Raw genomic sequence first — 56,673 nt, 5'->3', positions numbered from 1 at the left:
CGGCCGATCAGCGAGCCGCCCCCGGCGATCAGCAACTGCCAACTGGCCGAGGCCAGGAACACCCCGGCCGTGAAGACGGCCGCGCCCGCCGGACCGGGGCCGAGCACGTCGCCCCGGCCGAGGACGAGCGCCACGAAGTAGACCACTGTCGCCGGATTGAGCAGGGTCAACGCGAGCACCGCGCCGAACGCCCGCAGCGGCGTGTCCAGGCCACCCCGCGCGCTCGGCTGGCGCGTCGTGACCGGCGGGCGCAGGGCGCGCCAGGCGGTGAGGCCGGCGAGGACCAGCAGCACGCCCGCGGCGAGCAACCGCAGCGGACCCGCGACCGGCGCGAGGCCGCTCGCCACCGCGGCGCCGCCGAGCGCCGCGACCGCCGCGTAGAGACCGTCGGCGGCGGCCACGCCGAGCGCCGCCGCCGCACCGACGCGGAACGAGGTACGGGCGCTGAGCCCGAGGATGAGGATCGCGATCGCGCCGACCGGGATGGCGACGCCGTAACCGGCGACCAGGCCGGCGAGGAACGCCCCGGTCACGACGACGGGAGGTGGGGCGAGGCGGCCGGCGGCAGGCCGCGCTGTCGGCGTGCGGCAGTGGCCGCACGGACAGGAGCCTGCTTCGGATACGCCTCGGTCACCGGCTCATCCTGCGCCCCGCTCCCCCACCCCGCCACCTGTTTCCCGGCTGGGTCGGGCAGGGGTGCCGCGCCCGTGGTGGTGACCGGGGAACGGTCAGACGTTGAAGCCGAGCGAGCGGAGCTGGTCGCGTCCCTCGTCGGTGATCTTGTCGGGGCCCCACGGCGGCAGCCACACCCAGTTGATCCGCATGTCGTTCACCAGGCCGCCACCGGGACCGGTGGTCAGCGCCTGCCGGGCCTGGTCCTCGATCACGTCGGTCAGCGGGCAGGCCGCCGAGGTCAGCGTCATGTCCAGGGTGGCGACGTTGTCGTCGTCGACGTGGACGCCGTACACCAGGCCGAGGTCGACCACGTTGATGCCCAGCTCGGGGTCGACGACGTCCTTCATCGCCTCCTCGATGTCGCCGATCGCGGCCTTGCCGCCGGCCGGCGCCGCTCCACCGACCGGCGTCGCGCCGTCGGCGGCAGCCATCCCGTTGACGGTCGCGCCGTCGGTGGCCACCGCGCCGGCCTCGGGGGTCGTGTTCTCGTCGCTCATGCCTTCACCTCCGGGCTCACGCCCACCCCGGCGCGTGCCGCGGCGTCCTTGAACGCCATCCACGACAACAGCGCGCACTTGACCCGGGCCGGAAAGCGCGCGACACCCGCGAACGCCACCCCGTCACCGAGCACGTCCTCGTCCGGCGTGACCTGGCCCCGTCCGGACATCAACTCCACGAACGCCCCGTGCACCACAGCGGCGTCGCCCGCCGCCCTGCCGCGCAGCAACTCGTGCAGGATGCTCGCCGACGCCTGGCTGATCGAGCAGCCCATCCCGTCGTACGAGATGTCGGTGAACACGCTGCCGTCGGTCGCCACCCGTACGGTGATCTCGTCGCCGCAGGTCGGGTTGACGTGGTGCGCCTCGCCGACCCGGGCGGTCGGGTCCGCCGCGTCCCGCAGGCCGCGGCCGTGCGGGTGCTTGTAGTGGTCCAGGATGATCTCCTGATAAAGAGAATCAAGTTGCATCAGGCTGCGCTCCTGTCGACTCGCGGACTCCTGCGTCGCCGCTCACGCGAACACCTTCCGCACCTGCCCCAGACCCGCCACCAGGGCGTCGATCTCCGCGGTGGTGGTGTAGAGGTAGAACGACGCCCGCGTCATGGCCGGCACCCCGAAGCGGGTGCACACCGGCTTGGCGCAGTGGTGTCCCACCCGCACCTGCACGCCGAGCGAGTCGAGCACCTGCCCGACGTCGTGCGGGTGCACGTCACCGAGCGCGAACGAGATCGTCCCGCCCCGGCCGACCGGCACCGTCGGACCGAAGATCCGCAGGCCGGGCACCGTGGCGAGGGCGTCGAGCGCGTACGCCGTCAGCTCCTTCTCGTGCCACTGGATGGCCGGCATGCCGATCGCGGTGAGGTAGTCCACCGCCGCGCCGAGCGCCACCGCCTCGGCGATCGGCGGCGTGCCCGCCTCGAACCGCGCCGGTGGCGCGGCGAACGTCGAGCGCGCCATCGTCACCGTCTCGATCATCGAGCCGCCGCCCATCACCGGGGGCATCGCGGCAAGCAGCTCGCCCCGGCCCCAGAGCACGCCGATGCCGGTCGGACCGCACATCTTGTGCCCGGTGAAGACGATGAAGTCGGCGTCGTAGGCGACCACGTCCATCGGCAGGTGCGGCACCGACTGCGAGCAGTCGAGCAGCAGCAGCGCGCCGACCTCGCGGACCCGCGCGGTGATCCGCGCGGTGGCGTTGACGGTGCCGAGGATGTTCGACATGTGCACCAGCGAGACGATCTTCGTCCGCTCGGTGACGAGGTCGTCCAGGCCGGACTCGTCGAGCCGGCCCTGGTCGGTGACCGGGAACCAGCGCAGCGTCGCGCCGGTGCGCTCGGCCAGCAACTGCCACGGGACGATGTTCGAGTGGTGCTCCATCTCGGAGATCACGATCTCGTCGCCGGGGCCCAGCCGGAACCTCGGGTCACCGTCGGCGCGCAGCGAGGCGTTCGAGAACGCGTACGCCACGATGTTGATCGCCTCGGTGGAGTTCTTGGTGAACACCACCTCGTCCACGCTCGGCGCGTTGACGAACGCGGCGATCTTCGCCCGCGCGCCCTCGTACGCCTCGGTCGCCTCGGCGCCCAGCGTGTGCACCGAGCGCGACACGTTGGCGTTGTGCAGCGAGTAGTGCTGGGCGAGCACGTCGAGCACCTGCCGCGGCTTGTGCGAGGTGTTGGCGCTGTCCAGGTAGACCAGCGGGTGGCCGTTTACCTCCCGGTCGAGGATCGGGAAGTCGGCCCGCACCTGCGCCACGTCGAAGCGCGGCACGTCGTCGTACTGCGGCATGCCCGCCGGGATGGCCATCGAGGTCATGTCGGTGTCTCAGGCCCGCGCCGCGCCGGCCCCGGCGACGTACCGCTCGTAGCCCTCTTCCTCGAGCTTGTCGGCCAGCTCCCGGCCGCCCTGCTCGACGATCCGGCCGGCCACGAAGACGTGCACGAAGTCCGGCTTGATGTAGCGCAGGATCCGCGTGTAGTGGGTGATCAGCAGCAGGCCGGTGTCACCGGTGTCGCGCACCCGGTTCACGCCCTCGCTGACCACGCGAAGCGCGTCCACGTCCAGGCCGGAGTCGGTCTCGTCGAGGATGGCGATCTTCGGCTTCAGCAGTTCGAGCTGCACGATCTCGTGCCGCTTCTTCTCACCGCCGGAGAAGCCCTCGTTGACGTTGCGCTGGGCGAACGCCGGGTCCATCTGGAGGCGCTCCATGGCGCCGCGCAGCTCGCCGCCCCAGGTGCGCAGCTTCGGCGCCTCGCCGTCGATGGCGGTCTTGGCGGTACGCAGGAAGTTGGCCACCGAGACGCCGGGGACCTCGACCGGGTACTGCATGGCCAGGAAGAGGCCGGCGCGGGCCCGCTCGTCGACGGACATGGACAGCACGTCCTCGCCGTCGAGGGTCACCTCGCCGCCGGTGATCTCGTACTTCGGGTGACCGGCGACCGAGTACGCCAGCGTGGACTTGCCGGAGCCGTTCGGGCCCATGATGGCGTGCGTCTCGCCGGACCGCACGGTCAGGTCGACCCCGTGCAGGATCGGCTTGAGCTCACCCTCGGGCAGCTTGACCGACACCTTCAGGTCGCGGATCTCCAGGGTGCTCATCAGCGGGTCACTCCATTGCTCGGCAGCGGACGGCCGTCGCCGTCCACGGAAAGGTAGATGTCGCCGTCGCGGACTTCGACGGAATAGACGGGTACGGGTTCGGTCGCGGGCAGCCCGGTGGGCTCACCGGTACGCAGGTCGAAACGGGATCCGTGCAGCCAGCATTCCAGCGTGCAGCCCTCGACCTCGCCCTCGGACAGCGCCACCGCGGCGTGCGAGCACTCGTCGTGCACCGCGTAGAACACGTCGTCCTCGCCGTGCACGATCGCGACCTGCACGCCGTCCACGTCGGCGCTGATCGCGGTGCCCTTGGGCACGTCCTCGGTGGAGCAGATCCTGAGCATCAGGCGCCCGCCTTGGCCAGCCGCGCCTCGATGGCGTCGCCCAGGCGCTCGCGCAGGTCCTCGACCGGGATCTTGTTGATCAGCTCGGCGAAGAAGCCGCGCACCACCAGGCGCCGCGCCTCGGACTCCGGGATGCCCCGGGCCATCAGGTAGAACAGCTGCTCGTCGTCGAACCGGCCGGTCGCGCTGGCGTGCCCGGCGCCGGCGATCTCGCCGGTCTCGATCTCCAGATTGGGTACGGAGTCGGCCCGCGCGCCGTCGGTGAGCAACAGGTTCCGGTTGATCTCGTACGTGTCGGTGCCGGTCGCCTCGGCCCGGATCAGCACGTCGCCGACCCAGACGGTGTGCGCGTCGGCGCCCTGCAGGGCGCCCCGGTAGCCGACGTTGCTGCGGCAGTCCGGCACGGTGTGGTCGACCAGCTGCCGGTGCTCCAGGTGCTGGCCGGAGTCGGCGAAGTAGACGCCGTACAGCTCGGCCTCCCCACCTCGACCGGTGTATTCCACGCTTGTGAACTGCCGGACCAGGTCGCCACCCAGGGACACCTGGATGTGGATGACCTTGGCGTCCCGGCCCAGCTTGATCTTCAGGTGCTGGGCCTGGACCGCGTCGTCGGCCCAGTCGGCGACCGTGACCAGTGTCAGCTTCGCGCCGTCGCCCACCGACACCTCGACGTTGTCGGCCAGCGTGCCAGAGCCGACGTGCCGCAGAACCAGGACCGACTCGGAGAGCGCGCCGATCTCGACGAAGGTGTGCGCGAAGGCCACCACGTCGGAGGGCCCGCCGTGCACGGTGACGACGACCGGCTCGGCGACCACCGCTTCCCGGGCCACCCGCACCAGCTGGCCGAGGTCCGACTCACCGTAGGCGCGGGCGCTGATCCGGTCGAGTGGAACCAGCACGCTGCCCCTGAGCGGGTCGTCCTTGGCCAGCGTGCCGACAGTGACTCCCTCGGGGAGCTGCCCGTACTCGTAGGCCGGCCAGTGCGCCGACTCGTCCGTCACGGCGCCGTCGAGCAGGCCGCGCAGGCGCTTGAGCGGGGTGAAGCGCCACTCCTCCTCCAGGCCGGTGAGGGCCGGGAAGTCGGCGACGTCGTACGAGCGGAGCGCCTGCGACTTGGTAGTGGGCGGCGCGGAAGCCTGGATAGTCATCTCTTCCTTGGTCTGTTCTGCGACGAGGTGTCGGTGAGGCGGATGGCGGCGGCGGCGTCAGCCGACCGCGCCCTCCATCTGGAGCTCGATCAGGCGGTTGAGCTCCAGCGCGTACTCCATCGGGAGCTCCTTGGCGATCGGCTCGATGAAGCCGCGCACGATCATCGCCATCGCCTCGTCCTCGCTCAGGCCCCGGCTCATCAGGTAGAAGAGCTGGTCCTCGCTGACCTTGGAGACGGTCGCCTCGTGCCCCATCGACACGTCGTCCTCGCGGATGTCGACGTACGGGTAGGTGTCGGACCGGGAGATCGTGTCGACCAGGAGCGCGTCGCACTTGACCGTGCTCCTGCTGCCGGTCGAGCCCTCCAGCACCTGCACCAGGCCGCGGTAGGACGTGCGGCCGCCGCCCCGGGCGATCGACTTCGACACGATGGTCGAGGAGGTGTGCGGCGCGGCGTGCACCATCTTGGCGCCGGCGTCCTGGTGCTGGCCCTCGCCGGCCATCGCCACCGAGAGCACCTCGCCCTTGGCGTGCTCGCCGGTCATGTAGACCGCCGGGTACTTCATGGTGACCTTGGAGCCGATGTTGCCGTCGACCCACTCCATGGTCGCGCCCTCGTGGCACACGGCGCGCTTGGTGACCAGGTTGTACACGTTGTTCGACCAGTTCTGGATGGTCGTGTACCGGCACCGGGCGTTCTTCTTCACGATGATCTCCACGACCGCGCTGTGCAGCGAGTCGGAGGAGTAGATGGGCGCGGTGCAGCCCTCGACGTAGTGCACGTACGCGCCCTCGTCGACGATGATCAGCGTCCGCTCGAACTGGCCCATGTTCTCCGTGTTGATCCGGAAGTAGGCCTGCAGCGGGATGTCCACGTGCACGCCCTTCGGCACGTAGATGAACGAGCCGCCGGACCAGACGGAGGTGTTCAGCGCGGCGAACTTGTTGTCGCCGACCGGGATCACCGTGCCGAAGTACTCCTTGAACAGGTCCTCGTGCTCCTTGAGCGCGGTGTCGGTGTCCAGGAACAGGACGCCCTGCTCCTCCAGGTCCTCGCGGATCTGGTGGTAGACCACCTCGGACTCGTACTGCGCCGCGACACCCGCGACCAGGCGCTGCTTCTCCGCCTCCGGGATGCCGAGCCTGTCGTAGGTGTTCTTGATGTCCTCGGGCAGGTCCTCCCAGGAGGTGGCCTGCTTCTCGGTGGACCGGACGAAGTACTTGATGTTGTCGAAGTCGATCCCGGTGAGGTCGGCGCCCCAGTTCGGCATCGGCTTACGGCCGAACAGCCGCAGGCCCTTGAGCCGCAGGTCGAGCATCCAGGCCGGCTCGTTCTTCTTGGCCGAGATGTCCCGCACCACCGCCTCGCTGAGGCCGCGCTGGGCGGCCGCCCCGGCGACGTCGGGGTCGGCCCAGCCGTACTCGTAACGACCGAGGGCGGCGAGCTGCTCCTCCTGGGTCAGGGGCTGAACGATCTGCTCGGTCATTTATCTGTCCTCACAGTGGTGACGGTGGAACCGGACTGGGCGGGAATGTGCGTGGTGCACACGCCGTCGCCGTGCGCGATGGTGGCCAGGCGCTGCACGTGGGTGCCGACCAGACGGGAGATGACCTCGGTCTCAGCCTCGCACAGCTGAGGGAACTCGGCGGCCACGTGCGCCACCGGGCAGTGGTGCTGGCAGAGCTGGCCGCCCGAGGCGATCGTGGACGCGTTGGCAGCGTAACCCTCGGCGGTGAGCGCCCCGGCGAGCGCCTCGGCCCGCGCGAGCGGCGCGTCTCCCGCGTCCTCCATGGCCGCCCGGCAGCGGGTCTCCAGCGCGGAGACCTGCTCGGCCGCGAACGCCGCGACCGCCTCGGCGCCGCCGGTGTGGGCGATCCACCGCAGTGCGGCGGTGGCCATGTTGTCGTAGTGGTGGGTGCCGCAGCGGCCCCGGCCCGCCTCGGTGAGCGCGAAGACCTTGGCCGGCCGGCCGCGCCCGCGGCTGCCGCGCACGGCCTGGTCGCGGGCGACCACGTCACCGTCGGCGAGCATCGCGTCGAGGTGCCGGCGGATCGCGGCCGGGCTCAGACCGAGCGCCGAACCGAGCTGCGCGGCGGTGGTGGGACCACGCTCCAGCAGCAGTTGGGTGACCCGGTCGCGGGTCGACAGGTCGGCCGGAGCGGCCTCCCGCTCGCCGACGCGCGTGCCACGACGTGCGCGCGAACCCCCGGCGACCGGACCGGTCACCGGCGTTCGAGAGAGCGCCGCCGCGTTTTTCACAACAGCAACGTTACGTAATTCGCCGAGGGCCCGCAAACCCGGGGCCGGTGATTCCGACCACCGGGCTACCGGAGTCACCCGATCGGGATCAACTACGGTGCGTAGGATTCGCTTCGTGAAGCGTTCCGTCCGGTTCCCGGTCTCGTCCACGCTGCTGCGCCGCCTCGCGCTCGCCTCGATCATCGCGAACGTCGGGATCGTGGTCACCGGCGGGGCCGTCCGGCTCACCGCCTCCGGCCTCGGCTGCCCCACCTGGCCCCGGTGCACCGAGGACTCCTACACCACGACGCCCGAGATGGGCGTGTACGGGGTGATCGAGTTCGGCAACCGGCTGCTCACGTTCGCGGTGGGCATCATCGCGCTCGCCGTGGTGCTGGCCGTGCTGGCGCACCGCCCCCGCCGCCGCGGGACGCTGCCGCTGGCCGTGGGCGTGCTGTTCGGCATCCCGGCCCAGGCGGTCATCGGTGGCATCACGGTGCTCACCAACCTCAACCCGTGGGTGGTCGGGCTGCACTTCCTCGCCTCGATGGCGGTGATCGCCGCCGCGTACGCGCTCTGGCGGCGCATCAAGGAACCGGACGGGCCGGTGGCGCCGACGGTGCCGGGCCCGCTGCGTACCCTCGCCCGGATCACCACCGCGGTCAGCGCCTCCGTGCTGGTGGTCGGCACGTGGGTCACCGGCAGCGGACCGCACGCCGGCGACCACGGCGCGGCCCGAAACGGCCTGGACCCGACGGCGATCTCCCAGGTGCACGCCGACGGTGTCTTCCTGCTGATCGGCCTGTCGGTGGCCCTGTACTTCGCGTTCCGTGCGGTCGGCGCGGCACGGGCGGCGCGGGCCGCCGCGGTGCTGATCGCGGTCGAGCTGGGCCAGGGCGTGATCGGCTTCGTCCAGTACTTCACCCACCTGCCCGCCGTGCTGGTCGGCGCGCACATGCTCGGCTCCTGCCTGGTGCTGCTGGCCACGCTGGGCGTGCTCTGGTCGACCCGCGAGCGGCTGCCGGCCGCCCCGGAGGCCCCGGCCCAGCCGGTCGCCGAACGGGTGGGCGCCGCCGCCTGAGCCGGGCGTTACCACGCGACGGGAGCGGGAAAGCGGTCCGGGCCACCGACCGTCCGCCCGAGGGGAGCTCCCCGTGTCGCCAAAGAGCCTCGCCACCACCACCCCGCAGCGGCTGACCCCGGTCGCCGGGGCGCCGCTGTGGTGCGACGCCCGCGAGTACGGCCTCACCGGCGACGGGGTCACCAACGACCAGCCCGCCCTGGCGGCGCTGGTGGACCGCCTCGGCGCCGGGTACGACGCCGACGGCCGCGCCCGGGTGATCTACTGCCCGCCCGGCCTGTACTCGATCCGTGACGCCGGCACCGTCTGGCGCAGCGGCGTCTCGCTGCTCGGCGCCGGGCCGGCGGCGACCCGCTTCCTGCTCAGCAACGAGGGCAACCGCAGCGAGCCGGTCCCGCTCGCCTTCTGGACCACGGTGCAGCACGGCGCGGCCCGGGACCGGCACATCACCGACTGCACGTTCGCCGACTTCGAGATCGACGGCTCCGGCGTCGCCCAGACCGCGTACGACTACCTGGCCAAAGGGCTGGGCCTGCAGTACGTGGTGCGCGGCGTGTTCCGCAACCTCTACATCCACCACACCGGGGCGACCGGGCTGGGCTGCGACTTCCTCCAGGACAGCCTGATCGACGGGGTGGTCGCGGTGGGCTGCGGCCGGCTGGACAACGAGGACCAGATGGGTGGCGCCGGGATCGGCGTCGGCATCGGCGGCTGGGGCGACGTGGAGCGCCTCACCATCGCCAACTGCACCACCATCGGCAACGGCACCAACGGCATCTTCCTGGAGCTGCAGAAGGACTACTGGACCCCGCCGCGCGGCATCCGGATCATCGGCTGCCACAGCCAGGCCAACCGGTTCGGCATCTCCGACTGGGGCGCGGACGGGCTGATCGTCTCCGGCTGCACCATGACCAACAACCTGGAGGCCGGCTTCGACGTGTCCGGCAACGGCACCGCCGGGGTGGCCGGGCGCGGCGGCCTGCTCACCGGATGCGTGATCGACTCGAACGTCGGCGACGGCATCAGCATGGGCAACACCCCCGGCCCGTACGCGGTCCAGGGCAACCGGATCAGCCGCAACGGCGGTTTCGGCTACCACGAGCACGACCTGGGCCACGGCTACCGGGGCGCGGCGGCCGACGTGGTGATCCAGGACAACGACATCCGGGAGAACGCGCTGGACGGCATCCGGATCGACCGGCCGATGCTCGACACGTCGATCATCGGGAACCGGATCCGGGACAACGGCCGCCGGTCCGCCCCGGCCTGCTCCGGCTCGGGCGAGACGGTGCGCTACGGCCCGCGCGAGGTCACCGACGGCACCGCGGACTGGCCGGCCGGGGGGCACCGGGGCAAGGTGGTCCGGGTCGGCTCCGTCGACGCGGTGGTGTCCGACAACAGCGCCGGCCGGCTCTCCCTGGCCGAGGTGCGCCCCGACGGCACCACCGGCTGGAGCGCGGCCACGCCGATGCCGGGCACGGCGTACGAGCTGCCCGACTCGCCACCGGCCTGCGGCGGCATCACGATCGCCGCGCCGTTCGACTCGGCCACCGTGCGCGGCAACCGGATCTGGCACCGGGAAACCGACACCCAGGCGTACGGCATCTGGGTCACCGAGGCGGGCAGTTGCGTCTCCTGCGCGTTCGAGGACAACGACCTGGCCGGCACCGAGGCCGCGCTGCGACTGGACACGCCGCCGATCGGCGGCCGATGGGCGCGTAACCACAGCGACCGCGACTGAGCGTCGCGCCGCTGCCGGGGCGGTCACCCCCGGCCGACGGCCTCAGCGGCGGGCCAGGTGGGCGAGCACCGCGTCGGCGAGGCGGTCCGGGGCGCCGTCGGCGTACCCGACGAACAGGCTCGGCTCGGTCAGCTCCAGCTCGACGAGCACGGGCTCGCCGCCGGGGCCGGGGATCAGGTCGACCCGGGCGTAGAGCAGCCGCTCCGGGCCGCCGGGCACCACCGCGAGCACGTTCTCGGCCACGGCGCGCTGCGCGGTGGTGGCGACCCGGGCGTCGATCCGCTCCTCCTTGTAGAGCGCGGCCTCGCCGAGGTCCGGCCCGGTCAGCATCGGGCCCTTGCGGATCGCATGGCTGAACACCAGGCCGCCGGGGCCGGCCAGGAACAGCAGCGCGGTCTCCCCGGCGGTGTCCACCGCGTCCAGGTACGGCTGGACCATTGTGACCCGCCCGGCGCCGGAGAGCCGCCGCACGTGGGCCACCGCGAGCTCGCGGTGCTGCGGGTCGGTCAGGTCGTAGCGGCCGGTGTCCTGGCTACCGGCGCTGACCGCCGGCTTGATCACGTACTCGCCCGCGGCCGGCGGCTCCCACGCGTGGCCCGGCTCGACCCATTCCGTGTCGACCGTGGGCGCCCCGGCGGCGGACAGCTCGGACAGGTAGCGCTTGTCGGTGTTCCAGGCGACCACGTCGGCCGGGTTGGCCAGGGCCGGCACGGTACGCGCCCAGGCCACGAACTCGTCCCGGCGCCGCGCGTAGTCCCACGGGGAGCGGAGCACGACCAGGTCGTACCGGGACCAGTCCACCGAGGGGTCGTCCCAGACGGCGATCTCGGCGGTGACGCCGCGGGCGGCGAGCGGGCCGAGCGCGAGCCGGTCGTCCGGGTCGAGGTCGGGCAGTTCGGCGCAGGTGACGAGAGCGACCCGGGGTCTCCCCCGGGTCGACTGGTGGTGGTCGGTCATTCGGTTATGTCAACGGGCCATGGTGCGCCGGGCCATCGACCGCCACAGGTCGTTGCTCGGACGCATCTGGTCCATCAGTTCACGCTCCCAGGCGTTCTCGACGTCGACCCCGGCCTTCGCGCACGCCTGCCGCGCGATGTCGGTGCCGTCGGCGAACTGGTCTGCCCATACCCCGTCGGAACCCACGAGGACGATCCGTGCGCCGCGCTTGCCGACGTACTCGATGACCGCCTTCGCGCCGCCGTGCCCGGCGGCGAACGACTTGATCCCCGCGACCAGGCCGTTGGGGGCCTGCTCGGCGGTCTTGTCAGCCGTCAGCGTCGTATCGGAACCATCTGCCATGCGCGAAGCCTAAGCAGAGTTCCACCCGGATGTGCGAGAACCATGAACTGAATGTGATGCCAATTACCCATCGGTTTAAGAAGAACCACAGGCATTTTGCCGCTATATGTCCCTTATAACCGGGCGAAACGGGCAGGCAAGATCGTCACAATCTGTCCAGGTTGGCACCGCTCCGAGGATGCCCGAAAAAAATTTCTGATGAACCGCCGGACGGGCGGGTCAGAGGAGCGCGTCGAGCGCGACGGCCGCGAACAGGATCGTCAGGTACGTGGTCGACCAGTGGAACAGGCGCATCGGCTTGACCGCCTCGCCGCGCGTCGCGCGCCGGCACAGCTTGTGCGCCTCGACGAGGAAGATCCCGCCCACCACCAGCGCGGTGACGCCGTAGATCGGGCTCATCCCGAGCGGCCACACCGCCAGCGAGGAGAGCACCGTGAGCCAGGAGAAGCCGATGATCTCGGCGTTGACCCGCCGGACCGAGGCCACCACCGGCAGCATCGGCACCCCGGCCCGGGCGTAGTCGGCCTTGTACTTGATGGCCAGCGCGTAGAAGTGCGGCATCTGCCAGAAGAAGACCACGGCGAACAGGCCCCACGCGGCCGGCGCCAGCGTGCCGGTGACAGCGGCCCAGCCGATCAGCACCGGCGCGGCGCCGCAGATGCCGCCCCAGAACGTGTTCGCCGCGGTCGTCCGCTTCAGCCACAGCGTGTAGACCAGGTCGTAGTAGGCGATCGCGGCCAGCGTCAGCACCGTCGCCAGCCAGTTCGTCGCCGCCGCCATCAGCGCCACCGACACCGCCGCCAGCACCAGGCCGAAGATCAGCGCGCTGCGCGGCGACACGGTGTGCGCGGGCAGCGGACGGCGCTTGGTGCGCCGCATGAGCTGGTCGATGTCGCGGTCGATGTAGCAGTTGATGACGCTCGCCGCGCCGGCCGCGAGCGACCCGCCGACCAGCACCACGGCCACCAGCCACAACGACGGCATCCCGCCGTGGGCGAGCATCATCGCCGGCACGGTGGTCACCAGCAGCAGCTCGACGATCCGCGGCTTGGTCAGCGACACGTACGCCGCCACCACGGCGCGCACGTCCCGCCGGCCGCTCGCCGACCCCTCCGCCACCGCGCCCACCGGCGGCTGCCCGGCAGGGTTGCTGACGGGGCGCTCGGTGATCATGCTCACGGATTGCCACCTTCCGGCATCGGCGGGGGAGGTCGTTCGGCCCGGACCGCTGCGGGTCCACACACCGCACCACACACTACGCGGCGTCGTTTTCGCTGCCCCGCGGACCCGGCAACGGTGCGAGCCGTCACACCTGCGGTTGAACGGCGGAACGCGCGCGATCCGTACAGAAGAGCATGCTGAGATCCCCGGGCGGACGTTTAGCACCGCTCGATAGGGTCATCAGTGAGGGTTCCGCCCATCTGCCGAGGAGCACAACCATCGTGGCTGCCAATCGACCCGAGCTTCCCGCTCTCAACTGGTCCGACCTCGACCGCAGGGCCGTCGACACGGTCCGCGTGCTGGCCATGGACGCCGTGGAGAAATCCGGCAACGGCCACCCGGGGACGGCGATGAGCCTCGCCCCGGCGGCGTACCTGCTCTTCAACCGGGTCATGCGGCACAACCCCGCCGACCCGAACTGGGCCGGACGCGACCGGTTCGTGCTCTCCGCCGGCCACTCCAGCCTGACGCTGTACATCCAGCTCTTCCTCTCCGGCTACCCGCTGGCACTGGACGACCTCAAGGCGCTGCGCCAGTGGGGCTCACTCACCCCGGGCCACCCGGAGCACGGCCACACCCCCGGCGTGGAGACCACCACCGGTCCGCTCGGCCAGGGCCTCGGCAACGCGGTCGGCATGGCCATGGCGGCCCGCCGCGAGCGCGGCCTGTTCGACCCCGAGCCGGACCGCGCCGACTCGCCGTTCCGGCACGACATCTGGTGCATCGTCTCCGACGGTGACATCGAGGAGGGCGTCACCCACGAGGCCAGCGCGCTCGCCGGTCACCAGCAGCTCGGCAACCTCTGCGTGATCTACGACGACAACGAGATCTCGATCGAGGACGACACCCGCATCGCCAAGAGCGAGGACGTGGCGGCCCGCTACGAGGCGTACGGCTGGCACGTGCAGACCGTCGACTGGCGCAGCGGCGACGCCGACCAGGGCGACTACCACGAGGACGTGGAGGCGCTGTACCAGGCGCTGCTGGCCGCCAAGGCGGAGACCGACCGGCCGTCGTTCATCGCGCTGCGCACCATCATCGGCTGGCCCGCGCCGAACAAGCAGAACACTGGCAAGATCCACGGCTCGGCTCTCGGCGCCGACGAGGTCAAGGCCACCAAGGAGATCCTCGGATTCGACCCGCAGCGCACCTTCGAAATCGACGAGGAGGTGCTCAAGCACGCCCGTCAGGTGCTGGAGCGCGGCGCGCGGGAGCAGGCCGAGTGGACCACCGGGTTCGACGCCTGGGCGCAGGCCAACCCGGAGCGCAAGGCGCTGTGGGACCGGATGGCCACCCGTACGCTGCCGACCGGCTGGACCGACGCGCTGCCCACCTTCGGCGCGGACGCCAAGGGCGTCGCCACCCGGGCCGCCTCCGGCAAGGTCCTGGAGGCCCTGGCGCCGGTGCTGCCCGAGCTGTGGGGCGGCTCGGCCGACCTGGCCGAGAGCAACAACACCACCATGAAGGGCGAGCCGTCGTTCGTCCCGGCGGCGCACGCCACCAAGGACTTCCCCGGTGACGAGTACGGCCGCACGCTGCACTTCGGCATCCGCGAGCACGCCATGGGCTCGATCCTCAACGGCATCGCCCTGCACGGCGGCACCCGCCCGTACGGCGGCACGTTCCTGGTGTTCAGCGACTACATGCGCCCGGCGGTGCGGCTGGCCGCGCTGATGAAGCTGCCGGTGACGTACGTCTGGACGCACGACTCGATCGGCCTCGGCGAGGACGGCCCGACCCACCAGCCGATCGAGCACCTGACCGCGCTGCGGGCCATCCCCGGCCTGGACGTGGTCCGCCCGGCCGACGCCAACGAGACGGTCTGGGCGTGGCGGCAGGCGCTGGAGCACACCGACCGGCCGACCGCGCTGGCGCTCAGCCGGCAGGCGCTGCCGACGCTCGACCGCACCGAACTGGCCGGCGCCGAGGGCGTCGCCAAGGGCGGGTACGTGCTGGCCGAGGCGTCGAACGGCAAGCCGCAGGTGATCATCGTCGGCACCGGCTCCGAGGTGCAGCTCTGCCTCACCGCGCGGGAGCGCCTGGAGGCCGACGGCACCCCCACCCGGGTCGTCTCGATGCCCTGCCAGGAATGGTTCTTCGCGCAGGACGAGGCGTACCGGGAGTCGGTGCTGCCGCGCGGGGTAAAGGCACGGGTGAGCGTGGAGGCGGGCATCGCGATGTCGTGGCGCGCGATCGTCGGCGACAGCGGCGAGTGCGTGAGCATCGAGCACTTCGGCGCCAGCGCGCCGCACACCGTGCTCTTCGAGCAGTTCGGGTTCACCCCCGACCGGATCGTGGCCGCCGCGCACGCGGCGCTGACCCGGGTGGGCGACATCACCGGTTTCACGACCGGCAACTGAGGGGAGCGTGGACGGCATGACGGACAGGCTGAGTGAGCTCCAGGGCGCCGGAGTGGCGATCTGGCTCGACGATCTCTCCCGGGTACGGCTGACCTCCGGCGGGCTGGACAAGCTGCGCCGGGAGTCCCACGTGGCCGGGGTGACCACCAATCCGACGATCTTCGCGAAGGCGCTGAGCGACGCCGACGAGTACGACTGGCAGCTTCGTGACCTCGCCGTCCGGGATGTGGACGTGGAGGAGGCGGTCCGCATGCTCACCACGTACGACGTGCGGTGGGCCTGCGACGTGATGCGCCCCTCGTACGACGCCAGCGGCGGCGTGGACGGCCGGGTCTCGATCGAGGTGGACCCGCGCTCGGCGCACGACGCCGACAAGACGGTCGCCGAGGCCAAGGCGCTGTGGTGGCTGGTCGACCGGCCGAACCTGTTCATCAAGATCCCGGCCACCGAGGAGGGCCTGCCCGCGATCACCGCGACCCTGGCCGAGGGGATCAGCGTCAACGTCACGCTGATCTTCGGCCTGGACCGCTACTCGCAGGTGATGGAGGCGTTCCTGGCCGGCCTGGAGCAGGCGCAGGCAAACGGGCACGACCTGTCGAAGATCGGCTCGGTCGCCTCGTTCTTCGTCTCCCGGGTCGACAGCGAGGTGGACAAGCGGCTGGAGAAGATCGGCTCCGACCAGGCCAAGGCGCTGCGCGGCAAGGCCGCGGTCGCCAACGCCCGGCTGGCGTACGAGCGCTACGGCGAGGTCTTCTCCTCGGCGCGCTGGCAGAAGCTGGCCGACGCGGGCGCCCACCCGCAGCGCCCGCTGTGGGCCTCCACGTCGACGAAGAACCCGGACTACCGGGACGTGATCTACGTGGAGGAGCTGATCGCCCCCGGCACCGTCAACACCATGCCCGAGCCGGTCATCCACGCGTACGCCGAGCACGGCGAGACGCAGGCGGACACCGTCACCGTCGCGTACGACGACGCCCGCAAGGTCTTCGCCGACCTGGAGGCGGTGGGCGTGGACCTGTCCGACGTGATCGCCACGCTGGAGCGCGAGGGCGTGGAGAAGTTCGAGGCGAGCTGGGTGGAGCTGCTGGAGGGGGTCAAGAAGTCCCTCGCCGAGGCGGCCAAGGGGTCGGGCAGCCCGCACCGGGCAGCCAAGGGCAACGCGCGGGCGGCGCAGCAGGCCGGCGGCAACGCGTGACCGACGGCGTACGACGCGTCCCGGGGCCGGGCCCCGGGACGCGTCGCGCCGTACCGTGGAACGGGTGAGGTGGTTGCCGGTGAGCGAGCCCGAGGCCGTGACCCCGGCCGCCGGACGGCCGGTCACCCCCGGCCGTCCGTACACCTTCGCGCAGCTCCGGGCGGCCAGGCCGCCGGCGACCGGCGGGCCCTGGCCCGGCCGGGAGCGACAGGTGCTGCGCCTGCACCTGACCGAGCGGGCGGCGGGCGCCGCCCCGCTCCTGGACACGGCCGGACGGACACGCACGTGACGATCAATGACCTGGAATCAGCGGACCGAGACGCAGGAGGAGGTGGCCCGGTGAACCCGCTGCGCGATCCGCAGGACCGGCGGCTGCCCCGGATCCCCGAGCCGTGTGCCCTGGTGATCTTCGGGGTGACCGGCGACCTGGCCCGCAAGAAACTGCTGCCGGCGGTCTACGACCTCGCCAACCGAGGGCTCCTGCCGCCCGGCTTCGTGGTCCTGGGCTTCGCCCGCCGGGACTGGGGCGACGGCGACTTCGAGTCGGTGGCGCACGACGCGGCCAAGAAGCACGCCCGCACCCCGTGGCGGGAAGAGGTGTGGGCCCGGCTGGCCGGCAACATCAAGTTCGTCGGCGGCTCGTTCGACGACGACGCGGCGTTCGACCAGCTCGCCGCCACGCTCGACGAGCTGCGCGAGTCGCACGGCATCCCCGGCAACGCCGCCTTCTACTTCTCCATCCCACCGGCGGCCTTCCCGGTGGTGCTCAAGCAGCTCGCCCGCACCGGCATGGCGGACAACGCGAAGTCCGGCGGCTGGCGGCGGGTGGTGGTGGAGAAGCCGTTCGGCAACGACCTGCCCTCGGCCAAGGCGCTCAACGACCTGGTCGACGACGTCTTCACCAGCCAGGACGTGTTCCGGATCGACCACTATCTGGGCAAGGAGACGGTCCAGAACATCCTGGCGCTGCGCTTCGCGAACAACCTGTTCGAGCCGCTGTGGAACTCCAAGTACGTCGACTCGGTGCAGATCACCATGGCCGAGGACGTCGGCATCGGCACCCGCGCGGCCTTCTACGACTCGGTGGGCACCGCCCGCGACGTGCTCCAGAACCACCTGCTCCAACTGCTCGCCCTGGTCGCGATGGAGGAGCCGACGAGCTTCGACGCCGACGAGATCCGGGCCGAGAAGCTCAAGGTGCTCAAGGCGATCACCGTGCCGCGGGACGTCGCCGAGGACACCGTGCGCGGCCAGTACCTGCCCGGCTGGGTGGGCGGCGAGCGCGCCAAGGGCTACCTGGAGGAGGAGGGCGTTCCGGAGGGCTCCACCACCGAGACGTACGTGGCGGTGAAGCTGGGCATCCAGAACCGCCGCTGGGCCGGGGTTCCGTTCTACATCCGGGCCGGCAAGCGGCTGCCCCGGCGGGTCACCGAGGTCGCCATCATGTTCAAGAAGGCGCCGCACCTGCCGTTCAACGACGCCGACATGGAGTCCCTCGGCCCCAACCAGCTGGTCATCCGGGTGCAGCCGGACGAGGGCGTGGTGCTGAAGTTCGGCTCCAAGGTGCCGGGCACCACGATGGAGGTCCGCGACATCGCGATGGACTTCCAGTACGGCGAGGCGTTCACCGAGTCCAGTCCCGAGGCGTACGAGCGGCTGGTGCTGGACGTGCTGATCGGCGACCGGACGCTGTTCCCGGACGCCGCCGAGGTGGAGCAGAGCTGGCAGGTCGTCGACCCGCTGGAGCACGCCTGGGTGGGCACGACCCCGGAGCCGTACCGGGCCGGTGAGTGGGGGCCCCGGGCCGCCGACGAGATGCTGGCCCGTGAGGGCCGGGCGTGGCGGAGAGCGTGAGCGTGCACGGCGAGCGAACCAGGAGGCTCCGATGATCGGGCTGTGGGACACCACCGGCAACGAGGTGGTCAAGGCGCTGGCCGCGGAACGGCGCAGCGCGGGCGGGGTGGCCAGTGGCATGGCGCTCACGCTGATCGTGGTGGTGGACGAGAAGCGGGTACGCGAGGCCGAGGCGGCGGCCACCATCGCCGCGGCGGCGCATCCGTGCCGCCTGCTCGTGGTGGTGCGCTCCGACGTGGAGCGGGACCGCAACCGGCTGGACGCGGAGATCGTCGTGGGTGGCCGGCTCGGTCCGTGCGAGGCGGTGGTGACCCGGATGTACGGGCGGCTCGCGCTGCACGCCGAGTCGGTGGTGATGCCGCTGCTGGTGCCGGACGTGCCGGTGGTGACCTGGTGGCACGGCGAACCGCCGGAGGAGATCTCCACCGACTTCCTCGGCGTGGTCGCGGACCGGCGGATCACCGACGCGGCGCAGGCGGCCGACCCGATCGCCGCGCTGCGGCAGCGGGCGCACGACTACGCCCCGGGCGACACCGACCTGGCGTGGACCCGGATCACCCCGTGGCGCACGCTCGTGGCGGGCGCGTTCGACACCACCCAGGCCCGGGTCACCGAGGCGAGCCTGGTGGCGCCCCCGTCGGACCCGACGGCGGCGCTGATGCGCGGCTGGCTCAAGGCCCGGCTCGGCATCGACCCGGTCCTGACCGCGACCGACGAGTTCCCGCGGATGCGCCAGGTGCAGTTGCGCTGCGCCAACGGCGACGAGCTGACGCTGACCCGGGACGACAGCATCGCGGTGTTCCGGCGTACCGGCCAGGAGGACCGCACGCTGCCGCTGGTCCGCCGGCCGCTCGGCGACGAACTGGCCGAGGAGCTGCGCCGCCTCGACGCCGACCAGGTGTACGCGGAGGCGCTCGGCGCCGCCGCCGGGATCACCGGGCTCGACCAGCGTCCGGTCCAGCGGGTGCACGTGTGGAAGGACCCGGCGACCGCCCAGCGGGCCGAGGCCGGCGTGACCGCGCACGCGGGCGCGACAGCTAACGAGTGACCGCCCGGGCCGGGCGGTCGAAGGCACAGGAGACCGCCGGCGGGCGGTCGGAACACGAGGGCACGACGGATGACTGAGGCGAGTGTCGCCGTACACGCCGACCCCGACCTGCTCGCGCAGGCGGTGGCGGCCCGGTTGGTGGTGAAGCTGCTCGACGCGCAGGCTGGGCGCGGCCAGGCGTCGGTGGTCCTGACCGGCGGGCGGATCGCCGCGGCGGTGTACCGAGCGGTCGGGCAGCTGCCCGCCCGGGACGCGGTCGACTGGTCCCGGGTCGACGTGTGGTGGGGCGACGAGCGGTTCCTGCCGGCCGGCGACCCGGAGCGCAACGAGACGCAGGCGCGTGCGGCCCTGCTGGACTCGGTGCCGCTGGACCCGGCCCGGGTGCACCCGATGCCGGCGTCGGACGGCCCGGCCGGCGACGACCCGGAGGCGGCAGCCGCCGGGTACGCGCGGGAACTCGCGACGGCGGCCCGGCCCGGTAACGCGCTCGTGCCGCACTTCGACGTGCTGATGCTCGGCGTCGGCGAGGACGGGCACGTGGCGTCGGTGTTCCCCGAGCACCCGGTGCACCACGACAACCGGCCCGTCAGCGCGGTACGGGGCAGCCCGAAGCCACCGCCGGTGCGGACCACGCTGACCCTGCCGACGATCAACACGGCCGAGGAGGTGTGGCTGATCGCCGCCGGGGCGGACAAGGCCCGGGCGGTCGGCATGGCGCTGGCCGGGGCGGGGCCGGTGCAGCTGCCGGCCGCCGGGGTGCAGGGCGTCTCCCGTACCCTCTGGCTGCTCGACCGGGCTGCGGCGGCGAACGTGCCGCCACGCCTGCGCAGCCTCCGCTGAGCGGGTAGGAAGGGGCCCCTCCTCGACGTCTCACGTCGAGAAGGGGCCCCTTCTCGACACCTCGGGGTCAGGCGCGGCCGCGACGTCGGCGCAGCGCGTCCAGGGCCTCGGCGAGCAGCGCCTCCCCCTCCTCCGGGGTGCGCCGCTCCTGCACGTACGCCAGATGGGTCTTGTACGGCTCGGCGCGCTGGCGGCCCGGCGGGTCGCCCGGGTCGGGGCCGGCGGGCTCGCCGCAGCGGGGGCACTCCCACGTGGCGGGCGTCTCCGCCTCGGCGGCGATCAGGAACTCGACCCGGTGCCCGTGGCGGCACCAGTAGACGACCGGCCGGCGAGGCGCGGGCTCGACCCGCTGGTCGAACCGCTCGGGGGCGGACCCGATGCGGGTGCCGCGGATGACGTTGTGGCTGGGCACTGTTGCTCGCTCCCTGTCGTCGGAGGGGACCGCCGCCGGAGGGGGTCGGCGACGGGCGACGCGCGGAGAAACAAAACTGCGCGCGGTCCGTGACGGACCGCGCGCAGATTGTACGCTTCTCAGCGCCGGCTCAGGTGCCGCTGGCCATCTGCAGCCGCAGCCAGAGGCCGAGCCCGACGATGCACGCGAACCAGACGATTCCCACCAGAACGGTGTAGCGGTCGAGGTTCTTCTCGGCCACCGACGAACCGGCCAGGCTGGAGCTGACGCCGCCGCCGAACATGCTCGACAACCCGCCGCCCTTACCGCGGTGCAGGAGGATCAGCAGGACGAGCAGCACGCTGGTGATGACCAGCAACGTGATCATCGTGTAGGCGAACCAGATCGGCATGGCGGGGGTCAGTCCTCTCGTTGCGATCACTGCCCGGACCTGTCGGGCACTGCGGCACCGACCGGTGGACGGGCAGCGTCAAGGATAGCGAGCGATCAGCGGGCGGTGTGCTCCGGGAACCGGCAGATCTGCGCGAACTCCTCCGCGTCCAGGCTCGCGCCCCCGACCAGAGCCCCGTCCACGTCCGGCTGCGCCATGATCGCGGCGACGTTCGACGCCTTGACCGACCCGCCGTACAGGATCCGGACCTGCGCGGCGGTGCCCTCGTCGTAGGTCTCGGCGATGCGCTTGCGCACCGCGCCGCAGACCTCCTGGGCGTCCTCCGGCGTCGCCGTCTTGCCGGTGCCGATCGCCCAGACCGGCTCGTACGCCACGACCACCTTGGTGACCTGCTCGGCGGTGAGCCCCTTCAGCGCGCCGTCGAGCTGGTCGCAGCAGTGCCGCACCTGACCCGACCGCTCCCGGACCTCCAGGCCCTCGCCGATGCAGAGGATCGGGGTGAGCCCGTTCGCCAGCGCCGCCGCCACCTTCGCGTTGACGAGCGCGTCGTTCTCGTGGTGGTACTGCCGCCGCTCGGAGTGGCCGACCACCACGTAGCCGCAGCCCAGCTTGGCGAGCATCGGCCCGGCGATCTCACCGGTGTAGGCGCCCGACGGGTGCGGCGACAGGTCCTGCGCGCCGTAGCCGATCAGCAGCTTGTCGCCGTCCACAGCGGTCTGCACGGTACGCAGATCGGTGAAGGGCGGCAGCACCACGCACTCGACGTCGGTGAGCTGCTTCTCGTTCAGGCTCGCGGCCAGCTTCTGCACCAGCAGGTTGGCCTCGAGGTGGTTCAGGTTCATCTTCCAGTTGCCGGCCATCAGCGGCCGGCGGGTCGTGCTCGCCATTCAGTTCTCCAGGGCCGCGATGCCGGGGAGGGTCTTGCCCTCCAGGTATTCCAGGGAGGCGCCGCCACCGGTGGAGATGTGCCCGAACGAGGACTCGTCCAGGCCCAACGCGCGCACCGCCGCGGCCGAGTCGCCGCCGCCGACCACGCTGAACGCGTCGGCCTTGGTGATCGCCTCGGCCACGCCCCGGGTGCCGTTGGCGAACGCCGCCATCTCGAACACGCCCATCGGGCCGTTCCAGAAGACGGTCTTCGCCTGCGACAGCGCCGCGGCGAAGCCGGCCACCGTCTCCGGGCCGATGTCCAGGCCCAGCCGGTGGCTGGGGATGCCGTCGGCGGGCACGGTGTCGTGCGCGGCGTCCGGCGCGAACGCGTCGGCGACCACCACGTCGACCGGGAGCATGATCTTGCCCGGCGCGCGCTCCATCAGGTTGCCGCAGGTCTCGACCATGTCCTTCTCCAGCAGCGACGTGCCCACCTCGTGGCCCTGGGCCTTGAGGAAGGTGAAGCACATGCCGCCGCCGATGAGCAGCCGGTCCACTGTCGGCAGCAGCGCCTCGATCACGGCCAGCTTGTCGGAGACCTTCGAGCCGCCCAGCACCACCACGTACGGCCGCTCCGGCTCGCCGGTCAGGCGGCTGAGCACCTCGACCTCGCGCAGCACCAGCCGGCCGGCGTAGTGCGGCAGCCGGGCCGGCACGTCGTGCACGCTGGCGTGCTTGCGGTGCACCGCGCCGAACGCGTCGTCGACGTAGGCGTCGCCGAACGCGGCGAGCTGGTCGGCGAACGCGCCCCGCTCCGCGTCGTCCTTGCTGGTCTCACCCTTGTTGAAACGCAGGTTCTCCAGCAGCGCGACCTGGCCGTCGGCCAGCCCCTCCACGGTGGAGCGCGCCGAGTCGCCGACGGTGTCCTCGGCGAAGCGCACCGGGGCGCCGAGCAGCTCACCGAGCCGCCCGGCGACCGGACGGAGGCTGAACTGCGGGTCGGGCGCGCCCTTCGGGCGGCCCAGGTGCGAACAGACGACCACCTTCGCGCCGGCCTGCACCAGCGCGCTCAGCGTCGGCAGGACGGCCCGGATCCGGCCGTCGTCGGCGATGTCCCCGGTCTGCTTGTCGAGCGGGACGTTCAGGTCGGCGCGCACCAGCACACGCCGACCCGACACCCCCTCGGCGAGCAGGTCGTCGAGGTTACGGATCGTCACAGAGCTAGCCCTCCGTTCGTGACTGCGGGGCTCGCAAGCTCGGTCCTCGCACTCACAGGGACTGACCGACCAGCTTGACCAGGTCGACCAGGCGGTTCGAGTAGCCCCACTCGTTGTCGTACCAGCCGACGACCTTGACCTGGTTGCCGATCACCTTAGTCAGCGGCGCGTCGAAGATGCACGACGCCGGGTCGGTCACGATGTCGGAGGACACGATCGGGTCCTCGTTGTAGCTGAGGATGCCCCGCAGCGGGCCCTCGGCGGCGGCCTTGAGCGCGGCGTTGACCTCGTCCACGGTGGTCTCCCGGCCGACCTCCACGGTCAGGTCGGTCGCCGAGCCGGTCGGGATCGGCACGCGCAGCGCGTAGCCGTCCAGCTTGCCCTTGAGCTCCGGCAGCACCAGGCCGATGGCCTTCGCGGCGCCGGTCGAGGTCGGCACGATGTTCAGCGCGGCGGCCCGGGCCCGGCGCAGGTCCTTGTGCGGGGCGTCCTGCAGGTTCTGGTCCTGCGTGTACGCGTGGATGGTGGTCATCAGGCCCTGCTTGATGCCGAACGTGTCCTGCAGGACCTTCGCCATCGGCGCGAGGCAGTTGGTGGTGCAGGAGGCGTTCGAGATGATGTTGTGCTTGGCCGGGTCGTACTGGTCCTGGTTGACGCCCATGACCACGGTGAAGTCCTCGTTCTTCGCCGGCGCGGAGATGATGACCTTCTTGGCCCCGCCGTCGAGGTGCGCCTTCGCCTTGGTGGCGTCGGTGAAGAAGCCGGTGGACTCGATGACCACGTCGGCGCCGACCTCGCCCCACGGCAGCTTGGCCGGGTCCTTCTCGGCGTACGCCTTGATGGTCTTGCCGCCCACGGTGATCTCGTCGGCGGTGGCCTTCACCTCGTGCGGAAGGCGGCCCAGGATGCTGTCGTACTTGACAAGGTGGGCGAGCGTCGCGTTGTCGGTCAGGTCGTTGACCGCCACGACCTCGATGTCAGCGCCGGACGCCAGCACTGCCCGGAAGAAGTTGCGGCCGATCCGGCCGAAGCCGTTGATGCCAACCCGGATGGTCACAGGTCCCATCTCCTCGCGTTCTGGTCCGCCGGCGCCAGACCGCGGCCGGCGGAGGTGTGTGCGCCGACCGTTGGAGCCGGCCGTCGACATGTCATCTCGGCCACCCCGCCGCGGTCCTGGAGACCTGACCGCCCGAGGCGGTGAGCACGGCGAGGGATGCCTGTGCGCGGCCCCCTTGCCGTACGCAGCGACCATATCCGAGCGCGCGGCGTCGCGCTGCGGCGGGTGGTGATCCCGCTCGCGGTGCGCTGCCGCCCGAGTCCTATCAGACCACGAGCATGTCCGGTGTGACTGCCGCTTCCGTATCCGGGATGCCCAGGTCACGGGCACGCTTGTCGGCCAGCGCGAGCAGCCGGCGGATCCGGCCGGCGATGGCGTCCTTGGTCAGCGGCGGCTCGGCGAGCGCGCCCAGTTCCTCCAGCGACGCCTGGCGGTGCTCCAGGCGCAGCCGGCCGGCCGAGGTCAGGTGGTTCGGCGCGTCGTCGGCGAGGATCTCCAGCGCGCGGGTCACCCGGGCGGCGGCGGCCACCGCGGCACGCGCGGAACGGCGCAGGTTGGCGTCGTCGAAGTTGGCCAGCCGGTTCGCGGTGGCGCGCACCTCCCGGCGTACCCGGCGTTCCTCCCAGGCCAGCACGCTGGAATGCGCGCCGATGCGGGTGAGCAGCGCGGCGATCGCGTCGCCGTCCTTGACCACGACCCGATCCACGCCGCGCACCTCGCGGTTCTTCGCGGTGATGCCGATACGGCGGGCCGCGCCGACGAGCGCCAGCGCGGACTCCGGACCGGGGCAGGTGATCTCCAGGGCGCTGGAGCGGCCCGGCTCGGTGAGCGAGCCGTGCGCCATGAACGCGCCCCGCCAGGCCGACACGGCACAGCAGACGTTCGCGGCCACCACGTGCGGCGGCAGGCCGCGCACCGGGCGGCCCCGCACGTCGAGCAGGCCGGTCTGCCGGGCGAGCGCCTCACCGTCCTTGACCACCCGCACGATGAAGTGGCTGCCCTTGCGCAGCCCGCCGGAGGCGAGCACGTGGATCTCGCTCGGGTAGCCGTAGACCTCGGCGATCTCCCGCCGCAGCCGGCGGGCCACCGCGCCGGTGTCCAGCTCCGCCTCGACCACGACGCGACCCGACACGATGTGCAGGCCACCCGCGAAACGCAGCAGGGCGGCCATCTCCGCCCGCCGACAGCAGGGCTTGGGCACGTCGACCCGACTCAGCTCGTCCTTGACCGCAGCCGTCATCGCCATAGTGCGCCCCCTCACGGACCGGTTCCGGCGTGTCGCCGGTGATTACGTACGTGTCTAACGATCGGCGCGCAGGACAGGCACCAGCGCGGCGCCCAACGCGGCTGGATCATGACGGGGCGTGCCGTCGAGGACGGCGACGGGAGCGAGGACCAGCCGGGCACCAAGCGATTCTGCCGCACGTTCGACCGGCGCGGGATCACCCACCGCCGTGGAGTCGGCGAGCACCTGGTCCACCTTCAGCTCGGGCAGATAGCGCCGCAGGGTGTCCAGATGGTCGGGCAGGGAGAGCCCCGAGGTCTCGTTCTCGGCCACCAGGTTGAGCGTCACCAGCCGCCGCGCCGGGCTGGACACGATCGCGTCGGCCAGGCCCGGCACGAGCAGGTGCGGCAGCACGCTCGTGTACCAGCTTCCCGGCCCGAAGATCAGCCAGTCCGCGGCGCGTACCGCCGTCACCGCCTCGGCGCACGCGGCCGGCGCGGACGGGCTGAGCCGCAGCGACTCGACGGTGCCGGGGGTGACCGCCACCTGGTGCTGCCCGCGCACGGTCGACACCTCGTCCGGGTGCTCCGGGTCGGCGCCGCGGACCCGGGCCTCGATGCCCACCGGCTGGCGGGACATCGGCAGCACCCGCCCCACCGCGCCGAGCATCGCCCCGGCGTGGTCGAGCGCGGCCACCGGGTCGCCGAGCAGCTCGGTGAGCCCGTGCAGGAGCAGGTTGCCGACCGCGTGGCCGGCCAGCGAGTCGCCGACCACGACCGGCACCGGCGCGGCGAGCGTCGGCGCCTGCGGCACGGCGGCGGCGAAGCGGTGCTGGAACAACGCGGCGCTGCGCCGGGTGGCCGGGTGGTCGCCGGCCAGCGCGACCAGCGCCTGGCGCAGGTCGCCCGGCGGCAGGCCGCCACGCTCGGCGCGCAACCGGCCGCTGGAGCCGCCGTCGTCGCCGACGGTGACCACCGCGGTGATGTCCAGGTCCAGCTCGGGTACGCAGTGCCGCAGCGCCCGCAGCGACGCCGAGAGCCCGTGCCCGCCGCCGAAGGCGACCACCCTGGTCGGGGTCACTCCCGCCCCAGGTCCCGGTGCTGGGCGTTGGCGGCGATGCCGGAGTGGCGCAGCCGGGAGGCCAGCTCCTCGGCGATGGCCACGCTGCGGTGCTTGCCGCCGGTGCAGCCGACCGCCACGGTCAGGTAGCGCTTGCCCTCCCGCTCGAACCCGGCGGTGGTCGCGTTGACCAGGTCGGCGTAGCCGGCCACGAACGCCTCGGCGCCCTCCTGGCCCAGCACGTACGCGCTGACCCCCTCCTCCCGACCGGTGTGCTCGCGCAGCTCCGGCACCCAGTACGGGTTGGGCAGGAACCGGGCGTCCATCACGAAGTCGGCGTCCGGCGGCAGGCCGTACTTGAATCCGAACGAGATCACGGTGATCCGCAGCCGGCGGGCGTCCTCGCCGCCGAACAGCTCCTCGACCCGGCGGCGCAGCTGGTTCACGTTCAGGTGGCTGGTGTCGATGATCACGTCGGCCTGCTCGCGGGCCTCCTCCAGCAGCGTCCGCTCGACGGCGATGCCGTCAGCGAGCCGCCCGTCGCCCTGCAACGGGTGCGAGCGGCGCACGCTCTCGAACCGGCGGATCAGCACCTCGTCGTCGGCGTCGACGAAGACCACCCGGGGCTGGAAGCCGCGCTCGCGCAGCTCCCGGATCGCCCCGGCGAGGTCGGTGGAGAACGCGCGCGAGCGCACGTCCAGCACCATCGCCGTACGCCGGGCCGCACCGCCGGCCTTGAACGCCAGCTCGGCCATGTCCAGCAGCAGCGCCTGGGGCAGGTTGTCGACCACGTAGTAGCCGACGTTCTCCAGCGCCCGGGCCACGGTGCTGCGCCCGCCGCCGGACAGGCCGGTCACCACCACCAGGGAGGTGTCCGACTCGGCCGACGCCGGTCGCACCGGCGTCGTCTCCGCCCCGGTCGGCCCCAGGTCACCCGCTGTACGCGCCTCGCTCACCCGCTACCCCCAGCCGTGGCGCCGCGGCCGGCCGGCCGCGCATGGTCAATCAGCGACTCTAACGGCTGCGACCCGGCCGGGGATTCCACGGGGTGACGACCGGAACAGTTCGCCGCCTTCGTGACGACTCGCCGGAGAGGCGCTGTCGGGGGACGCTCGTAGACTGCGCGGATGGTCTCCCCCACCGACGAGCGGACCACCTCACCACCGACCGGCTCCCCACCGACCGGCTCCCCACCGACCGGTTCCCCACCGGCCGGTGACGCGCTTCAGGTGCTGCGCCGGGTCTTCGGGTACGACGCCTTCCGCGGCTTCCAGCAGGAGGTCGTCGAACACGTGGTGGCCGGCGGCGACGCGCTGGTGCTCATGCCCACCGGTGGCGGCAAGTCGCTGTGCTACCAGATCCCCGCGCTGGTCCGCGACGGCGTGGCCATCGTCGTCTCACCGCTGATCGCGCTCATGCAGGACCAGGTCGACGCGCTCACCGCGGTCGGCGTCCGGGCGGGGTTCCTCAACTCGACCCAGGATCCCGCGCAGCGACGCCGGGTCGAGGCGGCCTACCTCGCCGGTGAGCTGGACCTGCTCTACCTCGCCCCGGAAGGGCTGGCCGTGCGGTCCACGCTCGGCCTGCTGGAACGCGGCCGGATCGCCCTGTTCGCCATCGACGAGGCACACTGCGTCTCGCAGTGGGGGCACGACTTCCGCCCCGACTACCTCAACCTGTCGATGCTGCACGAGCGGTGGCCGGACGTACCGCGGATCGCGCTGACCGCCACCGCGACCCGGGCGACGCGCACCGAGATCGCCACCCGGCTGCGGCTCACCGAGGCCCGGCACTACGTGGCCAGCTTCGACCGGCCCAACATCCAGTACCGCATCGTGCCCAAGCGGGAGCCGCGCCGCCAGTTGCTGAGCCTGCTGCGCGACGAGCACCCGGGCGACGCCGGCATCGTCTACTGCCTGTCCCGGGCCTCGGTGGAGAAGACCGCCGAGTTCCTCGTCGCCAACGGCATCTCCGCGCTGCCCTACCACGCCGGGCTGGACGCCTCGACCCGCGCCGCCAACCAGCAGCGCTTCCTGCGCGAGGACGGCCTGGTCATGGTCGCCACCATCGCCTTCGGCATGGGCATCGACAAGCCCGACGTACGCTTCGTCGCCCACCTCGACCTGCCGAAGTCGGTCGAGGGCTACTACCAGGAGACCGGCCGCGCCGGGCGCGACGGGCTGCCGTCCACGGCCTGGCTGGCGTACGGGCTCCAGGACGTGGTGCAGCAGCGCAAGATGATCGAGACGTCGGAGGGCGACCTCGCGCACCGGCGCAACCTCGCCGCCCACCTGGACGCGATGCTGGCGCTCTGCGAGACGGTCCGCTGCCGCCGCGCCCAGCTGCTCGAATACTTCGGCGAGACCGGGGTGGCCGACTGCGGCAACTGCGACACCTGCCTCGAACCGCCGGAGTCCTGGGACGGCACGGTCGCCGCGCAGAAGCTGCTCTCCACCGTCTACCGGCTCGACCGCGAACGCAACCAGCGGTTCGGCGCCGGGCACAGCATCGACATCCTGCTCGGCAAGCACACCGACAAGATCGACCAGCACGGCCACGACGCGCTGAGCACCTTCGGCATCGGCACCGAGCTGCGCGAGGCCGAGTGGCGCGGCGTGGTGCGGCAACTGCTCGCCGAAGGGCTGCTCGCCGTCGAGGGCGACTACGGCACGCTGGCGCTGACCGAGGCCAGCGCGGACGTGCTCGGCCGCCGCCGTACGGTCACCCTGCGCAAGGAGCCGGAACGTCCGGCGGCCGGCCGGTCCGCCAAGCCGCGGGGCGCGGCCACGGTGGTCGCCGACCTCTCCCCCGCCGCCGCGCCCGTCTTCGACCGGCTCCGCGCCTGGCGCGCGGCCACCGCCAAGGAGCAGGGCGTGCCAGCGTACGTCATCTTCCACGACGCGACCCTGCGGCAGATCGCCGCCGAGCCGCCGGCCTCGCTGGCCGAGCTGTCCCGGGTCAACGGCGTCGGCGAGAACAAGCTCGCCAAGTACGGCGAGGCGATCCTGGCCGTCCTCGCCGAATCCTGAGGCACGCGGAAAGGGCCCGGCCCCTGTGGTGGCCTGTGGTGGGGTCGGGCCCTTCCGGTGGTGGTTCTTAGCTGGTGCTGTAGCCGCGGGTGGCGATCCAGTCGGCGAGGTTGTCGATGCTCATCCGGTAGGTGGCGGTGTTGGGGTTGGCGCTGTCGGCGATGGTGACGGTGTTGCCGTTGTCGCGGTAGCCGATGACGCTGATGTAGTGGCCGCCTTCGAAGGAGTGGGTGGTGCCGTCGGTGTCGGTGGCGGTGCCGGCGATGTTGGCGACCACGGCCCGGCCGGCGTCGACGGTCTTGACCACGTCGGCGCGCAGGGTGTCGGTCTGCTTGTCGTCGGCCTTGGGAGTGGCGATCTCGACGGACTTGTAGGCGTCCTTGGCGCCGGTCTCCTTGTTCAGCACCGGGGTGATGTCGTTGATGCTGTCGGTGCCGTTCTCGGTGGTGCCCATTTCGCGGGCCATGGCGTGCACGTCGATGTTCTTGCCCTGTACAGACAGGGCGTTGCGGGCGGCGGCGGGGCCGCAGAAGTAGAAGTTGGGCTGGGCTTCGTAGCGGACGTCGAGTTCCCGCTCGCCGTGGCCCTTGCGGTCGGCCACCACGCTGGTGGTGTTCTGCGCGGGGGCGGCGTGGGCGGCGATCGCGGGCCCGGCGATGCCACCGGCGGTGGCGGCGATGCCGGCGGCGGTGAGAACGGTCTTACGCAGCAGAGTGGTAGCCATGAGGGTTGCCTCCCTGGTGGGGGGATGACGCGGCAGGGGGTGCCGCGAAAGGGGGTGAAAGTCTTGGGGGGTGCCCGTCGGGCGGGCGGTGGCACGCGGGCGGCCCGGCTGAAGGGGCCTGCTCTGCGCGGCTCGGGGGATGTAACGACGACCGGGCCGGGGCGATTCCCTGACCTGCCCGGGTGCCATGCCGGGCCGGGGGCCGGCGCTCGTTGCGGTGCCTGGGGTGTCAGCCATGTACAACGCCCCGCGCCCGCCACCGATTCCACGCTGACGGTGGCACCGACCACAGCCCCGGCCACCCCGCCGAACCGGACACCGCTCACCCCACCACCCACACCGCGCAGACGGATCTGGCAGGCCTCCCCCACTCAGGCGCGCGATCTTGCAGTTGGCGCCCGGACGAATAACGCAAAAAAGGCATCTCGCGGGCCCAAAGTGCAAGATCGCGGGAGCGGGAGCGGGGACCGGCCGGCGCAGCGGCACGGCAGCGCCCAGCCTCCCAGAGCACAGGACAGCCGTTCCGTACTTCGGGATCGTTTCGTCGGTGGAACGCCATGGGTGTCACATGCGGTCGGAGACACCCGTCAGGTTCCACCGAGGGCGGGGGCGGTGGTGACGCGCCGGCGGGGCGGGACGGCGGGCGTGACGGCGGAACCCGGGCGCGGGACGGGTCAGGAAGGGGTCGTGGCGTCGGCGGTGGAGCCGTCGAGGGCGGCCAGGATCGCCTCGGCCGTACGCCTGCCGACCCCGGGCACCTCGGTGATCTCCTCCACCGTGGCGGCGGACAGCCGCTTCAGCGAGCCGAAGTGCCGCAGCAGCGCCTTGCGGCGTACGTCGCCGAGGCCGGGCACGTTGTCCAGCGCGGATTCGGTCATCCGCTTGGAGCGCCGCTGGCGGTGGAACGTGATGGCGAAGCGGTGAGCCTCGTCGCGTACCCGTTGCAGCAGGTAGAGCGCCTCGGAGGTGCGCGGCAGGATCACCGGGAACTCGTCGTCGGGCAGCCACACCTCCTCCAGCCGCTTGGCCAGCCCGCAGAGTGCCACGTCGTCGATGCCCAGTTCGGCGAGCGCCTTCGCGGCGGCGGCGACCTGGGGCGGGCCGCCGTCGACCACGACGAGCTGCGGCGGGTACGCGAACTTGCGCGGCCGCCCGGTGGTCGGGTCGACGCCGGGGCGGTCCGGGTCGGAGGCGGTCTCCTCGCCCAGCTCACCGGTCTCGGCGCGGGCGTCGAGGTAGCGGGCGAAGCGCCGCCGCAGCACCTCGGACATGGCCGACAGGTCGTCGGTCGCGCCGCGCACGATGAACCGCCGGTATTCGCTCTTGCGGGGCAGCCCGTCCTCGAACACCACCATGCTGGCGACCACGTCGGTGCCCTGGATCTGGGACACGTCGAAGCACTCGATGCGAAGGGGCGAGGTGTCCATGGCGAGCGCTTCGGCGATCTGGTCGAGCGCCTGGCTGCGGGTGGTCAGGTCGCCGGCCCGCTTCAGCTTGTGCCGGGCCAGCGCGTCCTTGGCGTTGCGCTCGACGGTCTCCAGCAGCGACCGCTTGTCGCCGCGCTGCGGCACCCGCAGCGACACCCGGCTGCCCCGGCGGGCGGAGAGCCAGTCGGCGAGCGCGTCGGCGTCGCCGGGCAGCTCGGGCACGAGCAGTTCGCGGGGCACGTCGGCCTCGCCCTGCTCACCGCCGTACACCTGGGTGCAGAAGTGGTGCACGAGGTCGCCGGTGCTCAGGTCCTCAGTCTTCTCCACCACCCAGCCGCGCTGGCCGCGCACCCGGCCGCCGCGGACGTGGAAGACCTGCACGGCGGCTTCGAGCGGGTCGTCGGCGAAGGCGACCACGTCGGCGTCGGTGCCGTCGCCGAGCACCACCGTCTGCTTCTCCATGGCCCGGCGCAGCGCCGCGACGTCGTCGCGCAGGCGGGCGGCCCGCTCGAACTCCAACTGCTCGCTGGCGTCGAGCATCTCCTTCTCCAGCCGCCGCACCATCGTGTCGGTGCGGCCGGCCATGAAGTCGCAGAAGCCGTCGACGATCTCCCGGTGCCGCTCGGCGCTGACGCTGCCGACGCACGGCGCCGAGCACTTGCCGATGTAGCCCAGCAGGCAGGGCCGACCGACCTGGCCGGCGCGCTTGAACACCCCGGACGAGCAGGTCCGCGCCGGGAAGACCCGCAGCAGCAGGTCGAGCGTCTCGCGGATCGCCCACGCGTGCGAGTACGGCCCGAAGTAGCGCACGCCCTTGCGCTTCACCCCGCGCATCACCTGCAACCGCGGGTATTCCTCGTCGAGCGTGACGGCGAGATAGGGGTACGACTTGTCGTCGCGGTAGCGGACGTTGAACCGGGGGTCGTACTGCTTGATCCAGGTGTATTCCTGCTGGAGCGCCTCGACCTCGGTGGCGACGGTGATCCAGTCGACCGACTCGGCGGTGAAGACCATCTGCCGGGTGCGCTGGTGCAGACCGACCGGGTCGGCGAAGTAGGAGTTGAGCCGGCTGCGCAGGTTGCGCGCCTTGCCGACGTAGATGACCCGGCCGGTGCCGTCGCGGAAGCGGTAGACCCCTGGCGACTCCGGGATGGTGCCGGTCGCGGGACGGTAGGTCGAGGGGTCAGCCACGCAGCAAGCCTAGCCAGCACCTGTGTCAAAACCCGCGCGCAGGTCCGCCGCCGTCGCGGGGAACCGGCCCCGGCTGCGGGACCGGGGCGCCGGAAACTGACAGATGGCGAAAGGTACGTGTCGATGCCGTGCCGCTGTTGCTAGCTTGCGGTATGGGTGGTTTCGCCGTCGATCCCGAAGACGTCGCCGGTTTCGCGACGCGGGTCCTCACCGCATCGCAGGAGTACGGCGACGCGATGCTGCGGGGCGCAGGAACACTTCCCCGCTGCGTCGGCCGCGTTCGGTGACACACCGGCTGCGGAGCCGACCTACAACGCCTGCCAGGACGCGACGGAAGCCGCGCTGGCGACCGCGGGCGTGCTCCAGGCGGTGCTGGAAGGTGACGCCGACCGGCTCTACCTGGTCGCGTTCACGACCCAACGGACCGACGAGGAGGCCGGCGGCTTCAGGGGGTCCCGGCTCGGCGGTGACCTGACATGACCGCCCCCGGGCTCGCCGTCGAGACGCCGCCCGCCCCGATCGTCTCAGCCGACCTGTGGTCGCTGAACGCCGATCCGGAGCGACTGCTCGCCGCGGCCAAGGCGTGGCGCGTCCTCGCCCAGGCCGCCCGGGACGGCGCGGCGAGCGCCAAGCACGGGGCGAGCGCGTTGTTCACCAACGGGTGGAGCGGCGACGTCGCGGACTCGTACGCCGAACACGGCCGGAAGTTGGTTCGGGACCTCGACGAGTTCGCGACGCAGGCCGAGCTCGGCGCCCGGGCGGTCGACGACGTGGCGGACGCGCTCAGCCGTGCCCAACTGCTGCTCGACCACGAGTGGAAGGCCCTGAGCGGGGTCGTGCCCGCGCGACGGTCCGTCGACCAGGTCACCTTCGCCCCGTCCGACGCCTCCGGCGTCACCGCCGTGAGTTCGGCAGTGGCAGCCGCCGAGGCGATCCGCCGGCCGGCGCTGGACGTGCAGCAGGACTCGGCGGCCGGTCTTCGCAAGGTCAGCGAGGCGCTGGGAGTCATAAACGACGCGTGGTGGCGATACACCGTCGGCACGACACCGTTCACGCTGCCGAACGAGCCGTCCCGACCCGGGGTGATCTTCGTCGGCGGTCGGATGGTCGTCAACGCCGGCAGCGGCGACAACGACATCCGCGTGGTCCGTGACCCGCTCACCGGCGAGCTGCGGGTGGAGCTGCTGGTCGGCTCGTTGGTCGCGTGGAGTGCGCCGGTGCCGGACGGCGTCGAGTTGACGGTCCGCGGCGGCTCCGGTGACGACCGCGTGCAGGTCGGCCCGGGTGCCGGCGGGGTGACAGTGCTCGGCAGCGCCGGGGACGACCGCATCCACACCGGCGAGGGCGCTGACGTCGTGCTCGGCGGCTACGGCGCGGATACCATCGAGTCCGGGGCCGGTGACGGCGCGGGCCAGGATTACCTGTCCACGTACACCGGTGACGACCGGCTCATCGGCGGGCAGGGCGGGGACACCCTCTACGGCGGGTCGGGTTCCGACCGCCTCTCCGGCGGCGACAACCGGGACTATCTCGACGGCGGACGGGGCGACGACAGCCTCGACGGCGGTCGGCACGACGACGTGCTCTCGGGCGGCCGGGGCAGCGACACGATCGCCGGTGGAGCCGGTGACGACACCATCTACACCGGCCAGGGCGCCGACACCGTCTCGGGTGGCACCGCGGGGCGCGACGGCGACCTGGTGTACGGGCAGCGGCAGACCGAGACCGGAACGGCCGGCTCATGCTGGAGGAGATGAACGACGCCCATCCCTGGATCAGGGAGTTCGACGACCAGAGCGCCACGGCGGACGACGGAACGATGGGTTTGCCCGAGATCGAGTACAACCCCGACTTCGACGACTTCCGGCACGCGCCGCCACCGGTCGTGCTCTTCCACGAGATGGCGCACGTCTACGACTACGACAACGACACGTATCTCGATGACCGCTACGAAAACCCCGAAGACCCGGATGTCGGGCGGGACGGCGAAGGGGTGAAGGAAGCGGAACGTCAGGCGAGCGGGCTGCCCGTCGACCGGGACGGCGACGGCCACTTCGAGATCGATCCCGAGCACCCGATCGAGTACACCGAGAACGGCCTGCGGGACGAGATGCGCCTACCCGAGCGGGAGTCCTACGGCCCCGGCTGAGCGGCGGCCGGCAGGCCCGCGTCCCCGCACGACGTGGCGGGGACGCGGACCCGGTCAGGCCAGGCGGATCTGGTCGCCGTCGACCTTGATCTCCTTGGCCGCGAGCGGCTTGGTGGCCGGGCCCCCCTTCACCGAGCCGTCGGTGATCGAGAACCGGCTGTTGTGGCAGGTGCAGTTGATCGTGCCGCCGTCGACGTTCGACACCGGGCAGCGCTGGTGCGTGCAGATCGGGTCGAACGCCTTGAACTGGCCGGCCTCGGGCTGGGTGATCACCACGCCCTGGGTGGCGAAGACCGCGCCCCCGCCGACCGGGATGTCCGAGGTACGGGCCACGGCGTTGCTGCCGGCCCGGTCACCGCCACCGGCGTCACCGGTCGCGGTGGCGCCGGGCGGGCCACCGCTGGTCGGGGCGAGCCCCGGGGACGCGTCGTCGTCGCTGCCGCAGCCCGCGAGCACCACTGCCACGCCCACTGCGCCGGCACCGGCGAGCAGACTGCGGCGGCTCTGGGTGACCGGTCGGGTCAACGCCTGATCATCACTCATCTCCGGCCTTTCTCTCGACTTACTGCGGAACACGCACATGCGTGCGGCACGGTTCATTTTGACGCGTCAATTAACGGCCGCCCGTTGCAGGAGGCCGGTCAGCGCGCCCCGGCGGGCACCTTGCGGGCCCGCGGCTTGGCGCTGCCGTTGGCCTTCGCCGCCCGGGTGGTGGCCGCCTTGGCGCCCTTGGCCTCGCCGTCGAGCTTGAGGATCGGCCGCAGGAACTCCCCGGTGTGGCTCTCCGGCACCTCGGCGACCTCCTCCGGCGTGCCGGTGGCGAGTACGGTGCCGCCCCGGTGGCCGCCCTCGGGGCCCATGTCGATGAGCCAGTCGGCCGTCTTGATCACGTCGAGGTTGTGCTCGATGGTGATGACCGTGTTGCCCTTGTCGACCAGGCCCTCCAGCACCATCAGCAGCTTGCGGATGTCCTCGAAGTGCAGGCCGGTGGTGGGCTCGTCGAGCACGTAGACGGTGCGGCCGGTGGAGCGCTTCTGGAGTTCGGAGGCGAGCTTGACGCGCTGCGCCTCGCCGCCGGACAGCGTCGGCGCGGGCTGGCCGAGGCGGACGTAGCCGAGGCCGACGTCGACGAGCGTCCTGAGGTGCCGGTGGATGGCCGGGATGGCGGAGAAGAACTCGGCCGCCTCCTCGATCGGCATGTCCAGCACCTCGGCGACCGTCTTGCCCTTGTAGTGCACCTCAAGGGTCTCGCGGTTGTAGCGGGCGCCCTTGCACACCTCGCAGGGGACGTAGACGTCCGGCAGGAAGTTCATCTCGATCTTGATGGTGCCGTCACCGGAGCACGCCTCGCAGCGCCCGCCCTTGACGTTGAACGAGAACCGGCCCGGGCCGTACCCCCGGACCTTGGCCTCGGTGGTCTCGGCGAAGAGTTTGCGGACGTGGTCCCAGACCCCGGTGTACGTGGCGGGGTTGGACCGCGGCGTCCGCCCGATCGGTGACTGGTCCACGCCGACGACCTTGTCCACGTGCTCCAGGCCGGTGACCCGGGTGTGCCGGCCGGGCACCAGCCGGGCCCCGTTGATCTGATTGGCCAGCACGGCGTAGAGGATGTCGTTCACCAGCGTCGACTTGCCCGACCCGCTGACCCCGGTGACCGCGATGAGCTGGCCCAGCGGGAAGCTCACGGTGAGGTTGCGCAGGTTGTGCTCGCGCGCGCCGTGCACCACCAGCTCCCGGCCCGGCGTCTGCGGCCGGCGGGTGGCGGGCGTCGGGATGGCCTTGCGGCCGGCCAGGTACGCCCCGGTGACCGACTCGGTGTTGTCCAGCAGCGCCGGTACCGACCCGCTGTGCACGATCTTGCCGCCGTGCTCGCCCGCGCCCGGGCCGATGTCGACGATCCAGTCGGCGACCCGGATGGTGTCCTCGTCGTGCTCGACCACGATCAGCGTGTTGCCCAGGCCGCGCAGCCGCAGCAGCGTCTCGATGAGCCGGTGGTTGTCCCGCTGGTGCAGGCCGATCGACGGCTCGTCGAGCACGTAGAGCACACCGACCAGGCCCGAGCCGATCTGGGTGGCGAGCCGGATGCGCTGCGCCTCACCGCCGGAGAGGGTGCCGGCCGGGCGGTCCAGGGACAGGTAGTCCAGGCCCACGTCGAGCAGGAACTTCAGCCGGGCGTTGATCTCCTTGAGCACCCGCTCGGCGATCATCTTCTGCCGGTCGGTCAGCTCGATGCCGGCCAGCAGGTCGGCCGCCTCGCCGACGGAGAGGTTGCAGACCTCGGCGATGCTCTTGCCGGCCAGGGTGACCGCGAGCACCTCGGGCTTGAGCCGGGTGCCGCCGCAGGCCGCGCAGGGCACGTCCCGCATGTAGCCCTCGTACTTGTCCCGGGACCATTCCGACTCGGTGTCGGTGTGCCGGCGCTCGATCCACTGCACCACGCCCTCGAAGCCGGTGTAGTAGGACCGCTCGCGGCCGTACTTGTTGCGGTAGCGCACGTGCACCTGGTCGTCGGAGCCGTGCAGGATCGTCTTCTGCGCCCGCGACGGCAGCGCCCGCCACGGCGTGTCGATGTCGAAGTGCTCGGCCTCGCCGAGCGCCTCCAGCAGCCGCAGGAAGTATTCGAGGTTGTGCCCGGTGGCCCAGGGCTGGATCGCGCCCTCGCGCAGGGTGCGCTCCGGGTCGGGGATGACCAGCTCCGGGTCCACCTCCTTCTTGGTGCCCAGGCCGGTGCACTCCGGGCAGGCGCCGTACGGGGCGTTGAAGGAGAAGACCCGGGGTTCCAGGTCCTCGATGGCGAGCGGGTGGTCGTTCGGGCAGGCCAGGTGCTCGGAGTAGCGGCGCTCCCGGGCCGGGTCGTCCTCCGGCAGGTCGACGAAGTCGAGCAGCACCAGGCCGCCGGACAGGCCGAGCGCGGCCTCGACCGAGTCGGTCAGCCGCTGCTTGGCGCTCGGCTTGACGCTGAGCCGGTCGATCACCACCTCGATGGTGTGCTTCTCCTGCTTCTTGAGCTTCGGCGGCTCGGTCAGCGGGTGCACCACGCCGTCGACCCGGGCGCGGGCGTAGCCCTTGGCCTGGAGTTCGGCGAAGAGGTCGACGTACTCGCCCTTGCGGCCGCGCACCACCGGCGCGAGCACCATGAACCGGGTGCCCTCGGCCATGGCCAGGACCCGGTCAACGATCTGCTGCGGGCTCTGCTTGGAGATCCGCTCGCCGCAGACCGGGCAGTGCGGCTCGCCGATGCGGGCGAACAGCAGGCGGAGGTAGTCGTAGACCTCGGTGATGGTGCCGACGGTGGAGCGCGGGTTGCGCGAGGTGGACTTCTGGTCGATGGAGACGGCGGGACTGAGGCCCTCGATGAAGTCGACGTCGGGCTTGTCCATCTGGCCGAGGAACTGCCGGGCGTACGACGACAGCGACTCGACGTAGCGGCGCTGCCCCTCGGCGAAGATGGTGTCGAACGCCAGGCTCGACTTGCCCGAACCGGAGAGCCCGGTGAAGACGATCAGGGCGTCCCGGGGCAGGTCGAGACTCACGTCACGCAGGTTGTGCTCGCGCGCGCCACGGATGATCAGTCGGTCGGCCACGGTGCGTGTGCTCCCGGAAGAAGAATATGAGGCGGATCTGTGCACCAGACGCCGGGTCTGGATGGTTTTCACAGGTTGTCGAGGCGCAGAGAAAACGCCTCGGCAACTCTAGCCCCGGCGTATGACAACTTCCGTCGTGCGAACATTCCCCCAGCTCAGGCCAGTCGGGCGCGAACCACGCAGGACCACCCGACCGGCCCGCGCCGGCTCAGAATCCCCCAGGACCGGGCGGGGTGGCCGGACGTCCGGTGCGTCGCCGCCCGGCCCGCCGGCCGCCCCGCCGTTCGGCCGCCGACCGGGCCGCGCGCCGGCCGCTCTCGTACTCGATCTCCCGCTGCAGCCGGCGCCAGCTCTCCCAGCGGCGCACCGGCAGCGCACCGTCGTCCAGCGCGGCCCGCACCGCGCAGCCCGGCTCGGCGTCGTGGGCGCAGTCGCCGTACCGGCAGCCGGCGGCCAGCTCGGTGATGTCGGCGAACGCCCGGTCCAGGCCGGCCGCGCCGTCGAGCAGGCCGACCGCCCGTACGCCGGGGGTGTCCAGCACCGCTCCCCCACCCGGCAGCGGCACCAGCGACCGCCAGGTGGTGGTGTGCCGGCCCTTGCCGTCGACCCGGCGGATCGCCTGGGTGCGCATCACGTCAGCCCCGGCCAGCGCGTTGACCAGGCTCGACTTGCCGGCCCCGGACGGGCCGAGCAGGCCGAGCGTGCGCCCCGGGCCGACGTGCCGGCGCAGCGGCGCCAGGCCGGTGCCCCGCTCGGCGCTGACCGGCAGCACCGGCACCCCCGGCGCGAGGTCGGCCAGTTGCCGGGCCACCGCCGCCGGGTCGGCGGCCAGGTCGGCCTTGGTGAGCACGACCAGCGGCTCCGCCCCGGATTCGTGCACCAGGGACAGCAGCCGTTCGATCCGCGCGGCGTCCGGCTCCGGGTGCACCGGCTCGACCACCGCGGCGGCGTCGAGGTTGGCGGCCAGCACCTGGCCACTGGCGTCCTTGCCGGCGGTACGCCGCACCAGCGCGGTACGCCGGGGCAGCACCGCCTCCACGGTGACCGGGCCGTCCGGCCAGGCGCACAGCAGCACCCAGTCACCCGCGCAGGGCAGCGCGGTCAGGTCGCGGGCGGCGGCGGACAGCACGCCGCCGCCGAGGCTGGCCCGCACCGGCCCCTGCGGGCACAGCACGGTGCAGACGCCCCGGTCCACCCGGGCGACACGCCCGGGTGTACGGCCGGAGCGACGGTCGAGATGGGCCGCCCAGCCGGTATCCCAGCCGAGGGCGGTCAGATCGAGAGTCATGGTGTCCTCATCGGTGTCGAGGGGAGATACGGCGGAACACACGCGTTGCGACCGGCATGCGCACCACCTCCCCTCCGACTCCCGGTGCCGCGTTCGGGACGACGTGGAGCCCGGCGCGTCCGGCCCCGCTCCCCGTGTCGTCGGCCCCGACGGTAGGGGCCACGCCGACGCGCCGAAAGCGATTTCCCCGGCGGCACGGCCCGGTCCGGCCCGCTAGGGTCGGACCGTGAGAAACCGATGACCGCCGACCCCCTGCTGCTGACCGGCGCGCTGGCCGAGGCGAACGACCGGCTGCTGCGTACCGTGTCCGGCCTGACCGCCGCGGACGTCGCGGCGCCGTCCCTGCTGCCGGGCTGGTCCCGCGCGCACGTGCTCACCCACCTGGCCCGCAACGCCGACGGGTTCGTCAACCTGCTCACCTCCGCGCGCACCGGCGAGGAGATCCCGATGTACGCCTCGGCGCAGAGCCGCGCCGACGACATCGACGCCGGTGCCGGCCGTGGCCCGGCCGACCTGCTGGACGACGTACGCCGCAGCGGCCAACGCCTCGACGCGGCGGTCGCGGCGATGCCCGTCGACGCCTGGGGCACCACGGTGCAGACCCGGCGTGGCCCGTGGCCGGCGGCGATGCTGGTCTGGGGCCGGCTGCGCGAGGTCGAGGTGCACCACGTCGACCTGGCCGCCGGTTACCGGCCCGTGGACTGGCCGGAGGCGTTCGCCCAGCGGCTGCTGCACGAGGTGGTGACCGGGCTGGCCGGCGACCCGGCCGCGCCATCCATGGTGCTGCGTTTCGACGGCGCCGCGTCCGAACTCGTCGTGGGCGACCCGGAGGGGGCGCCCACGGTCACCGGCCCCGCGCCGGAACTCGCCGCCTGGCTGACCGGCCGGGGCGCGGGCGAGATGCTCACCGTCGAACCCGACGGCCCCCTGCCGAACCCACCGGAATGGATCTGAACATCGTCATGACCTACACCGGAGACGTCACGCCCGGCGGCCCGCCGGCCGTACGCGAGCTCGACCGGCTCACCGTCACCAAGCTGTCGGTGGGCCCGATGGACAACAACGCCTATCTGCTGCGCTGCAAGGCCACCGGCGAGCAGGTGCTGATCGACGCCGCGAACGAGGCGCCGCGCCTGCTGGAGCTGGTCGGCGACGGCGGGCTGGCCGCCGTGGTGACCACCCACCAGCACATGGACCACTGGGTCGCGCTGGAGGAGGTGGTGGCCAAGACCGGTGCGCGCGCGCTGGTGCACGCCGACGACGCCGAGGGCCTGCCCATCGAGGCCGAGCGGCTCGCCGACGGCGACACGGTGCCGGTCGGTGACTGCGCGCTGGAGGTCATCCACGTGCGCGGGCACACGCCGGGTTCGATCGCGCTGCTCTACCGCGACCCGGCCGGCACCCCGCATCTCTTCACCGGGGACTCCCTCTTCCCGGGTGGCGTGGGAAACACCGACCAGGACCCGGAGCGCTTCGGCCGGCTCATCGACGACGTCGAGACCAAGCTGTTCGACCGGCTGCCGGACGACACCTGGTTCTACCCGGGCCACGGCACGGACAGCACAATCGGCGCCGAGCGGCCCGCGCTGCCGCAGTGGCGCGCCCGCGGCTGGTGAGCACGCCCGGCCCGGCCTCCCCCGTGGCGGCCGGGCCGGGCGCGATCAGCCGGTGACCGCCCGCAGCCGCCGCCGGGTGACGAGCAGCACCGGACCGGCCAGCAGCAGCCCGACCGCCATGGTCAGCACCGTCGGGTTGAGCGCCGCGGGCAGCAGGCCGGTCAGCGCCCGCGCGGCCAGCCCCAGCGCCACGTAGAGCCCGGCCCACGCGGTCGCCCCGGCCGCCGCGCACGCCAGGAACCGCCGGTACGACATCCGCAGCCCGCCGGCCGCCAGCGGCAGCAGCGCGTTGAAAACCGGCAGGAACGGGGCCACCAGCACGATCCGTCCGCCGCCGCGGTGCAGCAGCGTCTCGGCGGCGGCCCAGCGGGACTCGCCGATCCAGCCGCCCACCCGGCTGTCCCGCAGCCACCCGCCCCAGCGCCGGCCGGCGAAGAAGCTCAGCGACCACCCGGCCACGCAGCCGGCGACCACCGCCGCGACGGTGAGCGCCCCGCCGGCCGGGCGGCCCGCGCCGACCGCCGCGAGGACCGCGGCGTCGCCGGGCACCAGCACCCCGATGAGGGGTACGGCGTCAGCGAGCATGACCACGCCGAGCAGCCCCATCAGCAGGGTGGTGGGCAGCTCACCGGCGGCGGCCACGAGTTCGTTCATGAGCAGCACGCTATGTCCCGGTGGCGCACCGGCACATCGGGCACGTACCCCCAGTGGTCCCCGACACCCGACCCGGAGTTTCCTGGGGGTCAGCGGGGGCGCAGCACCTGCACCCGGCGTACCGGGGAGTCGACGGCGGGTTCGGTGGTCGGCACCGGATAGCTGGCCACCACTTCCAGCCCGTCCGGCGGCAGGTGGCCCCGGTCCGGGTCGCCGACCAGCACCTGCACCCCGTGCGCGGCGCAACGCCGCAGGTAGGGCAGGACCCGGGCGGCCAGGCCCGCGTCGTAGAGCGCGTCGCCGGCCACCAGCAGGTCGGCGGTAGCCACCCCGTCGAGCAGGTCGGCGCCGTCGACGCTCACCCGGACCCGGTTGGCGCGGGCGTTCACCGTGACGGCGGCCACCGCGTGCGGGTCGATGTCGTTGGCGACCACCTCGTCGGCCCCGGCGAGCGCGGCGGCGATGGCTACCAGCCCCGATCCGGCGCCCAGGTCGAGCACGCGCCGCCCGGCGGCCAGCTCGGGATGGTCCAGCAGGTGCCGGGCGAGCGCCTGGCCACCGGCCCAGACCGACGCCCAGTACGGCGGCGGCAGCGACCGCCCGGCGGCGGCCTCCATCCGGGCCCACCACAGGATGGCGTCCTCGGCCAGGTGCAGGCGCACCTCGGGCACGAACGGCGTGCCGACCAGACGCAGGCGGTCCGGGCCCACGCCGGGCGCCGCGATCTCCTGTTCCAGGTCGGCCAGAGCCGTCTGCGTGCTCATCGGGGCAAGCATGCCGCGCCCCGCCCGACGACGGGGTCTTTTTCCCGCCGCACACGTATTCCCGGGCGCGCCGCGCGCTTCCGGCAGCGGATTGCCGCCCGGGAGGTTACTGTCGGGGTGGTACAGGGCGATCACCGGCCGCGGCAGGTGCTCGCCCGCATTGAACAGGGAGAGACGCATGGCAACCGGCACGGTCAAGTGGTTCAACTCGGAAAAGGGCTTCGGCTTCATCGAGCAGGACGGCGGAGGCCCGGACGTGTTCGTCCACTACTCGGCCATTCAGAGCAATGGCTACCGCGAGCTGAACGAGGGCCAGAAGGTCGAGTTCGAGGTGACCCAGGGCCAGAAGGGCCCGCAGGCGGACAACGTCCGTCCCATGTAGTGACGTGCCGGTGACGGCGGTCGCAACCCGACCGCCGTCGCAGCGCACCATCAGGACGGCGCGACCGGCAGGTCGCGCCGCTTCCGTAGCGGCCCGGCCAGCAGGATCAGCGGGGTCAGCGCCAGCCAGGCGGTCATCGCCCGGATCGCGCCGCCCGGCCCCCAGGCCGCGCCCAGCGCCCCGGCGAGCAGCGCGGCCAGCGGAATCGTGCCGTAGTTGAGCAGATGCATGCTGACCGTGACCCGGCCGAGCAGCCGGTGCGGCGTGTACGTCTGCCGGAAGCTGCCCTTGACCACGTTGCCGATCGCGACGCCCAGACTCACCAGCACGCCGCCGAGCACCAGCCACGCCGTGCGCGCGCCGGGCCCGGCCAGCGGGATGAGCAGCGCGGGCGGGCCGGTGAGGGCACCGGCGAGCAGCACGGTGCGGGCGCTGCCGAACCGGCGGGCCAGGCGCGCGGCGAGCGTCGCGCCGATCACGCCGCCGAGGCTGGCGAGCCCGATCAGGAGGCCGACCAGGCCCGCCGAGAGGTCGGCCGAGCGGACCAGGAACACCACGAGCACCGCTTGGTAGCCGGTGAGCCCGATGTTGCTCGCCGCCCCGAACACCGTCAGCACCCGCAGGTACGGGTCGCGGGCGACGAATCGCAGCCCGGTGGCGACCTCGCGGCGCAGCGACGTCGTCCCGGCGGGACGGTGCGGCCGGGGTTCGACGGCGCGGATGCGACGCAGGCACAGCGCGGACAGCAGGAAGCTGAACGCGTCCAGTGCCACAGCGGTCACCGCGCCGATGAGCTGGGCGACCAGTCCGGCGAGGCCGGGCCCGACGAGGTAGCTCGCCGTCTGCGTGGCGTGCAGCCGGGCGTTGGCGCCGGGCACCTGCTCGGGACGCAGCAGCGTGGGCAGGTAGACCTGGTCGGCGGTTTCGAAGAAGACCCGGGCCAGGCCGGCACCGAGCGCCACGGTCAGCAGGTGCCCGACGGTGAGCAGTCCGGCCAGGGCGGCCACCGGCACGCTGGCGAACAGCGCGGCGGCGACGATGTCGGCGGCGATCATCACCGGGCGGCGGCGGACCCGGTCGACCCACGCCCCGACCGGCAGGCCGGCCAGCAGCCAGGGCAGCCAGGCCGCGGCGGTGAGCACCGCCACCTGGAACGTGCTCGCGTCGAGCACCGCGACCGCGACCAGCGGCAGCGCCACTGTGGTCATGTTGCTGCCCACGGCGCTGACCGTGTGGCCGGTCCAGAGCAGCCGGAAGTCGTGGTGCCGGAACAGCCGGCCCGGTGGAGCGTCAACCGGCCCGGACGTGCGCGCGGGGGCGGTCACGACCGCCGCCCCGGTACGGCGTTCACGGCCGGCCCGGGACGCCGTGGGCGAACACGAAGACCGGCTCGCGGCGCTGTCCGTCGTCCGGGGCGGGCCGGTCTGCCCAGCGGGTGAGCAGGGCGATCACCTCACGGCCGAGCGTGTCCAGCTCCTCCGGGGTCAGGTGCAGCCAGTGGTCGGTGCTGAACGGGGCGTCGTTCCAGGCGGCGTGCGTCTCGTCCGACGCGGCGTGCCAGGCCCGCACCAGTTCGGTGTGCCGCTCCAGGTTGAGCGAGCCGGCGGCCTCGACGACGACCCGGGTGGACGGGTCGTCACCGAAGTCGGACTCGGACCAGCGCACGCCCCGGTTGCGGGGCTTCCACCAGCGTTCCCGGCGGTCCCGGGCCAGCTCGGGCGCCTCGACCAGCAGGTCGGCGGCGGCGAGCACCTTGAGGTGGTGGCTCACGTTCGCCGGTGCCTGATCGGTGCGCACGGCGAGCATGCCGACGGTGCACGGGCCGTACACCTTGAGCACGTCCATGAGCCGGCGGCGCAGCGGATGGGCGAGCGCGGCGAGCACCCGCGAGTCGGTGATATGCCGGACGGTTCCCTCTGCCATGGCGCCACTCTCGCATCCGCAAGAGCTGTTGCGCAATTACTATTGCGCAATAGTTGCCACGCCTGTCGCGCACCTGGACGGCTCGGTCGGCGTCCGGCGGGCTCGGCCCGGCTCAGGTGGACAGCGCGGGCACCAGCGGCAGCACCAGCGCCGAGGGGTGCTCGCCGTCGTGCAGCACCTCCCGCCAGCCGGCGCGGAGGGTCACGGCGGTGCCGAGCGGCTCACCGGTGCCGGGGTTGCGCGCGTAACGGGGGTGGGCGCCGCCGGAGACCTGTACCCGCAGCCGGTGCCCCGGCGCGAAGCGGTACGCGGTCGGCCAGAGCGGGACCGGCACGGTGACCACTCCGGACGGGTCGCGCGGGAACCGGCCCGGCTCGACGCGTACCAGGCCGTCACAGACGTTCCAGGAGCGCCCGCGCCGGTCCACGTCACACAGGCGCACGAACACGTCCAGGTACGACAGTTCGCTCCGCAGGTGGATCTCGGCGCGTACCGGCCCGGCCACCTCGACCGGCTCCCGCAACGGCTCACTGGTGTAGGTGAGCACGTCCGGGCGGGCCTCCACCGGCCGGTTGTCCACCGGGCCGGCCCGCTGAGCCACCAGCAGCGGCCCGCCCAGCGACGGGGTCGGGTCGGCCGGGTCGTACCGGATGCGGTCCGGCGTGCCGCGCTCCTGCGGCTGCGGGGCGAGCGCGCCACCGGACCGCAGATACCACCGGACCGGCGTGGCGGGCGGCGGCCAGTCCGGCAGGTCGCGCCAGCCGCCGCCGACGTGCACCCGCACCGGCGCCCGCGGTGGCGCGGGCCGCCCGGCCAGGTGCGTGTCGAGCCAGTCCACCCCCTCCCGCAGCGACGCCAGGAGCAGCCCGGGACTGCCGTGCGTCCACGGCCCGACGACCAGGCGGACGCGTGCCCCGGCGGCCCGCAGGCGGGCGTAGTCGTCGAGCTGGGCTGGCAGGAAGATGTCCTGCCAGCCGCTGACCATGGCGACCGGCGCGCGGACCTCGGTGATCCGGTCGCCGAAGACCCGGGTACGCCAGTAGTCGGCGTCGGGAGTGTGGTGGCGCAGCCACTCCTGGAAGAAGGGCACGGTCACGCCGGTGGCGATCCCGTCGGCCTCGACCAGCGGCAGGTGCGTCAGGGCGCGGGCGAGCCGGGGCTGGCCGCGTTTGAGTTCCCACTGCCGGGCCAGCCAGGGCACCGTCTGCGCCTCGATCAGCTCGACCCAGGTGAGCACCGTGTCCAGGGCGAACGACTCGCCCGCGTACGTCGAGTCGCGGGTGGCCGACGCGGTCACCACGGCGACCATCGCGCGCAGTTCCTCGCCCGCCTCGGCGGCGACCGCCCACTGCACGAAACCCTGGTAGCTGGCGCCGAACATGCCGAACGCGCCGGTCCACCAGGGCTGGCGGCGCAGCCAGTCGAGCGTGTCCAGGCCGTCGTCGCGCTCGTGCACGAACGGCGCGAACTCGCCGCCGGAGCCGAACGTGCCGCGGCACGACTGGATCACCACGTGGAAGCCCCGCTCGGCGATCAGGCGGCCCAGCAGCCGGATCGGCCCGCCCCGCCCGTACGGGGTGCGGATCAGCACGCACGGCGCGGCGGGCAGGCCGGGCGCGTAGTGGTCAGTGCGCAGCGTCACCCCGTCGCGTACCCGCACCGGAATGTCCCGGCGGACGGCGACCCGCCCGGTGCGGGCGGCGGGCAGGCGCAGCGCCGCGGCGGCGGCCCGGGTGAGCAGCCGCACGGTCAGGCGCCCCCGGACCCGGTGCCAGGGCGGGGCGCGGCGCGGATCTCGTCCCGGTGGGTGCGCATGGAGTGCACCATCTCGGCCATGAACCGCTGCACCACGGCCAGCTCGTCGTCGCTGAACCGGTCCATCACCTCGTCGGTACGGCGTCCGAGCGGCCCGAAGAAGCTCTGCGCCAGCGTGGCGCCGCGGTCGGCGTAGTGCAGCAGGATCTTGCGCCGGTCGGCGGTGTCCCGGTCGCGCCGGATGTGGCCGCCCCGCTCCAGCCGGTCGACGAGCGCGGTGACCGAGCCGGAGGAGAGATTGAGCGCCTCGCCGAGCCGGCCCGGGGTGATCGGATCGCCCACCAGCTCGGCCTCCATGACCGCGATCAGGGCGTACAGGTCGGTGGCGTTGAGCCCGTGCAGCCCGGCGAACGCGTGCCCGATGTGCTGGGCGTCGACCGAGTAACGGCGCAGGTCGTTGGTGATCTCGGCGACCATCCGACCGCGCGGGTCGTCGCGTCGCCGGTACATCCTGTGCGCCGCCACGGCTTGCCGCCCCCTTGTCCGAACCGGTCCGGTTGCAGCATAGAACCACCCCGGATAATCTCGCTCATCAAGATACTTGTTCAGAGAGAATACTCCGCGACCAACATGTGAGGGCATCCGATGTCACTGTTCTCCCGCGTCGTCCGGGGCCAGCTCGCCGCCTGGCTCACTCTGGCCGTCGCGCTCGTCGTCGGCGTGGTCGCCTTCGGGCTGCCGAAGCCGGACAACCCCGCTCCGGTCTCCGACACCGGCCTGTCCGTGGAATGGCAGTCGACGCAGGTCGAACGGCTCCAGGACCAGTTGCCCTCCAAGGACGCCCAGACCGCCCTGGTGGTGGTCAGCCGCGCCGACCAGGCACCGCTCAGCGGCACGGACCGCGGCACGCTCGACGGCATCGCCGGCGAGCTGAGCTCACTCGCGGCCGGCGGGCGGGTCTCCCCCGCCCAGGTCTCCCCGGACGGCACTGTGGCGCTGGTCGCGGTGCCGCTGTCCACCGAGGGCGGCCCGTCGGCGGTGGTCGACGAGGTGGAGAAGCTCCGCGAGGCGGTCGGTGACCTGCCCGGCGAGCTGAAAGTCGAGGTCACCGGCGGTCCGGCGTTCACCGCCGACCTGGGCAAGGTGTTCGAGGGCGCGGACACCACGCTGCTGCTGATCACCGCCGCCGTGGTGGCGGTGCTGCTGCTGATCACCTACCGCAGCCCGTTCCTGTGGCTGGTGCCGCTGCTGGTGGTGGGCGCCACCGAGCAGATCACGCTGCGCGTGGTGGAGTCCCTCGTCCCCGCGTTCGGCATCTACCTGCCCAGCGGGCAGGTGACGGGCATCGCCAGCGTGCTGGTGTTCGGCGCCGCCACCAACTACGCGTTGCTGCTCATCGCCCGCTACCGGGAGGAGCTACGCCGCGAGGAGGACCGGTTCGCCGCCATGCGCGCCGCGCTGCGCCGTACCGCCGAGCCGATCCTGGCCAGCGGCAGCACGGTCGTCCTCGGCGTGCTGACGCTGCTGCTGTCCGAGCAGGAGACCAACCGGGCGCTCGCCCTGGCCTGCGCCACCGGTGTGATCTTCGCCATGCTCTCCGCGCTGTTCGTGCTCCCCGCCGCGCTGCTGCTGTTCGGCCGGGGCCTGTTCTGGCCGTTCATCCCCCGCGTCGGCAGCGCCGCCCGCGAGGGCCGGATCTGGGGCCGCCTCGGCGAGCTGGTGGTCCGCCGCCCGCTGCCGGTCGCCGCGCTCGCCGTCCTGCTGCTCGCCGGCCTCGCGCTCGGCGGCCTGGGCATCCGCACCGGGCTGTCCGAGACCGAGCAGTTCAGCGAGAAGCCCGAGGCGGTCGCCGGCGCGGAGACGCTCGCCCGGGCCTTCCCGGCCGGCAGCACCCAGCCGGTCGCGGTCATCACCAACCCGCGGGCCGCCCAGGCCGTCCTCGCCGCCGCCTCCGACGTCGACGGGGTCGCCTCGGCCCGCCCCGGCACCGCCGGGGACCGGGTTACCCAGATCGACGTGGTGCTCACCGCCGAGCCGGGCAGCGCCGCCTCCGACCGCGCCGTGGTGGCGCTGCGCGACGCCGTGGCCGCCGTACCGGACTCGGCGCCGCCCGCCGTGGACGGCGCGGACGCTCCCGGCGGCGCCCTGGTCGGTGGTCCGGTGGCCGCGACATACGACTCGAACGAGGCGAACACCAAGGACCTCCAGCTGATCCTGCCGCTCATCCTGCTGCTGGTCGGTGCGGTGCTGGTGCTGCTGCTGCGCGGGATCCTGGCGCCGCTGCTGCTGGTGCTGACGGTCATCGGGTCGTTCTTCGCCAGCCTCGGCGCGGCCTGGCTGCTCTTCGACCACGTGCTGGACTTCCCGGCACTGGACAGCGGGGTGCTGCTGCTCGCGTTCGTGTTCCTGGTGGCGCTCGGCGTCGACTACAACATCTTCCTGGTCACCCGGGCCCGGGAGGACGCGCGCCGCAACGGCACCCGCGACGGCATGCTGTCGGCGCTTCGGGTCACCGGCGGCGTCATCACCAGCGCCGGCATCCTGCTGGCGGCGGTGTTCGCGGTGCTCGGCGTGCTGCCGCTGATCACGCTCACCCAGATCGGCATCATCGTCTGCATCGGCGTGCTGCTGGACACGCTGCTGGTCCGTACCGTGCTGGTGCCGGCGCTGGCGTTCCTGCTCGGCGACCGGTTCTGGTGGCCCGGGCGGATCGCCCGGGACGCCGACGCGCCCGCCCTGGCGCCGGCCGAGTCGGCTCCCGCACGGGACTGAGCCGAACAGACGGGGCGGGGCCGGCGCGTGCGCGCCGGCCCCGCCCTCGTCGGTCCGCTCGCGCCTAGAAGCTCAGACACTCGCACTCGGTCATCAGCGCCCGCACGTTGCGCACGTACTGCGGGTTGGGGACGGCCAGCGGCTGATCCTCCCGCGCCACCGCCCCGTGTCCGTAGTTGTAGGCGGCGATCACGGCGTTGAGCAGGCAGGAGTTCGGCTCGGCGGTGCACAGCGAGGCGTCCAGCCGGTAGTCGGACTCGAAGTACATGTCGCCGATGTACTTGGTGAGCCAGGCCAGGTAGGTGCCGCCCAGGTAGGCGTTGTCCCGGTAGGCGTCGATGTCGTACGACTGGCCGAACCGCTGGTTCATCCACTCCGCCGTGGCCGGCATGACCTGCATCAGCCCGACCCCGCCGTCACAGGCGACGATGTTCGACTGCCACCCGCTCTCCTGCCAGGCGGTGGCCTTCAACAGCGCCGACGGGATGCGGATGTCCGGCGCCGAGGTCGGCCAGTAGGTGCGCGCCGCAGCGTCGGCGAGCGCGGCCTTCACCTGGCTCTGGCTGGCCTTGGTGCCCCGGTAGCTCGGCTTGCAGCCGTTCTCCACCGGCTTCGGCGGCGCCGGCGGAACCTGGGTCTCGGTCGGCGGCTTCGGCCGCGCGAGCGGCGCCGTCGACGTGCGTGACGGCTTGGCCCGCGGCTTCGCGCTCGCCGACGCGCTCGGGCTGGGCCGGCCGCCCATCGCCGCCACCGCCGGTGGCTCCTCACTCGGCGCGTCGGCCGGCGCCTCCTGCGGCTCGTCGACCGGCGCCGCCGTGCTGGGCACCGCCACGGCGACCTCACGGACCGGCCGTTCCTCCTCGCCGCAGGCCGTCAGCATGCCCGTCGCCAGCAGCGCCACCGCTGCCACAGCCCACCGGCCGAGTCCTCGCCGCATCGGACCTCCCCGTCGTCCTCGTCGGCGCACCCTAACAAGGGCCGGCCGGTCCGCGTGGTACCCGAGACGCCGGCCGGCGCCGCCGGGGCCGGGGCGGCGGCTCCGCCACCACCGCCTCGCCCGGGTCCGCGTCGGCGGGCCGCTCCTCCCGGTCCGCGCCGGCCGGCGGCTCGTCCGGGTCCGTCAGGCGGTCCCGGGTCGCCCACGCCACCACGAACACGGTGGTCCAGGCGAGGCCCAGCAGGACCGCGGTGACGGTGCCGCTGGCCGTGCTGAAGCCCAGGTAGAGCCGCGCGCCGGTGACAGTGACCACGCCCGCCGACGCGACCGTCCACACCGCCGCGCCCACCGGCCAGCGGGCACCACGCGACAGCAGCCAGGCGAGTGTGCCGAAGCTCGCCGTCACCACCGCGTTCTGCGTCGGGAACAGGCCACCGGGACGGTCCGGGCCACCCGGGCCGGTCAGGTCCGCGATCACCACGAGCAACACCAGCGGCACGGCGGCGCCGACCGTGCCCAGCACCCCGAGCGGGTCGGCCCGCCACACCCGTCCGCGCCGCGCGGCCACCGCGGCCACCACCGCCACCGCGGCGATCAGCACCCAGCCACGCAGCACCGACACCGCGAGCAACGCCGTGTCGACCACCCCAGGGGTACGCCGGGCGGCGAACCCGTCGGCGACCAGCCCGTCGAGCACACCCAGCCCGCTGTGCGCGACGACCGCCTCCAGCAGCACCGCCACGGCCAGCCCGGCGACGAACAGCAGCGCCAGCCCCAGCGCCAGGTTGATCAGCAGCGTCCAGGCCGGGCCGACCCGCATGGCCACCAGGAAGAACAGCACCCCGTACCGGGCCCGCAGCCAGCGCAGCGGCGGCAGCGCGGCGGCCCGCCCCGCCAGCGCGCGTACCGGGTCCGGGTTGCGCCCCAGCCAGCGGCCGGCCAGCACCACGGCGAGCAGGCACAGCAGCAGCGCCAGCACCGCCCCGGTGGCCCGGCCGAGCAGCTTCGACACCCGCTCGTACGACTCACCGGCCAGGTAACCGGCCAGCACCGAGGCGCCGACCCAGCTCGCCACCCCGGCCAGGTTCCACGGCGCGAACCGCCGGTACGGCATCCCGGCCGACCCGGCCAGCCGGGGCGCCAGCGTGCGGGCGAACGCGATCCAGCGGGCGGCGAGCACGCCCCGGCCGCCGAGGCGCTCCAGCAGCGAGTCGGCCCGCCGCCACCGGTGCGCGCCGATCCGGGCGCCCACGCCGGAGGCGCGCAGACGCGGCCCGTACCGGCGGCCCGCCCGCCACGCGAGTGTGTCTCCGATCACAGCGGCGGCGGTCATCGCCACGAGCACGGGAGCGAGGCGCAGCGTCCCCGCGTACGCTAGGAAGCCGACCAGAAGCAGGGTCGCCTCGCCGGGCATCAGCAGCCCGACGATCACCGCGGTCTCCGCCGCGACGATCGCCGCGGCGGCCACGTAGATCAGCAGGGGCGGCAGCTCCTGCAGCCAGGTCAGCAGGTCAGGCATCGGACACCCCGCACGGGTGCCAGCATGCCAGTCGCTGGAACGGTCGGCACAGCACTTTCCACGCAGATCCGGGCGATCTCGGGGTGACCCCGAGGCATGCCCCGGCAACCGCAGACAGGAGTATGGAGGGTATGCAGCTACGCACCGACCTCCGCAACGTCGCCATCATCGCCCACGTCGACCACGGCAAGACGACCCTGGTCGACGCCATGTTGCGGCAGGCCGGCGCCTACGGCGCCCGCGGCGAGAACACCGAGCGCGTCATGGACTCGATGGACCTCGAACGGGAAAAGGGCATCACCATCCTCGCCAAGAACACCGGCGTGCGCTACCTGCCGGCGGACGGGTCCGACCCGGTCACCATCAACATCATCGACACCCCCGGCCACGCCGACTTCGGCGGTGAGGTCGAGCGGGGCCTGACCATGGTCGACGGCGTGGTGCTGCTGGTCGACGCCAGCGAGGGTCCTCTGCCGCAGACCCGGTTCGTGCTTCGCAAGGCGCTCAAGGCCCGGATGCCGATCATCCTGGTGATCAACAAGGTGGACCGGCCGGACGCCCGGATCAAGGAGGTCGTGGACGACACCTACGAGCTCTTCCTCGACCTGGACGCCGACGAGGAGCAGATCGACTTCCCGATCGTCTACGCCTGCGCCCGCGACGGCATCGCCTCGCTCACCCAGCCCGCCGACGGCTCGGTGCCGGACGACAGCACCAGCCTGGAGCCGCTGTTCCGCACCCTGCTGGACACCATCCCGCCGCCCTCCTATGACGAGGACGCGCCGTTGCAGGCGCACGTCACCAACCTCGACGCCTCGCCGTTCCTGGGTCGGTTGGCGCTGTGCCGGGTGCGGCAGGGCACGATCGCCAAGGGCCAGACGGTGGCCTGGTGCCGCACCGACGGCAACACCGAGCGGGTCCGCATCTCCGAGATGCTGATGACCGAGGGCATGGAGCGCAAGCCGGCCGACTCGGCCGGGCCGGGCGACATCATCGCGGTCGCCGGCATCCCGGAGATCATGATCGGCGAGACGCTCGCCGACGCCGAGAACCCGGTTCCGCTGCCGCTGATCACGGTGGACGAGCCGGCCATCTCGATGACCATCGGCACCAACACCTCGCCGCTGGTCGGCCGGGTCAAGGGCGCCAAGGTCACCGCCCGGATGGTCAAGGACCGGCTCGACAAGGAGCTGGTCGGCAACGTCTCGCTGCGGGTGCTGCCCACCGAGCGTCCGGACGCCTGGGAGGTGCAGGGCCGCGGTGAGCTGGCCCTGGCCATCCTGGTCGAGCAGATGCGCCGCGAGTCCTACGAGCTGACCGTCGGCAAGCCGCAGGTGGTCACCAAGGAGATCGACGGCAAGACCTGCGAGCCGGTCGAGCGGCTGACCATCGACGCGCCGGAGGAGTACCTCGGCGCGATCACCCAGCTGCTGGCGACCCGCAAGGGCCGGATGGAGCAGCTGGTCAACCACGGCACCGGCTGGATCCGGATGGAGTGGCTGGTCCCGGCGCGCGGCCTGATCGGCTTCCGCACCGAGTTCCTCACCGACACCCGGGGCACCGGCATCCTGCACCACGTCTTCGAGTCGTACGAGCCGTGGTTCGGCGAGCTGCGCACCCGCAACAACGGGTCCCTGGTCGCCGACCGGTCCGGCGTGGTCACCCCGTTCGCGATGATCAACCTTCAGGAGCGTGGCCAGCTCTTCGTCGAGCCGACCACCGAGGTGTACGAGGGCATGATCGTCGGGGAGAACTCCCGCTCCGACGACATGGACGTCAACATCACCAAGGAGAAGAAGCTCACCAACATGCGGGCCTCGACCTCCGACGAGACCGAGAAGCTGATTCCGCCACGCAAGCTGTCGCTGGAGCAGGCGCTCGAGTTCTGCCGCGAGGACGAGTGCGTCGAGGTCACCCCGGTCGCGGTGCGCATCCGCAAGGTGGTGCTGGACCAGACCCAGCGGGGCCGGATGGCCGCCCGCCGCAAGCACGCCGGCTGACCTCTCCCGCCCACCCGGAGCCCGGCCCGCCCCTCGGCGGACCGGGCTCCGCCGTCTCCGCCCTGCCCTGCCCTGCCCTGCCCTGTTGATCATGAGGTTGGCGGCGATTTCGATCTCCACAACCGCCGCCAGCCTCATGATCGACGGGGAAGCGCGGAACGGGAAGTCGACGGGTGGGCGGAGACGGGTCCGGGGCGGTCTCCGCAGACGGCGTGGAAGCGGCAGACGGGCGTGAGGGCGGCCGACGGGTGAGCGGACGCGGCAGCGGGACGAGCGCAGCCGACAGCGGTGGGAGCGGACGCGGCAACGGTGCGAGCGCGGGCGCAGGCATCTGCGCGAGGCCGGAGGATGACGGGAACGAGGCGTCAGCGGGGTTTGGTGGCGGCGATCGCCAGGGCGTCGGGCACGGGGCCGGAGCCGGACTCGACCACCCGCGTCACCACCAGGCCGGCCGCGGCCACGGCGTTGAGCAGGTCGGCCAGGGGCAGGTGCCAGGCGCCGACACGCGCCCGCACTCCCACCGAGTTCCACGACCGCAGCGTGTGCTCCCGTGAGGCGTACCCGCCGTCGATCACGATCCGCTCCGGCTCGGACCGGTCGGCGAACGCGCCGACGTAACACGGGTGCACCCCGACGTGCACCAACCGCCCGCCGGGTGCCAGCACCCGCGCCGCCTCGGCGATCGCCGCCGGATAGTCCGGCATGTCGGTGTGCGCCAGCACGCAGACCACCGCCGATACGGCACCGGTGGCCAGCGGCAACGCCGTGGCGTCGGCCCGGGCCACCGGCAGCCGGGACCGGGCGTGGCGCAGTTGCCCGCCGGACAGGTCCACGCCCACCGGCGTCCATCCGAGACGGCGCAGCTCGGCCGCGTGCGCGCCGGTGCCGCAGCACAGGTCCACACAGCGACCCGGGCCGTCGCCCAGCAGGCCGGCCAGCACCGAGCGGACCCGGTCCATGTAGACCGACGAGGTCTCGCTGGCGTACTCCTCGTACCAGTCGGCGATGTCGTCGTACAACGGGGTCGTCATCTCCGCACGCTAGCCCCGCACCCACGGTCACCGCTGCCCCGCGAGCGCCGGGATGATCGGCTACGGTGCGGGCATGACCTGGCAGGACGAACTCGACGCGCACCTGGACGAGGTGCCCGGAACCGTCTCCGCGTACGTGGGCCGCCCCGGCGCGCGGCAGGCGTGGGCGCGGCGGGCCGACACCACCCACTACGCGGCGAGCACCATGAAGCTGGCAGTGCTGGTGGCGCTGTTCCGGGCCGCCGAGGCCGGTCGGCTCGACCTGGACGCGCCGGTGCCGGTACGCAACTCGTTCGAATCCGCGCTGCCCGGGGCGCCCCGGTTCGCCAACGCCCGCGACTACGACAACGACGAGGCGGTCTGGGAGCGCGTCGGCGGCGAGGCGCCGCTGCGCTGGCTCGCCGAGCGGATGATCGTCCGGTCCAGCAACCTGGCCACGAACGTCTGCATCGGCCAGGTCGGGCTGCCCGCCGTGGCGCAGGCGTGGGCGCTGGCCGGCGCGCGGCACAGCGTCACCGGCCGCGGCATCGAGGACTTCGCCGCCCGCGACTCCGGCGCCGACAACCTGGTCACCGCTGCCGACCTGGCCGCCCTGCTCGGCGAGCTGGCGCTCGGCGCGACCCGGCCGGGTCCGCTCGCCTCGCCGGCCGGCTGCGCCACCATGCTCGACGTGCTCGTCGCGCAGGAACACCGCGAGGACCTGGCCGCCGGGCTGCCCGACGACACCCGCATCGCGCACAAGAACGGCTGGGTGCGCGGCGTGCGCCACGGCGCGGGCGTGGTGTTCCCGGACGACGCGCCGCCGTACACGATCGTCGTCTGCACCACCACCGACCTGGCCGACGGCGGCGCGGACGGAGACGAAGCCTCAGACGACGCCTGCCGGCTGATCGCGCACGTCTCCGCGCGGGTCTGGGCCGTCCGGCACGACCTGGCCGGCTGACCCGGCTACTCCAGCAGCCGCTCGCGCAGCGCCGCGCGGTGCGCGTCGGTCACCCCCAGACCGTCGCGCAGGTACGCGTCGAACGAGCCGTGCGCGCGGCGCACCTCGTCGTAGGCGGCGTCCAGGTATTCCGGGCGCACCTCCAGCAGCGGCCGGGCCACCGCCGGGTCCAGGTCCGGCCGGCGCTGGATCATCGCCGACAGCAGTACCTCGCGCAGGCTCTCGGTCAGCTCGTTGTGCACCAGGTAGTCGGCGCGGATCGCCTCCTCCTGCACCCCCAGCACGGTCAGCAGCACCACCGACAGCCAGCCGGTGCGGTCCTTGCCGGCCGAGCAGTGGAACAGCAGCGGCAGGTTCGTCCCGTCGGCGGCCAGCCGCACGGCCGCCCCGAACCCGGCCCGCGCCGACTCCCCGGTGACGAACCAGCGGTAGATCGCCGTCATCGCGCCCGGCATGCCCTCGCGGGCCAGCGCCGCGTACGCGTCCAGGTCGTGGCCCTGCAACACCGCCGAGACGTACGTGAACACGGGGTGCGCCGCGTCGTAGACCGGCAGGTGCACGCTGCGGGGCTCCCCCACCAGCCGGTCCGGCGGGGCCACCGCCTGCTCGTG

The 56,673-nt window shown here is 72.6% G+C and carries 53 protein-coding genes (2 of these 53 running past the window's edge); 18 read left to right on the top strand and 35 right to left on the bottom strand.

The window, feature by feature from the left end; genetic code table 11:
* From ACFYON_RS01055 to ACFYON_RS01015, 9 genes are all read right to left on the bottom strand, one after another.
* Positions 1-533, bottom strand: the 5' portion of a protein-coding gene (locus ACFYON_RS01055) for a LysE family transporter (RefSeq protein WP_354872618.1). Its footprint begins 94 nt before the window's first position; only the first 533 of its 627 coding nucleotides appear in the window; the start codon lies at positions 531-533; its stop codon lies off the left edge, out of view.
* A 195-nt stretch (positions 534-728) separates the two neighbouring features.
* Entirely contained in the window at positions 729-1,172 is a 444-nt protein-coding gene (locus ACFYON_RS01050; RefSeq protein WP_387188746.1) for a metal-sulfur cluster assembly factor, read from the bottom strand.
* Positions 1,169-1,642, bottom strand: a complete 474-nt coding sequence (gene sufU, locus ACFYON_RS01045) for a Fe-S cluster assembly sulfur transfer protein SufU (RefSeq protein WP_355094233.1) — start codon at positions 1,640-1,642, stop codon at positions 1,169-1,171. Before sufU ends, ACFYON_RS01050 begins: the two co-directional genes overlap by 4 nt.
* Before the next feature lie 42 nt (positions 1,643-1,684).
* Entirely contained in the window at positions 1,685-2,989 is a 1,305-nt protein-coding gene (locus tag ACFYON_RS01040; protein WP_355094231.1) for a cysteine desulfurase, read from the bottom strand.
* 9 nt (positions 2,990-2,998) lie between these two features.
* Positions 2,999-3,772: a Fe-S cluster assembly ATPase SufC gene (sufC, locus tag ACFYON_RS01035; protein ID WP_354872623.1), complete on the bottom strand. Its 774-nt coding sequence runs from the start codon at positions 3,770-3,772 to the stop codon at positions 2,999-3,001.
* Positions 3,772-4,116: a non-heme iron oxygenase ferredoxin subunit gene (locus tag ACFYON_RS01030; RefSeq protein WP_354872625.1), complete on the bottom strand. Its 345-nt coding sequence runs from the start codon at positions 4,114-4,116 to the stop codon at positions 3,772-3,774. The genes sufC and ACFYON_RS01030 overlap by 1 nt, the downstream gene beginning before the upstream one ends.
* Complete coding sequence (gene sufD / locus ACFYON_RS01025; protein WP_354872628.1) at positions 4,116-5,264, bottom strand: Fe-S cluster assembly protein SufD; 1,149 nt, start codon at positions 5,262-5,264, stop codon at positions 4,116-4,118. The genes ACFYON_RS01030 and sufD overlap by 1 nt, the downstream gene beginning before the upstream one ends.
* A 57-nt stretch (positions 5,265-5,321) precedes the next feature.
* Positions 5,322-6,752, bottom strand: a complete 1,431-nt coding sequence (gene sufB, locus ACFYON_RS01020) for a Fe-S cluster assembly protein SufB (protein ID WP_354872631.1) — start codon at positions 6,750-6,752, stop codon at positions 5,322-5,324.
* On the bottom strand, positions 6,749-7,525 hold the full coding sequence (locus tag ACFYON_RS01015) for an ArsR family transcriptional regulator (RefSeq protein ID WP_354872633.1): 777 nt from the start codon (positions 7,523-7,525) through the stop codon (positions 6,749-6,751). The genes sufB and ACFYON_RS01015 overlap by 4 nt, the downstream gene beginning before the upstream one ends.
* A 97-nt stretch (positions 7,526-7,622) precedes the next feature.
* On the opposite strand from ACFYON_RS01015, the gene ACFYON_RS01010 reads away from it, so the two are divergent.
* Positions 7,623-8,585 carry a COX15/CtaA family protein gene (locus tag ACFYON_RS01010; RefSeq protein WP_354872636.1) on the top strand — a complete coding sequence of 321 codons (963 nt, stop codon included), beginning with the start codon at positions 7,623-7,625 and terminating at the stop codon, positions 8,583-8,585.
* A gap of 73 nt (positions 8,586-8,658) precedes the next feature.
* Entirely contained in the window at positions 8,659-10,326 is a 1,668-nt protein-coding gene (locus ACFYON_RS01005; RefSeq protein WP_354872638.1) for a right-handed parallel beta-helix repeat-containing protein, read from the top strand.
* Between the two features lie 42 nt (positions 10,327-10,368).
* Here the strand turns inward: ACFYON_RS01005 and ACFYON_RS01000 are convergent, their stop codons facing one another.
* The 3 genes from ACFYON_RS01000 to ACFYON_RS00990 form a co-directional block, all read right to left on the bottom strand.
* Positions 10,369-11,283 (bottom strand): hypothetical protein, encoded by a 915-nt coding sequence (locus ACFYON_RS01000; protein WP_354872640.1) that lies wholly within the window; start codon positions 11,281-11,283, stop codon positions 10,369-10,371.
* A gap of 9 nt (positions 11,284-11,292) precedes the next feature.
* Positions 11,293-11,625 (bottom strand): hypothetical protein, encoded by a 333-nt coding sequence (locus ACFYON_RS00995; protein WP_216928155.1) that lies wholly within the window; start codon positions 11,623-11,625, stop codon positions 11,293-11,295.
* A 219-nt stretch (positions 11,626-11,844) separates the two neighbouring features.
* Positions 11,845-12,804, bottom strand: coding sequence for a heme o synthase (locus ACFYON_RS00990; RefSeq protein WP_354872646.1), 960 nt, complete (start codon positions 12,802-12,804; stop codon positions 11,845-11,847).
* A 263-nt stretch (positions 12,805-13,067) separates the two neighbouring features.
* Between ACFYON_RS00990 and tkt the strand changes: the two genes are divergently transcribed.
* The 6 genes from tkt (at position 13,068) to pgl (ending at position 20,143) form a co-directional block, all read left to right on the top strand.
* Positions 13,068-15,206 (top strand): transketolase, encoded by a 2,139-nt coding sequence (gene tkt, locus ACFYON_RS00985; RefSeq protein ID WP_354872649.1) that lies wholly within the window; start codon positions 13,068-13,070, stop codon positions 15,204-15,206.
* Between the two features lie 16 nt (positions 15,207-15,222).
* Positions 15,223-16,401 (top strand): transaldolase, encoded by a 1,179-nt coding sequence (gene tal / locus ACFYON_RS00980; protein ID WP_354872651.1) that lies wholly within the window; start codon positions 15,223-15,225, stop codon positions 16,399-16,401.
* Between the two features lie 79 nt (positions 16,402-16,480).
* Complete coding sequence (locus ACFYON_RS00975; protein ID WP_354872654.1) at positions 16,481-16,690, top strand: hypothetical protein; 210 nt, start codon at positions 16,481-16,483, stop codon at positions 16,688-16,690.
* Between the two features lie 50 nt (positions 16,691-16,740).
* On the top strand, positions 16,741-18,255 hold the full coding sequence (gene zwf / locus ACFYON_RS00970; protein ID WP_354872657.1) for a glucose-6-phosphate dehydrogenase: 1,515 nt from the start codon (positions 16,741-16,743) through the stop codon (positions 18,253-18,255).
* Between the two features lie 31 nt (positions 18,256-18,286).
* Positions 18,287-19,303: a glucose-6-phosphate dehydrogenase assembly protein OpcA gene (locus ACFYON_RS00965; protein WP_354872660.1), complete on the top strand. Its 1,017-nt coding sequence runs from the start codon at positions 18,287-18,289 to the stop codon at positions 19,301-19,303.
* 69 nt (positions 19,304-19,372) lie between these two features.
* Entirely contained in the window at positions 19,373-20,143 is a 771-nt protein-coding gene (pgl, locus tag ACFYON_RS00960; protein WP_354872663.1) for a 6-phosphogluconolactonase, read from the top strand.
* Positions 20,144-20,210: 67 nt separating this feature from the next.
* Here the strand turns inward: pgl and ACFYON_RS00955 are convergent, their stop codons facing one another.
* The 8 genes from ACFYON_RS00955 to rapZ form a co-directional block, all read right to left on the bottom strand.
* On the bottom strand, positions 20,211-20,555 hold the full coding sequence (locus tag ACFYON_RS00955) for an RNA polymerase-binding protein RbpA (RefSeq protein ID WP_354872666.1): 345 nt from the start codon (positions 20,553-20,555) through the stop codon (positions 20,211-20,213).
* A 130-nt stretch (positions 20,556-20,685) separates the two neighbouring features.
* A complete protein-coding gene (gene secG / locus ACFYON_RS00950) occupies positions 20,686-20,946 on the bottom strand; it encodes a preprotein translocase subunit SecG (protein WP_018788217.1) in 261 nt (86 codons plus the stop codon).
* Positions 20,947-21,041: 95 nt separating this feature from the next.
* The gene (gene tpiA / locus ACFYON_RS00945) at positions 21,042-21,833 is read right to left on the bottom strand and encodes a triose-phosphate isomerase (protein WP_354872668.1); all 792 of its coding nucleotides are present in this window, start codon (positions 21,831-21,833) and stop codon (positions 21,042-21,044) included.
* On the bottom strand, positions 21,834-23,033 hold the full coding sequence (locus ACFYON_RS00940; RefSeq protein ID WP_354872670.1) for a phosphoglycerate kinase: 1,200 nt from the start codon (positions 23,031-23,033) through the stop codon (positions 21,834-21,836).
* Positions 23,034-23,085: 52 nt separating this feature from the next.
* Complete coding sequence (gap, locus tag ACFYON_RS00935; protein ID WP_355094228.1) at positions 23,086-24,090, bottom strand: type I glyceraldehyde-3-phosphate dehydrogenase; 1,005 nt, start codon at positions 24,088-24,090, stop codon at positions 23,086-23,088.
* A 265-nt stretch (positions 24,091-24,355) separates the two neighbouring features.
* Complete coding sequence (gene whiA / locus ACFYON_RS00930; RefSeq protein ID WP_018788213.1) at positions 24,356-25,336, bottom strand: DNA-binding protein WhiA; 981 nt, start codon at positions 25,334-25,336, stop codon at positions 24,356-24,358.
* A 54-nt stretch (positions 25,337-25,390) separates the two neighbouring features.
* Positions 25,391-26,395, bottom strand: coding sequence for a uridine diphosphate-N-acetylglucosamine-binding protein YvcK (yvcK, locus tag ACFYON_RS00925; RefSeq protein ID WP_354872675.1), 1,005 nt, complete (start codon positions 26,393-26,395; stop codon positions 25,391-25,393).
* Entirely contained in the window at positions 26,392-27,273 is an 882-nt protein-coding gene (gene rapZ / locus ACFYON_RS00920) for an RNase adapter RapZ (protein ID WP_354872831.1), read from the bottom strand. Before rapZ ends, yvcK begins: the two co-directional genes overlap by 4 nt.
* Before the next feature lie 228 nt (positions 27,274-27,501).
* Between rapZ and recQ the strand changes: the two genes are divergently transcribed.
* The gene (gene recQ, locus ACFYON_RS00915) at positions 27,502-29,403 is read left to right on the top strand and encodes a DNA helicase RecQ (RefSeq protein WP_387189565.1); all 1,902 of its coding nucleotides are present in this window, start codon (positions 27,502-27,504) and stop codon (positions 29,401-29,403) included.
* A gap of 67 nt (positions 29,404-29,470) precedes the next feature.
* On the opposite strand, the gene ACFYON_RS00910 is transcribed toward recQ, so the two are convergent.
* Both ACFYON_RS00910 and uvrC read right to left on the bottom strand, forming a co-directional pair.
* Complete coding sequence (locus tag ACFYON_RS00910; RefSeq protein ID WP_354872680.1) at positions 29,471-30,127, bottom strand: C39 family peptidase; 657 nt, start codon at positions 30,125-30,127, stop codon at positions 29,471-29,473.
* A 674-nt stretch (positions 30,128-30,801) separates the two neighbouring features.
* Positions 30,802-32,745, bottom strand: coding sequence for an excinuclease ABC subunit UvrC (gene uvrC / locus ACFYON_RS00905; protein WP_355095584.1), 1,944 nt, complete (start codon positions 32,743-32,745; stop codon positions 30,802-30,804).
* 357 nt (positions 32,746-33,102) lie between these two features.
* On the opposite strand from uvrC, the gene ACFYON_RS00900 reads away from it, so the two are divergent.
* The 3 genes from ACFYON_RS00900 to ACFYON_RS00890 are packed head-to-tail and all read left to right on the top strand — an operon-like array spanning position 33,103 to position 34,894.
* A complete protein-coding gene (locus ACFYON_RS00900; RefSeq protein ID WP_387320436.1) occupies positions 33,103-33,225 on the top strand; it encodes a hypothetical protein in 123 nt (40 codons plus the stop codon).
* Entirely contained in the window at positions 33,222-34,502 is a 1,281-nt protein-coding gene (locus ACFYON_RS00895; RefSeq protein WP_355095586.1) for a PPE domain-containing protein, read from the top strand. Before ACFYON_RS00900 ends, ACFYON_RS00895 begins: the two co-directional genes overlap by 4 nt.
* A complete protein-coding gene (locus ACFYON_RS00890; RefSeq protein ID WP_387189561.1) occupies positions 34,499-34,894 on the top strand; it encodes a M91 family zinc metallopeptidase in 396 nt (131 codons plus the stop codon). Before ACFYON_RS00895 ends, ACFYON_RS00890 begins: the two co-directional genes overlap by 4 nt.
* 54 nt (positions 34,895-34,948) lie before the next feature.
* On the opposite strand, the gene ACFYON_RS00885 is transcribed toward ACFYON_RS00890, so the two are convergent.
* The 3 genes from ACFYON_RS00885 to rsgA form a co-directional block, all read right to left on the bottom strand.
* A complete protein-coding gene (locus ACFYON_RS00885; RefSeq protein WP_354872689.1) occupies positions 34,949-35,437 on the bottom strand; it encodes a Rieske (2Fe-2S) protein in 489 nt (162 codons plus the stop codon).
* Positions 35,438-35,535: 98 nt separating this feature from the next.
* Positions 35,536-38,478 (bottom strand): excinuclease ABC subunit UvrA, encoded by a 2,943-nt coding sequence (gene uvrA, locus ACFYON_RS00880; RefSeq protein ID WP_354872691.1) that lies wholly within the window; start codon positions 38,476-38,478, stop codon positions 35,536-35,538.
* A gap of 208 nt (positions 38,479-38,686) precedes the next feature.
* Positions 38,687-39,766, bottom strand: a complete 1,080-nt coding sequence (rsgA, locus tag ACFYON_RS00875) for a ribosome small subunit-dependent GTPase A (protein ID WP_354872693.1) — start codon at positions 39,764-39,766, stop codon at positions 38,687-38,689.
* 237 nt (positions 39,767-40,003) lie between these two features.
* Here rsgA and ACFYON_RS00870 point away from each other — a divergent pair, with 237 nt between their 5' ends.
* Together ACFYON_RS00870 and ACFYON_RS00865 are read left to right on the top strand one after the other, a co-directional pair.
* The gene (locus ACFYON_RS00870) at positions 40,004-40,720 is read left to right on the top strand and encodes a maleylpyruvate isomerase family mycothiol-dependent enzyme (protein WP_354872695.1); all 717 of its coding nucleotides are present in this window, start codon (positions 40,004-40,006) and stop codon (positions 40,718-40,720) included.
* A gap of 8 nt (positions 40,721-40,728) precedes the next feature.
* Positions 40,729-41,382: an MBL fold metallo-hydrolase gene (locus tag ACFYON_RS00865; protein ID WP_354872698.1), complete on the top strand. Its 654-nt coding sequence runs from the start codon at positions 40,729-40,731 to the stop codon at positions 41,380-41,382.
* A gap of 45 nt (positions 41,383-41,427) precedes the next feature.
* Here the strand turns inward: ACFYON_RS00865 and ACFYON_RS00860 are convergent, their stop codons facing one another.
* Together ACFYON_RS00860 and ACFYON_RS00855 are read right to left on the bottom strand one after the other, a co-directional pair.
* A complete protein-coding gene (locus ACFYON_RS00860) occupies positions 41,428-42,036 on the bottom strand; it encodes a VTT domain-containing protein (RefSeq protein ID WP_357707428.1) in 609 nt (202 codons plus the stop codon).
* Between the two features lie 89 nt (positions 42,037-42,125).
* The gene (locus ACFYON_RS00855) at positions 42,126-42,800 is read right to left on the bottom strand and encodes a 50S ribosomal protein L11 methyltransferase (protein ID WP_354872703.1); all 675 of its coding nucleotides are present in this window, start codon (positions 42,798-42,800) and stop codon (positions 42,126-42,128) included.
* A gap of 178 nt (positions 42,801-42,978) precedes the next feature.
* On the opposite strand from ACFYON_RS00855, the gene ACFYON_RS00850 reads away from it, so the two are divergent.
* Entirely contained in the window at positions 42,979-43,182 is a 204-nt protein-coding gene (locus ACFYON_RS00850) for a cold-shock protein (protein WP_184686822.1), read from the top strand.
* Positions 43,183-43,232: 50 nt separating this feature from the next.
* Here ACFYON_RS00850 and ACFYON_RS00845 read toward each other — a convergent pair whose 3' ends face one another.
* From ACFYON_RS00845 to ACFYON_RS00830, 4 genes are all read right to left on the bottom strand, one after another.
* Positions 43,233-44,507 carry an MFS transporter gene (locus ACFYON_RS00845; RefSeq protein WP_387320434.1) on the bottom strand — a complete coding sequence of 425 codons (1,275 nt, stop codon included), beginning with the start codon at positions 44,505-44,507 and terminating at the stop codon, positions 43,233-43,235.
* A 22-nt stretch (positions 44,508-44,529) separates the two neighbouring features.
* Positions 44,530-45,105: a helix-turn-helix domain-containing protein gene (locus tag ACFYON_RS00840; protein WP_354872709.1), complete on the bottom strand. Its 576-nt coding sequence runs from the start codon at positions 45,103-45,105 to the stop codon at positions 44,530-44,532.
* A gap of 112 nt (positions 45,106-45,217) precedes the next feature.
* The gene (locus ACFYON_RS00835; protein ID WP_387320432.1) at positions 45,218-46,852 is read right to left on the bottom strand and encodes a CocE/NonD family hydrolase; all 1,635 of its coding nucleotides are present in this window, start codon (positions 46,850-46,852) and stop codon (positions 45,218-45,220) included.
* A 2-nt stretch (positions 46,853-46,854) separates the two neighbouring features.
* On the bottom strand, positions 46,855-47,370 hold the full coding sequence (locus ACFYON_RS00830; protein ID WP_354872836.1) for a MarR family transcriptional regulator: 516 nt from the start codon (positions 47,368-47,370) through the stop codon (positions 46,855-46,857).
* Between the two features lie 135 nt (positions 47,371-47,505).
* Between ACFYON_RS00830 and ACFYON_RS00825 the strand changes: the two genes are divergently transcribed.
* The gene (locus ACFYON_RS00825; protein WP_354872711.1) at positions 47,506-49,632 is read left to right on the top strand and encodes an MMPL family transporter; all 2,127 of its coding nucleotides are present in this window, start codon (positions 47,506-47,508) and stop codon (positions 49,630-49,632) included.
* 64 nt (positions 49,633-49,696) lie between these two features.
* On the opposite strand, the gene ACFYON_RS00820 is transcribed toward ACFYON_RS00825, so the two are convergent.
* The gene (locus ACFYON_RS00820) at positions 49,697-50,569 is read right to left on the bottom strand and encodes a lytic transglycosylase domain-containing protein (RefSeq protein WP_387320430.1); all 873 of its coding nucleotides are present in this window, start codon (positions 50,567-50,569) and stop codon (positions 49,697-49,699) included.
* 31 nt (positions 50,570-50,600) lie between these two features.
* Positions 50,601-52,088, bottom strand: a complete 1,488-nt coding sequence (locus ACFYON_RS00815; RefSeq protein WP_354872716.1) for a DedA family protein — start codon at positions 52,086-52,088, stop codon at positions 50,601-50,603.
* A gap of 131 nt (positions 52,089-52,219) precedes the next feature.
* Here ACFYON_RS00815 and typA point away from each other — a divergent pair, with 131 nt between their 5' ends.
* Positions 52,220-54,088: a translational GTPase TypA gene (typA, locus tag ACFYON_RS00810; RefSeq protein WP_387320428.1), complete on the top strand. Its 1,869-nt coding sequence runs from the start codon at positions 52,220-52,222 to the stop codon at positions 54,086-54,088.
* 365 nt (positions 54,089-54,453) lie between these two features.
* Here the strand turns inward: typA and ACFYON_RS00805 are convergent, their stop codons facing one another.
* A complete protein-coding gene (locus ACFYON_RS00805; RefSeq protein WP_354872721.1) occupies positions 54,454-55,119 on the bottom strand; it encodes a class I SAM-dependent methyltransferase in 666 nt (221 codons plus the stop codon).
* 73 nt (positions 55,120-55,192) lie between these two features.
* Between ACFYON_RS00805 and ACFYON_RS00800 the strand changes: the two genes are divergently transcribed.
* Positions 55,193-56,062 carry a serine hydrolase gene (locus ACFYON_RS00800; protein ID WP_354872723.1) on the top strand — a complete coding sequence of 290 codons (870 nt, stop codon included), beginning with the start codon at positions 55,193-55,195 and terminating at the stop codon, positions 56,060-56,062.
* A 5-nt stretch (positions 56,063-56,067) separates the two neighbouring features.
* On the opposite strand, the gene ACFYON_RS00795 is transcribed toward ACFYON_RS00800, so the two are convergent.
* Positions 56,068-56,673: the 3' portion of a tyrosine-protein phosphatase gene (locus ACFYON_RS00795; RefSeq protein WP_354872726.1), read on the bottom strand. Its footprint extends 192 nt past the window's final position; only the last 606 of its 798 coding nucleotides appear in the window; the start codon falls outside the window, past its right edge; its stop codon occupies positions 56,068-56,070.

Source organism: Micromonospora sp. NPDC005686, from assembly GCF_042871665.1.
Classification (GTDB): domain Bacteria; phylum Actinomycetota; class Actinomycetes; order Mycobacteriales; family Micromonosporaceae; genus Micromonospora.
Note: the sequence above shows the minus strand (reverse complement) of the source record. Positions and strands in the feature narration are given on the sequence as shown.

Bases quoted from the DNA above. Each gene is read 5' to 3' on its own strand.
- ACFYON_RS01050 (WP_387188746.1), bottom strand. From the start codon at position 1,172: ATGAGCGACGAGAACACGACCCCCGAGGCCGGCGCGGTGGCCACCGAC.
- sufU (WP_355094233.1), bottom strand. From the start codon at position 1,642: ATGCAACTTGATTCTCTTTATCAGGAGATCATCCTGGACCACTACAAG.
- ACFYON_RS01040 (WP_355094231.1), bottom strand. From the start codon at position 2,989: ATGACCTCGATGGCCATCCCGGCGGGCATGCCGCAGTACGACGACGTG.
- sufC (WP_354872623.1), bottom strand. From the start codon at position 3,772: ATGAGCACCCTGGAGATCCGCGACCTGAAGGTGTCGGTCAAGCTGCCC.
- ACFYON_RS01030 (WP_354872625.1), bottom strand. From the start codon at position 4,116: ATGCTCAGGATCTGCTCCACCGAGGACGTGCCCAAGGGCACCGCGATC.
- sufD (WP_354872628.1), bottom strand. From the start codon at position 5,264: ATGACTATCCAGGCTTCCGCGCCGCCCACTACCAAGTCGCAGGCGCTC.
- sufB (WP_354872631.1), bottom strand. From the start codon at position 6,752: ATGACCGAGCAGATCGTTCAGCCCCTGACCCAGGAGGAGCAGCTCGCC.
- ACFYON_RS01000 (WP_354872640.1), bottom strand. From the start codon at position 11,283: ATGACCGACCACCACCAGTCGACCCGGGGGAGACCCCGGGTCGCTCTC.
- ACFYON_RS00995 (WP_216928155.1), bottom strand. From the start codon at position 11,625: ATGGCAGATGGTTCCGATACGACGCTGACGGCTGACAAGACCGCCGAG.
- tal (WP_354872651.1), top strand. From the start codon at position 15,223: ATGACGGACAGGCTGAGTGAGCTCCAGGGCGCCGGAGTGGCGATCTGG.
- ACFYON_RS00965 (WP_354872660.1), top strand. From the start codon at position 18,287: ATGATCGGGCTGTGGGACACCACCGGCAACGAGGTGGTCAAGGCGCTG.
- pgl (WP_354872663.1), top strand. From the start codon at position 19,373: ATGACTGAGGCGAGTGTCGCCGTACACGCCGACCCCGACCTGCTCGCG.
- secG (WP_018788217.1), bottom strand. From the start codon at position 20,946: ATGCCGATCTGGTTCGCCTACACGATGATCACGTTGCTGGTCATCACC.
- tpiA (WP_354872668.1), bottom strand. From the start codon at position 21,833: ATGGCGAGCACGACCCGCCGGCCGCTGATGGCCGGCAACTGGAAGATG.
- whiA (WP_018788213.1), bottom strand. From the start codon at position 25,336: ATGGCGATGACGGCTGCGGTCAAGGACGAGCTGAGTCGGGTCGACGTG.
- recQ (WP_387189565.1), top strand. From the start codon at position 27,502: ATGGTCTCCCCCACCGACGAGCGGACCACCTCACCACCGACCGGCTCC.
- ACFYON_RS00910 (WP_354872680.1), bottom strand. From the start codon at position 30,127: ATGGCTACCACTCTGCTGCGTAAGACCGTTCTCACCGCCGCCGGCATC.
- ACFYON_RS00895 (WP_355095586.1), top strand. From the start codon at position 33,222: ATGACCGCCCCCGGGCTCGCCGTCGAGACGCCGCCCGCCCCGATCGTC.
- ACFYON_RS00890 (WP_387189561.1), top strand. From the start codon at position 34,499: ATGAACGACGCCCATCCCTGGATCAGGGAGTTCGACGACCAGAGCGCC.
- ACFYON_RS00885 (WP_354872689.1), bottom strand. From the start codon at position 35,437: ATGAGTGATGATCAGGCGTTGACCCGACCGGTCACCCAGAGCCGCCGC.
- rsgA (WP_354872693.1), bottom strand. From the start codon at position 39,766: ATGACTCTCGATCTGACCGCCCTCGGCTGGGATACCGGCTGGGCGGCC.
- ACFYON_RS00870 (WP_354872695.1), top strand. From the start codon at position 40,004: ATGACCGCCGACCCCCTGCTGCTGACCGGCGCGCTGGCCGAGGCGAAC.
- ACFYON_RS00865 (WP_354872698.1), top strand. From the start codon at position 40,729: ATGACCTACACCGGAGACGTCACGCCCGGCGGCCCGCCGGCCGTACGC.
- ACFYON_RS00860 (WP_357707428.1), bottom strand. From the start codon at position 42,036: ATGAACGAACTCGTGGCCGCCGCCGGTGAGCTGCCCACCACCCTGCTG.
- ACFYON_RS00855 (WP_354872703.1), bottom strand. From the start codon at position 42,800: ATGAGCACGCAGACGGCTCTGGCCGACCTGGAACAGGAGATCGCGGCG.
- ACFYON_RS00850 (WP_184686822.1), top strand. From the start codon at position 42,979: ATGGCAACCGGCACGGTCAAGTGGTTCAACTCGGAAAAGGGCTTCGGC.
- ACFYON_RS00840 (WP_354872709.1), bottom strand. From the start codon at position 45,105: ATGGCAGAGGGAACCGTCCGGCATATCACCGACTCGCGGGTGCTCGCC.
- ACFYON_RS00830 (WP_354872836.1), bottom strand. From the start codon at position 47,370: ATGTACCGGCGACGCGACGACCCGCGCGGTCGGATGGTCGCCGAGATC.
- ACFYON_RS00825 (WP_354872711.1), top strand. From the start codon at position 47,506: ATGTCACTGTTCTCCCGCGTCGTCCGGGGCCAGCTCGCCGCCTGGCTC.
- ACFYON_RS00820 (WP_387320430.1), bottom strand. From the start codon at position 50,569: ATGCGGCGAGGACTCGGCCGGTGGGCTGTGGCAGCGGTGGCGCTGCTG.
- ACFYON_RS00815 (WP_354872716.1), bottom strand. From the start codon at position 52,088: ATGCCTGACCTGCTGACCTGGCTGCAGGAGCTGCCGCCCCTGCTGATC.
- typA (WP_387320428.1), top strand. From the start codon at position 52,220: ATGCAGCTACGCACCGACCTCCGCAACGTCGCCATCATCGCCCACGTC.
- ACFYON_RS00805 (WP_354872721.1), bottom strand. From the start codon at position 55,119: ATGACGACCCCGTTGTACGACGACATCGCCGACTGGTACGAGGAGTAC.
- ACFYON_RS00800 (WP_354872723.1), top strand. From the start codon at position 55,193: ATGACCTGGCAGGACGAACTCGACGCGCACCTGGACGAGGTGCCCGGA.